The sequence below is a fragment of the Pseudomonas paraglycinae genome, from assembly GCF_021601625.1.
Classification (GTDB): domain Bacteria; phylum Pseudomonadota; class Gammaproteobacteria; order Pseudomonadales; family Pseudomonadaceae; genus Aquipseudomonas; species Aquipseudomonas paraglycinae.
Genome location: NZ_BQHR01000018.1, coordinates 57,672 through 113,854 on the forward strand (window position 1 = coordinate 57,672; position 56,183 = coordinate 113,854).

The 56,183-nt window shown below is 59.0% G+C and carries 56 protein-coding genes (2 of these 56 cut by a window edge); 21 read left to right on the forward strand and 35 right to left on the reverse strand.

The window, feature by feature from the left end:
- The 4 genes in view from L6D82_RS23330 to L6D82_RS23345 are tightly spaced (at most 18 nt apart) and all read right to left on the reverse strand, a layout consistent with a single transcriptional unit that may run on beyond the window.
- Positions 1-64, reverse strand: the 5' end (the start) of a protein-coding gene (locus L6D82_RS23330; protein ID WP_011333467.1) for a CpsD/CapB family tyrosine-protein kinase. It extends 584 nt beyond the left edge of the window; only the first 64 of its 648 coding nucleotides appear in the window; its start codon is at positions 62-64; the stop codon falls past the left edge of the window.
- Entirely contained in the window at positions 64-810 is a 747-nt protein-coding gene (locus tag L6D82_RS23335; protein ID WP_085748434.1) for a sugar transferase, read from the reverse strand. The genes L6D82_RS23330 and L6D82_RS23335 overlap by 1 nt, the downstream gene beginning before the upstream one ends.
- A gap of 18 nt (positions 811-828) precedes the next feature.
- Entirely contained in the window at positions 829-1,866 is a 1,038-nt protein-coding gene (locus tag L6D82_RS23340; protein ID WP_236191749.1) for an NAD-dependent epimerase/dehydratase family protein, read from the reverse strand.
- Positions 1,863-3,215, reverse strand: a complete 1,353-nt coding sequence (locus tag L6D82_RS23345) for a UDP-glucose dehydrogenase family protein (RefSeq protein ID WP_236191750.1) — start codon at positions 3,213-3,215, stop codon at positions 1,863-1,865. Before L6D82_RS23345 ends, L6D82_RS23340 begins: the two co-directional genes overlap by 4 nt.
- A 382-nt stretch (positions 3,216-3,597) precedes the next feature.
- On the opposite strand from L6D82_RS23345, the gene L6D82_RS23350 reads away from it, so the two are divergent.
- From L6D82_RS23350 to L6D82_RS23380, 7 genes are all read left to right on the forward strand, one after another.
- Positions 3,598-5,295 (forward strand): sulfatase-like hydrolase/transferase, encoded by a 1,698-nt coding sequence (locus L6D82_RS23350; RefSeq protein WP_236191751.1) that lies wholly within the window; start codon positions 3,598-3,600, stop codon positions 5,293-5,295.
- Between the two features lie 50 nt (positions 5,296-5,345).
- Positions 5,346-5,999 carry an ABC transporter ATP-binding protein gene (locus L6D82_RS23355; protein ID WP_102718586.1) on the forward strand — a complete coding sequence of 218 codons (654 nt, stop codon included), beginning with the start codon at positions 5,346-5,348 and terminating at the stop codon, positions 5,997-5,999.
- Complete coding sequence (locus L6D82_RS23360; protein WP_236191752.1) at positions 5,996-8,467, forward strand: ABC transporter permease; 2,472 nt, start codon at positions 5,996-5,998, stop codon at positions 8,465-8,467. Before L6D82_RS23355 ends, L6D82_RS23360 begins: the two co-directional genes overlap by 4 nt.
- Entirely contained in the window at positions 8,457-9,524 is a 1,068-nt protein-coding gene (locus tag L6D82_RS23365) for a lipocalin-like domain-containing protein (protein ID WP_236191753.1), read from the forward strand. The genes L6D82_RS23360 and L6D82_RS23365 overlap by 11 nt, the downstream gene beginning before the upstream one ends.
- 86 nt (positions 9,525-9,610) lie before the next feature.
- The gene (locus L6D82_RS23370; RefSeq protein WP_007956199.1) at positions 9,611-9,853 is read left to right on the forward strand and encodes a hypothetical protein; all 243 of its coding nucleotides are present in this window, start codon (positions 9,611-9,613) and stop codon (positions 9,851-9,853) included.
- A gap of 11 nt (positions 9,854-9,864) precedes the next feature.
- On the forward strand, positions 9,865-10,044 hold the full coding sequence (locus L6D82_RS23375; RefSeq protein ID WP_236191754.1) for a hypothetical protein: 180 nt from the start codon (positions 9,865-9,867) through the stop codon (positions 10,042-10,044).
- Positions 10,045-10,127: 83 nt separating this feature from the next.
- Entirely contained in the window at positions 10,128-10,712 is a 585-nt protein-coding gene (locus L6D82_RS23380) for a hypothetical protein (RefSeq protein ID WP_236191781.1), read from the forward strand.
- Between the two features lie 326 nt (positions 10,713-11,038).
- On the opposite strand, the gene L6D82_RS23385 is transcribed toward L6D82_RS23380, so the two are convergent.
- A complete protein-coding gene (locus L6D82_RS23385; protein ID WP_236191755.1) occupies positions 11,039-11,860 on the reverse strand; it encodes a glycosyltransferase family 2 protein in 822 nt (273 codons plus the stop codon).
- Positions 11,861-12,104: 244 nt separating this feature from the next.
- Between L6D82_RS23385 and L6D82_RS23390 the strand changes: the two genes are divergently transcribed.
- Positions 12,105-12,926: a VanW family protein gene (locus tag L6D82_RS23390; RefSeq protein WP_236191782.1), complete on the forward strand. Its 822-nt coding sequence runs from the start codon at positions 12,105-12,107 to the stop codon at positions 12,924-12,926.
- A gap of 48 nt (positions 12,927-12,974) precedes the next feature.
- Here the strand turns inward: L6D82_RS23390 and L6D82_RS23395 are convergent, their stop codons facing one another.
- The 15 genes from L6D82_RS23395 to L6D82_RS23465 form a co-directional block, all read right to left on the reverse strand.
- Positions 12,975-13,406, reverse strand: coding sequence for a hypothetical protein (locus L6D82_RS23395; protein ID WP_085748422.1), 432 nt, complete (start codon positions 13,404-13,406; stop codon positions 12,975-12,977).
- On the reverse strand, positions 13,403-13,825 hold the full coding sequence (locus L6D82_RS23400; RefSeq protein ID WP_102718948.1) for a hypothetical protein: 423 nt from the start codon (positions 13,823-13,825) through the stop codon (positions 13,403-13,405). Before L6D82_RS23400 ends, L6D82_RS23395 begins: the two co-directional genes overlap by 4 nt.
- A gap of 70 nt (positions 13,826-13,895) precedes the next feature.
- On the reverse strand, positions 13,896-14,516 hold the full coding sequence (locus L6D82_RS23405) for a hypothetical protein (protein ID WP_102718947.1): 621 nt from the start codon (positions 14,514-14,516) through the stop codon (positions 13,896-13,898).
- 54 nt (positions 14,517-14,570) lie between these two features.
- Positions 14,571-14,945, reverse strand: coding sequence for a hypothetical protein (locus L6D82_RS23410; protein ID WP_085748420.1), 375 nt, complete (start codon positions 14,943-14,945; stop codon positions 14,571-14,573).
- 89 nt (positions 14,946-15,034) lie between these two features.
- On the reverse strand, positions 15,035-15,460 hold the full coding sequence (locus L6D82_RS23415; protein ID WP_236191756.1) for a HEAT repeat domain-containing protein: 426 nt from the start codon (positions 15,458-15,460) through the stop codon (positions 15,035-15,037).
- A gap of 101 nt (positions 15,461-15,561) precedes the next feature.
- Positions 15,562-15,906: a hypothetical protein gene (locus tag L6D82_RS23420; protein ID WP_236191757.1), complete on the reverse strand. Its 345-nt coding sequence runs from the start codon at positions 15,904-15,906 to the stop codon at positions 15,562-15,564.
- A 273-nt stretch (positions 15,907-16,179) separates the two neighbouring features.
- Entirely contained in the window at positions 16,180-16,572 is a 393-nt protein-coding gene (locus L6D82_RS23425) for an Imm50 family immunity protein (RefSeq protein WP_102686526.1), read from the reverse strand.
- Positions 16,573-16,741: 169 nt separating this feature from the next.
- Complete coding sequence (locus tag L6D82_RS23430) at positions 16,742-17,212, reverse strand: hypothetical protein (RefSeq protein ID WP_085686252.1); 471 nt, start codon at positions 17,210-17,212, stop codon at positions 16,742-16,744.
- Complete coding sequence (locus L6D82_RS23435) at positions 17,209-22,248, reverse strand: RHS repeat-associated core domain-containing protein (protein ID WP_236191758.1); 5,040 nt, start codon at positions 22,246-22,248, stop codon at positions 17,209-17,211. The genes L6D82_RS23430 and L6D82_RS23435 overlap by 4 nt, the downstream gene beginning before the upstream one ends.
- Entirely contained in the window at positions 22,245-22,985 is a 741-nt protein-coding gene (locus tag L6D82_RS23440) for a DUF4123 domain-containing protein (RefSeq protein ID WP_236191759.1), read from the reverse strand. The genes L6D82_RS23435 and L6D82_RS23440 overlap by 4 nt, the downstream gene beginning before the upstream one ends.
- The gene (locus tag L6D82_RS23445) at positions 22,975-25,017 is read right to left on the reverse strand and encodes a type VI secretion system Vgr family protein (RefSeq protein WP_236191760.1); all 2,043 of its coding nucleotides are present in this window, start codon (positions 25,015-25,017) and stop codon (positions 22,975-22,977) included. The genes L6D82_RS23440 and L6D82_RS23445 overlap by 11 nt, the downstream gene beginning before the upstream one ends.
- 131 nt (positions 25,018-25,148) lie before the next feature.
- The gene (locus tag L6D82_RS23450; RefSeq protein ID WP_039767797.1) at positions 25,149-25,664 is read right to left on the reverse strand and encodes an Hcp family type VI secretion system effector; all 516 of its coding nucleotides are present in this window, start codon (positions 25,662-25,664) and stop codon (positions 25,149-25,151) included.
- Between the two features lie 310 nt (positions 25,665-25,974).
- Entirely contained in the window at positions 25,975-27,354 is a 1,380-nt protein-coding gene (gene hglS, locus L6D82_RS23455) for a 2-oxoadipate dioxygenase/decarboxylase HglS (RefSeq protein ID WP_236191761.1), read from the reverse strand.
- A gap of 111 nt (positions 27,355-27,465) precedes the next feature.
- On the reverse strand, positions 27,466-28,404 hold the full coding sequence (locus L6D82_RS23460; protein WP_102688444.1) for an alpha/beta fold hydrolase: 939 nt from the start codon (positions 28,402-28,404) through the stop codon (positions 27,466-27,468).
- Positions 28,405-28,420: 16 nt separating this feature from the next.
- Entirely contained in the window at positions 28,421-29,875 is a 1,455-nt protein-coding gene (locus tag L6D82_RS23465) for a flavin-containing monooxygenase (RefSeq protein ID WP_236191762.1), read from the reverse strand.
- 190 nt (positions 29,876-30,065) lie between these two features.
- Here L6D82_RS23465 and L6D82_RS23470 point away from each other — a divergent pair, with 190 nt between their 5' ends.
- The 3 genes from L6D82_RS23470 (at position 30,066) to L6D82_RS23480 (ending at position 33,317) form a co-directional block, all read left to right on the forward strand.
- Positions 30,066-31,139: a diguanylate cyclase gene (locus tag L6D82_RS23470; RefSeq protein ID WP_236191763.1), complete on the forward strand. Its 1,074-nt coding sequence runs from the start codon at positions 30,066-30,068 to the stop codon at positions 31,137-31,139.
- A gap of 84 nt (positions 31,140-31,223) precedes the next feature.
- The gene (locus L6D82_RS23475; RefSeq protein ID WP_236191764.1) at positions 31,224-32,462 is read left to right on the forward strand and encodes a M20/M25/M40 family metallo-hydrolase; all 1,239 of its coding nucleotides are present in this window, start codon (positions 31,224-31,226) and stop codon (positions 32,460-32,462) included.
- 552 nt (positions 32,463-33,014) lie between these two features.
- Positions 33,015-33,317 (forward strand): hypothetical protein, encoded by a 303-nt coding sequence (locus L6D82_RS23480; RefSeq protein WP_102718653.1) that lies wholly within the window; start codon positions 33,015-33,017, stop codon positions 33,315-33,317.
- Between the two features lie 78 nt (positions 33,318-33,395).
- Here the strand turns inward: L6D82_RS23480 and L6D82_RS23485 are convergent, their stop codons facing one another.
- The 8 genes from L6D82_RS23485 to L6D82_RS23520 all read right to left on the reverse strand — a co-directional run bounded on the left by L6D82_RS23485 (position 33,396) and on the right by L6D82_RS23520 (position 41,653).
- Complete coding sequence (locus L6D82_RS23485) at positions 33,396-34,265, reverse strand: isocitrate lyase/PEP mutase family protein (protein ID WP_007956238.1); 870 nt, start codon at positions 34,263-34,265, stop codon at positions 33,396-33,398.
- Positions 34,266-34,425: 160 nt separating this feature from the next.
- Positions 34,426-35,460 carry an arginine N-succinyltransferase gene (gene astA / locus L6D82_RS23490; RefSeq protein ID WP_007956239.1) on the reverse strand — a complete coding sequence of 345 codons (1,035 nt, stop codon included), beginning with the start codon at positions 35,458-35,460 and terminating at the stop codon, positions 34,426-34,428.
- Between the two features lie 55 nt (positions 35,461-35,515).
- Positions 35,516-36,532 (reverse strand): arginine N-succinyltransferase, encoded by a 1,017-nt coding sequence (locus L6D82_RS23495; RefSeq protein ID WP_236191765.1) that lies wholly within the window; start codon positions 36,530-36,532, stop codon positions 35,516-35,518.
- 118 nt (positions 36,533-36,650) lie between these two features.
- Positions 36,651-38,000, reverse strand: a complete 1,350-nt coding sequence (locus L6D82_RS23500; protein ID WP_011333496.1) for an APC family permease — start codon at positions 37,998-38,000, stop codon at positions 36,651-36,653.
- 87 nt (positions 38,001-38,087) lie between these two features.
- Entirely contained in the window at positions 38,088-38,840 is a 753-nt protein-coding gene (locus tag L6D82_RS23505) for an N-formylglutamate amidohydrolase (protein WP_236191766.1), read from the reverse strand.
- The gene (locus L6D82_RS23510) at positions 38,824-40,155 is read right to left on the reverse strand and encodes a type I glutamate--ammonia ligase (RefSeq protein ID WP_085748233.1); all 1,332 of its coding nucleotides are present in this window, start codon (positions 40,153-40,155) and stop codon (positions 38,824-38,826) included. The genes L6D82_RS23505 and L6D82_RS23510 overlap by 17 nt, the downstream gene beginning before the upstream one ends.
- Positions 40,152-40,796 (reverse strand): cysteine hydrolase family protein, encoded by a 645-nt coding sequence (locus L6D82_RS23515; protein WP_129974029.1) that lies wholly within the window; start codon positions 40,794-40,796, stop codon positions 40,152-40,154. Before L6D82_RS23515 ends, L6D82_RS23510 begins: the two co-directional genes overlap by 4 nt.
- 2 nt (positions 40,797-40,798) lie before the next feature.
- On the reverse strand, positions 40,799-41,653 hold the full coding sequence (locus L6D82_RS23520) for a MurR/RpiR family transcriptional regulator (protein WP_011333500.1): 855 nt from the start codon (positions 41,651-41,653) through the stop codon (positions 40,799-40,801).
- A 320-nt stretch (positions 41,654-41,973) separates the two neighbouring features.
- Between L6D82_RS23520 and L6D82_RS23525 the strand changes: the two genes are divergently transcribed.
- Both L6D82_RS23525 and cobF read left to right on the forward strand, forming a co-directional pair.
- Positions 41,974-42,546 (forward strand): histidine phosphatase family protein, encoded by a 573-nt coding sequence (locus tag L6D82_RS23525; protein ID WP_236191767.1) that lies wholly within the window; start codon positions 41,974-41,976, stop codon positions 42,544-42,546.
- A complete protein-coding gene (cobF, locus tag L6D82_RS23530; RefSeq protein ID WP_085748236.1) occupies positions 42,543-43,298 on the forward strand; it encodes a precorrin-6A synthase (deacetylating) in 756 nt (251 codons plus the stop codon). The genes L6D82_RS23525 and cobF overlap by 4 nt, the downstream gene beginning before the upstream one ends.
- Here the strand turns inward: cobF and ftrA are convergent.
- On the reverse strand, positions 43,267-44,256 hold the full coding sequence (gene ftrA / locus L6D82_RS23535) for a transcriptional regulator FtrA (RefSeq protein ID WP_102688455.1): 990 nt from the start codon (positions 44,254-44,256) through the stop codon (positions 43,267-43,269). The two genes, cobF and ftrA, sit on opposite strands and share 32 nt — an antisense overlap.
- Positions 44,257-44,356: 100 nt before the next feature.
- Between ftrA and L6D82_RS23540 the strand changes: the two genes are divergently transcribed.
- The 4 genes from L6D82_RS23540 to L6D82_RS23555 all read left to right on the forward strand — a co-directional run bounded on the left by L6D82_RS23540 (position 44,357) and on the right by L6D82_RS23555 (position 47,848).
- Complete coding sequence (locus L6D82_RS23540) at positions 44,357-44,791, forward strand: rhodanese-like domain-containing protein (RefSeq protein WP_102718647.1); 435 nt, start codon at positions 44,357-44,359, stop codon at positions 44,789-44,791.
- 254 nt (positions 44,792-45,045) lie between these two features.
- The gene (locus L6D82_RS23545) at positions 45,046-45,825 is read left to right on the forward strand and encodes an ABC transporter substrate-binding protein (protein ID WP_007956251.1); all 780 of its coding nucleotides are present in this window, start codon (positions 45,046-45,048) and stop codon (positions 45,823-45,825) included.
- A 127-nt stretch (positions 45,826-45,952) separates the two neighbouring features.
- Complete coding sequence (locus L6D82_RS23550; protein ID WP_236191768.1) at positions 45,953-47,065, forward strand: succinylglutamate desuccinylase/aspartoacylase family protein; 1,113 nt, start codon at positions 45,953-45,955, stop codon at positions 47,063-47,065.
- Positions 47,066-47,131: 66 nt separating this feature from the next.
- The gene (locus L6D82_RS23555; RefSeq protein WP_236191769.1) at positions 47,132-47,848 is read left to right on the forward strand and encodes an alpha/beta hydrolase; all 717 of its coding nucleotides are present in this window, start codon (positions 47,132-47,134) and stop codon (positions 47,846-47,848) included.
- A 3-nt stretch (positions 47,849-47,851) separates the two neighbouring features.
- On the opposite strand, the gene L6D82_RS23560 is transcribed toward L6D82_RS23555, so the two are convergent.
- Positions 47,852-48,418, reverse strand: coding sequence for a DcrB/PsbP domain-containing protein (locus L6D82_RS23560; RefSeq protein WP_236191770.1), 567 nt, complete (start codon positions 48,416-48,418; stop codon positions 47,852-47,854).
- Between the two features lie 86 nt (positions 48,419-48,504).
- Positions 48,505-49,278 (reverse strand): hypothetical protein, encoded by a 774-nt coding sequence (locus L6D82_RS23565; RefSeq protein WP_236191771.1) that lies wholly within the window; start codon positions 49,276-49,278, stop codon positions 48,505-48,507.
- Between the two features lie 147 nt (positions 49,279-49,425).
- Here L6D82_RS23565 and L6D82_RS23570 point away from each other — a divergent pair, with 147 nt between their 5' ends.
- Both L6D82_RS23570 and L6D82_RS23575 read left to right on the forward strand, forming a co-directional pair.
- On the forward strand, positions 49,426-49,965 hold the full coding sequence (locus L6D82_RS23570) for a chalcone isomerase family protein (protein WP_236191772.1): 540 nt from the start codon (positions 49,426-49,428) through the stop codon (positions 49,963-49,965).
- Positions 49,966-50,041: 76 nt separating this feature from the next.
- A complete protein-coding gene (locus tag L6D82_RS23575) occupies positions 50,042-51,361 on the forward strand; it encodes an Nramp family divalent metal transporter (protein ID WP_085748244.1) in 1,320 nt (439 codons plus the stop codon).
- On the opposite strand, the gene L6D82_RS23580 is transcribed toward L6D82_RS23575, so the two are convergent.
- Positions 51,358-52,251, reverse strand: a complete 894-nt coding sequence (locus L6D82_RS23580; RefSeq protein WP_236191773.1) for a LysR family transcriptional regulator — start codon at positions 52,249-52,251, stop codon at positions 51,358-51,360. The two genes, L6D82_RS23575 and L6D82_RS23580, sit on opposite strands and share 4 nt — an antisense overlap.
- Before the next feature lie 115 nt (positions 52,252-52,366).
- On the opposite strand from L6D82_RS23580, the gene L6D82_RS23585 reads away from it, so the two are divergent.
- Complete coding sequence (locus L6D82_RS23585) at positions 52,367-52,969, forward strand: NADPH-dependent F420 reductase (protein WP_102688462.1); 603 nt, start codon at positions 52,367-52,369, stop codon at positions 52,967-52,969.
- Positions 52,970-53,075: 106 nt separating this feature from the next.
- Here L6D82_RS23585 and L6D82_RS23590 read toward each other — a convergent pair whose 3' ends face one another.
- From L6D82_RS23590 to L6D82_RS23600, 3 genes are read right to left on the reverse strand one after another with little or no spacing between them, the layout of a single operon-like run.
- Positions 53,076-54,257 (reverse strand): acetyl-CoA C-acetyltransferase, encoded by a 1,182-nt coding sequence (locus L6D82_RS23590; protein ID WP_102688463.1) that lies wholly within the window; start codon positions 54,255-54,257, stop codon positions 53,076-53,078.
- 11 nt (positions 54,258-54,268) lie between these two features.
- Positions 54,269-54,934 carry a CoA transferase subunit B gene (locus L6D82_RS23595; protein ID WP_007956272.1) on the reverse strand — a complete coding sequence of 222 codons (666 nt, stop codon included), beginning with the start codon at positions 54,932-54,934 and terminating at the stop codon, positions 54,269-54,271.
- Positions 54,935-54,958: 24 nt separating this feature from the next.
- The gene (locus tag L6D82_RS23600) at positions 54,959-55,657 is read right to left on the reverse strand and encodes a CoA transferase subunit A (RefSeq protein WP_007956274.1); all 699 of its coding nucleotides are present in this window, start codon (positions 55,655-55,657) and stop codon (positions 54,959-54,961) included.
- Between the two features lie 284 nt (positions 55,658-55,941).
- Between L6D82_RS23600 and L6D82_RS23605 the strand changes: the two genes are divergently transcribed.
- Positions 55,942-56,183, forward strand: the start of a protein-coding gene (locus L6D82_RS23605; RefSeq protein WP_129974018.1) for a LysR family transcriptional regulator. 649 nt of this gene lie beyond the right edge of the window; the window shows 242 of its 891 coding nt (coding positions 1-242); it begins with the start codon at positions 55,942-55,944; the stop codon falls past the right edge of the window.

A 56,183-nucleotide genomic window follows, 5' to 3' on the forward strand; every position in this document is an offset into this window, starting at 1 on the left:
TCGAAGTCAGGTTCGACTCGCTGGGGCTGGCAATGCTCAGGCTTTTGTTGGTTGAACCGTCCATTAGCTTGCTCCGTGGCCGCTGAATACTTTGAAGGGGGTTTTCAACAGAATCTTCAGATCAAGCAGAAGGCTCTGCTCGGCGATATAGCTGAGGTCCAACTCAACGCGCTGGTCGAAGTCGATGTTGCTGCGTCCTGAGATCTGCCACAGGCCGGTCATGCCGGGGTAGATCGCCAGACGGGCGAGGTGACTGTCCTTGTAGCGGTAGGCGTTGAACGAGGTCGGGCGAGGGCCGACCAGGCGCATGTCGCCGGTCACTACGTTGATCAGGTTGGGCAGCTCGTCGAGGCTGGTACGCCGCAGGAAGCCACCGATCCCGGTGATGCGCGGATCCTGGTCGATCTTGAAGTCGATGGCGTCGGCACCGTGCTTGTTCAGGTGACGCAGCGACTCCTTGAGCTCTTCGGCGTTGGCGACCATGGTCCGGAACTTGTACATACCGAACTTGCGCCCGCGATAACCGGTGCGTTTCTGCACGAACATCACCGGGCCCTTGCTGGTGAATTTGATGGCCAGCGCCAGACCGATCAGCAGCGGCGAAATCATCAGCAGAATCGTCAGCGCACCGAGGCAGGCGACCACCCGATTGGTGCGCGACAGTTGCCACGGCCGACCGCCCTCGCGACCGGTCATCCAGCCCTGGCCCTGGCGGTGGATTGCCGCGTCCAGGCGCATTCGCTGTTCCGGATCCATGCGTTTGTCACGCACCAGTTGTTGGATCGGTACACCTTTCTCAAGTCCAGTCATGGAGTCCTCCGCTGATGTTCAGCCGCGAACGGCGCGTGGGCGATAGGCAGTGGGGTAGTAATCGCGGAACCAGGCGATGAACCGCCCCAGTCCCTCATCCAGCTCTATCCGGGGCTGAAACCCGGTGGCCTGGGCCAGGTCGCTGGCCTCGGCGCAGGTATTGAGTACGTCGCCCGGCTGCAGCGGCAGCAGCTCGACCACGGCTTTCTGACCGAGGTGTTTTTCCAGCAGGGCGAGGTAGGTTTTCAGCGCCACCGGGTGCTGGCCGCCGATGTTGAACAAGCGCCACGGCGCCATGCTGCTGGCCGGGTCGGGTTGTTCGCGGTTCCACTCGGGATTGGCCCGGGGCGCCCGCTCGATCAGGCGCGCGATGCTTTCGATGATGTCGTCGATGTAGGTGAAATCGCGCTGATGCTCGCCGTAGTTGAACAGCTTCAGTGGCGAGCCTTCGCTGATCGCCTTGGCGAACTGGATCGGCGACATGTCCGGCCGGCCCCACGGTCCGTAGACCGTGAAAAAGCGCAGCCCGGTGCAAGGGATGCCGAACAGGTGGCTGTAGCTGTGGGCCATCAATTCATTGGCTTTCTTGGTCGCGGCGTACAGTGACAGCGGGTGATTGACGCCGTCCTGCACCGAGTAGGGCGTGCGCTGGTTGGCGCCGTACACCGAACTGGACGAGGCGTAAATCAGGTGCTCGACCGGGTGCCGGCGGCAGCACTCCAGAATGTTCAGGAAACCGTCGAGGTTGCTGTCCAGATAGGCCCGTGGATTCTCCAGCGAATAGCGCACCCCGGCCTGCGCCGCGAGATGAACCACGACTTGCGGCCGCTCGCTCGCGAACAATGCTTCCAGCGCCGCAGCATCTGCCAGATCAACCGTGGCGAGCTGGACATCGCCAATTTGCCCGCGCACCCAGTCCACCCGATCGTGCTTGAGCTGCGGGTCGTAGTAGCTGTTGAAGTTGTCCAGGCCGATCACCTGATGCCCGTCGCGCACCAGTCGCAGCACGCAATGAGCACCAATGAACCCGGCCGCACCGGTGACGAGGATTTTCATGGCCGCAACCCGTCAGGCGCGATGTGGCGCAGACCGATGCCGCTGTAGTGCAGGCCGGCGGCTGCCACTTGTTCCGGGTTGTAGAGGTTGCGTCCGTCGATGATGACTTTCGAGCGCAGCTTGCTGGCCAGCAGCTCGAAATCCACCACGCGGAAATTCTTCCACTCGGTGCAGATCACCAGTGCGTCGGCATCCTCCAGGGTGTCGTCGCGGGTGGCGCACAGGTGCAGGTCATTGCGGTAACCGTAAAGGCGCCGGCACTCGGACATCGCTTCCGGATCGTAGGCCTGCACGCTGGCGCCTTCGGCCCACAGCGCCTCCATCAGATAGCGGCTGGGGGCTTCGCGCATGTCATCGGTGTTCGGCTTGAACGCCAGGCCCCAGATCGCGATTGACTTGCCGGCCAGGCCCTGAGGGAATTGCGCCCTGAGTTTGCTGAACAGGATGTGCCGCTGCGCATCGTTGACATCGGTTACGCTGCGCAGCAGTTTCAGCGGCATGCCATTGTGTTCGGCGGTGTGCAGCAGGGCGCGCAGGTCCTTGGGAAAGCACGAGCCACCGAAGCCGCAGCCCGGGTAGATGAAGTGATAGCCGATGCGCGGGTCGGAGCCGATGCCCTTGCGCACCGCTTCGATGTCGGCGCCGAGTAGTTCGGTGAGGTTGGCCAGCTCGTTCATGAAGCTGATGCGGGTGGCGAGCATGGCGTTGGCTGCGTACTTGGTCAGCTCGGCGCTGCGGTTGTCCATGAACATCAGTTTTTCGTGGTTGCGGCAGAACGGCGCGTACAGCTCGCTCATCTGCTCGCGGGCCAGGTCATCGTGGGTGCCGACGATGATCCGGTCCGGCCGCATGCAGTCGGCGAGGGCGCTGCCTTCCTTGAGAAATTCGGGGTTGGACACCACCCGCACTGCCAGAGCGCTTTTGCCACGCCGTTGCAGTTCTTCTTCAGCGGTGTGCAGCACCTGATCCGCCGTGCCGACCGGCACCGTGGATTTGATGATCAACGTGCGATCGTCTTCCATGAAGCTGGCGATCTGCCGCGCCACGTTGAGCACATGGCTGAGGTCGGCGGAGCCGTCTTCGTCGGCCGGCGTGCCCACGGCGATGAAGATCAGCCCGGCATGTTCCACCGCATCGCTGGCCTGGGTGCTGAACAATAAACGCCCGGCCTTGATGTTTTCTTCCAAAGTTGCCGAAAGACCCGGTTCGCTAATAGGCGGTACCGCCTGTTGCAGTTGTTTAATCTTGTTCGGGTCAATATCGACGCACAATACGCGATGTCCGACATCGGCAAGTGCGGCTGCTTGTATCAGGCCAACATAGCCCGTACCAAATACGCTCACGTCCATATTGGCGTGCCTCGTAAGACGGTGATGGAAGATCGAAAATGGAACTGTCAAAAGGGGTATAGCGCAGCGTGGGAAAAGCGTGTCAGCAAAATGACATGTTGCAAGGGTATAACACCCCCATTTTTGGGGGCGAAAGGCCATCAAGTGCTTGCTGTAGATGGATTTGTCCCGTTCTTGACGGGTTCGAAGAAAACGATAAACGGTCGTAGGCCACGAATTTCAAGGGTTTTAACGACTTGGGTGTGTCAGATTTGAGTCAACGGTTTTTTGACGCTTTTTGATTATGTCCGACATTTCTTGCGCTTTAATGGCCCGGTGCTAGTGTCAGATTTTGACCGACAAACCCTTGACAACCTCTCGTCGGACGCGCCCCGGAATCGCCATGTTTCGATATCTGAAAGAACTGCTTTTAATTATTTATCTGTTGCTTTATTTCGAATATTACCTTGACCGATTAAATGCGATGGGTATTGGTCTGGCAGTACTTCTTTTTGGCGCGATGTTTTTGACGCTGACTTTCGCATTATTACTAACAGCCTATATACGTCAGACTTTCATTCGGCATTTGTTCGCATTAACCCTGTTTATTTCGGCGGTGTTTTTCGATATTTATACGAGGGTGACCGCCGATTACCTGACCTACAGCAGTTTCGTCTCGCTGGTGTATTCCGGCGGCTTCATTCAGGAAGCGGTGTATCAGTACCGGGGGGCGATCATCCACGGACTGCTCAACGGCTTGCTGCTGTTGTTCGGAATCGGCCTCAAGCCTCGGCACGCGATGCCCGTACCCAATGCCTTGCGGATCGCTGCGCCGCTCTGCGGTGTGTTGCTGCTCAGCACCGTGCTGTTCGTGCGCGCCGGCGAGGGTGCACGCGGGTTGCCGATCATGTACACGCCGCTGGCCTATCTGAATTTGTTCGGCTACGAAGCGCTGCACAACACCGTCGGCCCGCGTGAGCCGGTGACCCTGGCGCGCAATGGCCCGGCGGTCGGCCACGACATCGTGCTGATCATCGACGAGAGCATTTCCGGCAATTACCTGGACATCAACGCGCCGTTCGGCGTGCACAGCAACCTCAAGCAGGCCCGTCCGGGCGTCGAAATCTTCAATTACGGCTACGCGGCGTCCATCGCCAATTGCAGCGCCGACACCAACATCACCCTGCGCTACGGCGGCACCCGCGCCGACTACATGCGGATCAACAGCACGCTGCCGTCGATCTGGCAATACGCGAAAAAGGCCGGCATGCGCACGGTCTACATCGACGCTCAGCGCACCGGTGGCAACCTGCAGAACCTGATGAACGATGCCGAGAAAAAGGACATCGACGAATTCGTGCAATTCGACCAGACCAGCGTGCGCGACCGCGACATGGCCGCCGCCGCCAAGCTGATCGAACTGCTCAACGACGATAAACCGGAGCTGGTGCTGATCAACAAGGTCGGCGCGCATTTCCCGGTGCACGACAAATACCCGGACGCCTTTATGGCCTACCGGCCGACCTTGCCGCGCGGACAGTTCACGGAAGTCGCCGACACCGGCGAGCGCACCGGCTTCAACGGCCAGCCGGATGACTGGGTGCTGTATCGCAACGCCTACAAGAACACCGTGCTGTGGAATGTCGGCGAGTTCTTTTCGCGGGTATTTGCCCAGGCCAATCTGAACAACGCGCTGCTGATCTACACCTCGGATCACGGCCAGGATTTGCACGAGCGCGGTAATCCGGGACTGAACACCCACTGCGGCGGCGACCCGGTGGAGGAAGAAGGGCTGGTGCCGCTGGTGGTGATTCAGGGCGACCAGTTGCAGGCGCTCGACTGGTCGGCGCAACTGGCGGCGAACAAGGATCGCTCCAGTCACTACAACATCTTCCCGACCCTGTTGCAGTTGATGGGCTACGACCTGCCGGGAATCGAAGCGGTGTACGGCAAACCGCTGAGCGTGGCGACGGCGGATGAATTCACCTTCAACTACCGCTTCAACGCGCGGCTGGGGGCCAAACCCGAGTGGAAACACATCGACCTGAACAGCATCGTGACGCCGGGTGAAGCGCCGACGAGTGTGGCGGTGGGTCAGTAACGCGTCGGTATCCGCTATCCTTGGCCGACACGGATCGATCGGATGGCGGCATGCTCCAGGTTCAAAACGTCTTCAAAAGCTACCTCACCCCGCAAGGGCCGTTGCCGGTGCTGCAAGGCATCGACCTGACGCTCAAGCCCGGCAGCAGTCTGGCGCTGATGGGCGAGTCGGGCAGCGGCAAGAGCACGCTGCTGCACCTGATCGCCGGGCTCGACAAAGTCGACAGCGGCATCATCAGCAGCGGCGAACATCGGCTGGATCGCATGAACGAGGCGCAACTGGCCAATTGGCGGCGCACGGAAATCGGTCTGGTGTTCCAGCAGTACAACCTGATCGGCAGCCTGCGGATCGAGGACAACCTGGCGTTTCAGGCGCGGCTGGCCGGGCGGCATGATCCGCGCTGGCAGCATCATCTGGTGCAGCGCCTGGGGCTGGGCGAGTTACTCAAGCGCTATCCCGAACAACTCTCCGGCGGCCAGCAACAGCGGGTCGCGCTCGGCCGGGCGCTGGCCGCGCAACCGAAGCTGCTGCTGGCCGACGAGCCCACCGGCAGCCTCGACGAAGCCACCAGCGACGAAGTACTGCGGCTGTTGCTGGAATTGCTCGACGACACCCCGACCACTTTGCTGATGGTCACCCACAGTCAGCGCGTGGCGGCGCGGCTGGCGGAGCGCGTGGTGCTGTCCAGCGGTCGGTTGACGTGAAGGTTTTCCGCCACGCGCTGATGGCGCTGCTCAGTCACTGGCGGCGCCATCCGGTGCAGTTTTTCAGCGTGCTGACCGGTTTGTGGCTGGCCACCAGCCTGTTGACCGGGGTCGAAGCGCTCAACAGTCAGGCGCGGGACAGTTACGCCCGGGCCAGCCAGTTGATTGGCGGCGAACCCCAGGCCAGCCTCAGTACGCCAAACGGCGCGACGTTTCCGCAGCAATGGTTCGTTGATCTGCGGCGTCTGGGCTGGCCGGTGTCGCCGGTGCTGCAAGGGCGCCTGATTCTTAAAAATCACGAAAACCAGCGCCTGCAATTGATGGGCATCGAACCGGTGTCGTTGCCCGGCGACAGCGCGGTGGCCGGACAGGCGATGCCGATCGAGCGCATCGTCGAGTTCTTCAGCCCGCCGGGCAGCACCTGGATTTCTCCCGAAACCTTGCGGGCGTTGAACCTCGCCGAGGGCGCGACCCCGGCCAGCGAAACCGGCCAGACGTTGCCGCCGCTGCGAGCGCAAACCGACATGGCCCCCGGCGTGCTGCTGGTGGACATTGGCGTCGCTCAGCGCGTACTCGAACAACCCGAGCAACTGTCACGCCTGCTGCTGCCAAAGGATTTTCACGCTGACATCCCGGCCGCGTTCAAAGGTCAGTTGCAGCTCAAGAGCAGTGGCGAGGAAAACAACCTTGCGCGACTGACCGAAAGCTTCCACCTCAACCTCGATGCGCTCGGATTTCTCTCGTTCATTGTCGGTTTGTTTATCGTCCACGCGGCTATCGGTCTGGCGCTGGAGCAACGTCGGGGATTGCTGCGCACCTTGAGGGCCTGCGGGGTCAGCGCGCGGATGCTGATCGCTTGCCTGATCGTCGAACTCGGCGCGTTGGCGTTGATCGGCGGGTTGTTCGGTGTGGTCAGCGGTTACTGGTTGGCGAGCGTGCTGTTGCCGGACGTCGCGGCCAGCCTGCGCGGTCTGTACGGCGCGGAAGTGGCGGGGCAGTTGCGCCTGAGTCCGTGGTGGTGGTTCAGCGGCATCGGCTTGAGTCTGCTCGGCGCGTTGCTGGCCGGGGCCAACAGCCTGCTGCGGGCGGCGCGTCTGCCGTTGCTGGCGGTGGCGGATCCGCAGGCCTGGCATCAGCAACATGCGCGCTGGTTGCGGCGTCAGGGTTGGGTCGCGGGTATCTGTGCAGTGATTGCGCTGGCGGCGTTGGTGTGGGGCAACAGCCTGGCCAGCGGTTTTGTGTTGATGGCGGGGCTGTTGCTCGGCGCCGCGCTGGCGCTTCCGGTGTTGCTCAGTGCGTTGCTCAACGGTTTGCTCGGTCGCAGCCGATCGGTGCTCGGGCAATGGTTTCTCGCCGATTGCCGCCAGCAATTGCCGGCGCTGAGTCTGGCGTTGATGGCGCTGCTGCTGGCGATGGCGGCAAACATCGGTGCCGGCAGCATGACCGCCGGTTTTCGCCAGACCTTCAACGACTGGCTCGAACAACGGCTCACCGCCGAGCTTTATCTGAACCCGAGCAACCCGGCGCAGGCGCGGGAGCTGTACACCTGGCTCAAACAGCAAGCGAATGTCACCGCGATCATGCCCAACTGGCAGGTCTCTGTGACGCTGCAAGGCTGGCCGGCGGACGTGTTCGGGATCATCGATCATCCGCACTATCGCCAGCACTGGCCGTTGCTCGAATCTCGAGGAGACGACCCGTGGGCGGCGCTGGCCAAGGACGATGCGGTGATGCTCAGCGAACAACTGGCGCGGCGCTTGAAAGTGACGCCGGGCGATCACCTGTCGATTCCCACGCCGGGCGGGTCGTGGTCGCCGCGCATCGTCGGCATCTACGCCGACTACGGCAATCCCAAGGGCCATGTGCTGGTCAACAGCAATCACCTGTTGCGCGGCTGGCCACAGCTGACGCCAAACCGCTTCAACCTGCGCATCGACCCGCCGAACATCCCGGCGTTGCTCACGGCCTTGCAGGCACGCTTCCAGCTTGATGACAGCCGGATCGTCGATCAGGCGCGGCTCAAGGGCTGGTCGGTGCAAGTCTTCGAACGCACCTTCGCCGCGACCGCCGCGCTGAATAGCCTGACGCTTGCCGTCGCCGGCGTGGCGCTGTTCATCAGCCTGCTGACCCAGAGTCAGAGCCGTCTCGGCCAGCTCGCACCGTTGTGGGCCCTAGGCGTGACGCGACGGCAATTGATGCTGCTCAACCTCGGGCAAACGTGGCTGTTGGCGCTGCTGACGCTGGTGCTGGCCTTGCCGTTGGGCATCGGCCTGGCGTGGTGTCTGGACGCGGTGATCAACGTTCAGGCCTTCGGCTGGCGTCTGCCGCTGCGGGTGTTTCCATTGCAGTTGCTGCAACTGATGGGGCTGGCGCTGCTGGCGACGTTGCTGGCCTCGGCGTGGCCGCTGTATTCGCTGTACCGCACGCAACCGGCGGACCTGCTGAGGACGTTTGCTCATGAAGACTAGGTTTGCGCTGGTGTTTTTGGCGTTGTTGCTCAGTGGTTGCGATAACTCCGTACCGGAGCAGAAGGGCTTTGCCGGGATGGGCGCTCAGGCGCAGGCGTTTACGCCGGTGGTGCCGGGTCGGGTGTTCAGCTTCCCGGCGGATCACGGCGCCCATGACGGTTTTCGTATCGAATGGTGGTACGTGACGGCCAATCTCAAGGATGCGCAGGGCAACGATTTCGGCGTGCAGTGGACGTTGTTTCGCAGCGCTCTGAACGCCTCGCCGCCGCAGCCGGGCTGGGCCAACCAGGCGATCTGGCTCGGGCATGCGGCGGTCACCTCGGCCAGCGTCCACCATGCCGCCGAGCGTTACGCCCGTGGCGGCGTCGGGCAGGCAGGCGTGCGTGCGGCGCCGTTCGAGGCGTGGATTGATGACTGGCGTTTCGTCAGTCAGGCGAGCGATCCGCTGGCCGACCTGCAACTCAGCGCCCGGGATAAAAACTTCAGCTACCAATTGCGCCTGACCTCCAGCCGCCCGCTGGTGCTGCAAGGCGACAAGGGTTTCAGTCAGAAATCCGAACAGGGCCAGGCGTCGTATTACTACAGTCAGCCGTTTTTCCAGGCCAGCGGCACCCTGCAGATCGACGGCCAGACCTACACCGTCAACGGCCCGGCCTGGCTTGATCGTGAGTGGAGCAGCCAGCCGCTGACCGCCAACCAGACGGGCTGGGACTGGTTCTCCCTGCATCTGGACGGCGGCGAACACGTCATGCTGTACCGCATGCGCCAGAAGGAAGGGGCGCCGTACCTGACCGGCACGTGGATTGCCGCCGATGGCCAGACCGAAACCCTGCACGCCGAACAGATCAAGCTGACCCCGAAGGACACTGCGAAGGTCGCCGGCCGTTCGATGCCGGTGCGCTGGTCGATCGACATTCCGCAAAAAAATCTGCAGATCACCCTTGATGCAATCAACCCCGACGCCTGGATGAACCTGCGCATTCCGTATTGGGAAGGGCCGGTGCGCCTGAGCGGCAACCGGGGCGGGCAGGGCTATCTGGAGATGACCGGGTATTGATTCCACGCGCCGTGCCGCGAAGGAATCGATTGGAACTCTGTCCGGGATGCCCCCTCTACCGAGGAACATGGCCGAGGATCCGATCCATGAGCGAGGAACTGAAATCTCCAGACCTGACGACCTGGCAGCAGATGTTTGACGATCAGACGTACTGGCAACAATCCCCAGATGCCCATTACTTCGATCTGCAGCGCATTGCTGACGATTTGCTCGGCCAAGGTGCCATCGATCTTGAGCAGTGGCAGATCCTCAGAGCCAAGGCCGATGACCTGCACAAGGACTCACCCGCCGTAAATGTTGCGCGGGAACTCGATGACCCGGAAGCCTGAGGAGGTACGACATGAAGACTGTTCCTGATAGCGAGCACCCCGACGAACCTCGTCCGCCGGGTGAAACCGAGCGCGACAACGACGCACTGCGTCCCACCGATCCCAAACAGCGGCAGAGCTCCGGTAAAGGCACCGCCAGTGGCGAGTCAACCGCGCAGGACACCGCGCAACGATCGCGGAGCAAACCCTGAAGGGCGTCTATGCTCACTGGCACATCCGTCGCTGACCGCGTTGGCGATGGGTGCTGCCATCCATCACAGGGAATGTATCGCTTATGAAGCTCCAAGCACTGACGCACGCCATTGCACTTGCCACTGTCCTTTCTACTGCCAGCTTTTCGGCGGTGGCCGCCGATATACCGCTTTCGGCCGCTGTCGAGGCCGACCGGGTCACCACCAAAGTGCTGGCGGTTGACCCGGCCAATCATCAAGTGATCCTGGAAGGCGCGGAAGGTCGCCAGGTGCACATTCAGCTCAGCGACAAGGCGAAAAACCTCGGTAATTTGAAAGTGGGCGATCTGGTTCAGATCGAAGTGACCCGCTCTGTGGCCGCTTATCTGGACACCGACGTGGATAAAGGTCTGCCAGGCTCTACCGAGCGCACGGGTGAACTGCGCAACGCCGTGGGCAGCAGCAACCCCGGTGGCGAGGCCTTCCGCCAGGTTCAGGTGCAACTGAAAATCACCAAAATTGATTTGGCGACAAACCAGGTCACCCTGGAAAACCCGTCGGGCCAGTCGAAAACCCTCAACGTCGAAAAGCCTGAGATTCAGGCCAAACTGAAAGATTTGAAAGTCGGGCAAAGCGTCGTGGTCACTTACACCGATGTATTAAAAGTGACCAGTCAGCATGAAAGTTGAGTATTGACTCTACAGAATGGCTGTTCTTGTACAAGTAATTGTATGAGAACAGTCATATGAAGTATTCGAGGTGGTGATGTCAGAAAGTTTGTCGGGAAAAATCGGTAAGCAATGTCCTTTAACTTTTCAGTACATAAATTTCATCTTCAATTAGCACGACATATCCGCCAACTTCCATTAAAATCCCTCCCGTTCGCCCAGTGTCAGGGCTCTTTACCGGTGCATGGATTGCCAGGCCATTACACTGGGCGAACACCTCCTCGGAGTGGAAGCCAAAGAATTCAGATGCAAAAAGGGCGACTTTGAAGTCGCCCTTTTTTATTGTCTTACGATTTGGCGGGTCGCATGCGCTGTTGTAACTGAAGGCGCTTGAGCGTTTCCTGATACATGGTGGTGCGGCGGTGCTGTTTGCCGTATCCACCGATCGCGGCCACGGTGCCGGCCTGGATGTGATCCAGGTAGCGGAAGATCGTCCGCGGCGAGAGGCATTTGATGCCGTAGCCAAGGTTGCTTAAACGATCCTGCAGCGTGTATCCCGGGACCCGGTCGTCCATCGAAAAATGCAGCCCGTGAGCCTTGATCAGCCGTGCATTCCACAAGGTGCAGAAGCTTTTCAGGTGAGTTTCCCGGTAGGGTTTTGGATCTCGGGAGGACAACCCCAAGTGCTGTTTTGCTCGGCGGAAATAGTGTTTGAAATAACGCGAAGACAAACGCCAGGTGTCTCTAAGGACGCCGCGATCCAGTTGTTCGACGCAACCGACCGCCGCTGTATCCAAAGATTGCATGCACTCATTCATCATCATCGAAAAGACAGTACTGTCAAAAACGAAAGTGTCGGTGTGCAGCAAAAACAGGTAATCGGTTTCAACTTTCGCAAGTGCCAGATCAAGTGCCTTGCCATGAGCAATATGCCCCGCTTCCTTGCCGGGAGAAGGGCGCTCGATCAAGTTGATCCAGTCCAGAGACCGCAAGTAAATCAGGCTTTCATCGGCGGAATCGTTGTCCACCACCCACACCGGAATTTGATTCTCCTTGACGTACTGCTGGAGAAACTCCAGGCACATCCGGGTTATTTCCGGCGTCTTGTAATTGACCAATACAAGACTGAAGGCGGGCAGTTGTTTAGAGGTGGAATTGATCGCACTCATGGTCCGGGCTCACTTCAAGTTGAAGGGTTCTGCTGACGGCAATCAGCACACAGAACCGCTGCTTTGTGGCCCGGATGGTAGGGACGCAACCTTAGTTGAAGCTTAATTTCCGAGCGCCCGGGCGGGGCGACTTGTTACGGCTTGCGACAGCGGCGAGGCGCTTGGCGGCCAAGCGCGGTTGCACGGTAAGATGCGCCGCCCTTTCAAGTTCAAGGAAGACAACGGCCCGCGCCGTTCGCCACGGATGAAACCACTTTCCCTCTACCACCCGGCCCTTTACTGGCTGCGCGTGTGGCAAAAAAGACTGTTCCGCCACATCGCCTGGCACTGCTCGAGCAAACGCTACGCACGGCCTGCCACGACGTCCGAGCGCCTGCCTTACCGCTACCTCAAACACACCTCAAAACTGATCCGCAAACTCGGCGACTCCGACCTTGCGCTGCAACGCAACAAAGTCATCAACCTCAAACTCGCCGTCGCCGCCATCGACGGCGTCACCATCGCCCCCGGCGAATATTTCTCCTTCTGCCGCCTCGTCGGCCGCCCGACCCGCCAACGCGGCTACGTCGAAGGCATGGAACTCTCATTCGGCGAAGCCCGCACCGGCATCGGCGGCGGCATCTGCCAACTCAGCAACCTCATCCACTGGATGGCCATTCACTCACCCCTGGTCGTCATCGAACGCGCCAACCACAGCTTCGACCCCTTCCCGGACGACGGCCGCGTCCTGCCATTCGGCTCCGGCGCGGCGATCTTCTACAACTACATCGACCTGGTACTGCACAACCCGACGGATCGCAGCTTTCAGCTGAAGTTGAAGGTCGGGGAGACGCAGTTGGAGGGGGTATTGTTGTGTGATCGGGCGCGGGCCTATCGGTATCACGTGTTTGACGTGGGGCAGCGGTTTGTGCGGGAGGGGGCGCGGGTGTATCGGGAGAAGGAGATTTGGCGGGAGGGGAGGGAGAGGGGGGAGGTGGGGGCGTTGGTGGAGAGGGTGCGGGTGTATGGGAATCGGGTTGTGGTTAAGTATGGGGTCGGGGAACAAGTCATTGAAAGACAGCAGTAGGTTGTGTTTTTGCCTTAGGGTTTTGAGTCTGTGACGGAAATAACGCAATTACGGGTTTAGGTAGGGATACGTTTCGCCGCATAGGTGAAACGTATCGTCCAGATAATAAACTCCGGAAATCGAGTTTATTACCAGTTCTAGCTTTCCCTTTGATGGGAATAGCAAATAGAACAGCTCAAAGAATAAATAGTCTTTGATGAGGGTTGCTGCTACGTCTGGGCGGTTTCTTATCAGGGTTGAAAGTGGCGGGTAATTGCAATCTCGTAATGCGGGGATGTCGGCGTAGCCTTGTTTGTTATCGTCTTGTATGCATTCGGCGATGAATGCATTTGTCAGCTCGTGGAATTGCTCGGGCAGTTCGTGAGTTTTTATTGATAAAGTATATTTTTTGGTATTTTTGGAGAGCGGTTCACCGAAGCCAAGGCTGCGGTAGGTTACAGAGGTTGGGTCAATGATGTTGTTTTCTGATTTGAAGATCATGATTTTTTAATCGCGGGAGGAAACGAAGGGGATGCTGTATGTACGCAATCGTGGTCGTCTACATAAGTTAAGAAGCTAAGGGCTATATTAGTTATCCAGAATGGAAAGCCAGTCGTTTCTGAAAGCAATATTTTCAAATCGGATGATGACTGAAGCGTCCAGGCATGGATTTGGTTGTCGAGGACGATTAATTTTGGTTTCTCAGAAGGGTATAGGAGATCGACTTTTTTCCAAAAGTTTGGGTCGTGTTGTTTTGTTACGGATTTTAGATTGAAGGGGTCAAGGGTTTTTGTGTTGGAGTAAAAGAAGCAGGTTTTTATGTCTGAGATTATTTTTTCTAATTCAATGTCTTTGATTTGCTGGTTTTTTAGATTGTTTGTTTCAAGTGCTGATGTGATTTCTTTTTCCAAGTAACTCATCGAGATATTCCTGTTGTTTTTTTTGAAGCATAAATAGAAGTGAGTCTGTTCCCTTTGTGGAGTGTTTTAATTATTGATTGTAAATTCGATAGCCAGCGTCAAAGTTGCTAGTGGTGTGAGTGTTGCTATATGTGGAGTCGAATATGCCTGTGAGAGGTGGTTGAGTAGGTTTTTCTATTGAATTTAGTTTTTCTAAAGCCTTTTGAAACTCCGGGTAGCTTTCTATGTATGTGTAGTCTGATGAGTTAAATTCAAGTGTTATAGTATTGGGTGAAATGAATGCGAAGTTAATCAAGAGCTCCGGGGTCGAAAAAATTCTTCCGCTGATGTCGTAAATCTTGTCTCCGGTATTTAATTTTTTGCCGTAGCGCTCGTGGGTTAAATACCCGTGATCTTGATTTGATAGTCGCAGTAGTTTTTCGTAGCCTTTTATTGACTCAAAGGAAATACAGGCTTGTCTTATTATAAGGAAGCCGTGTTCGGTCATGTTCTCCAAAAACGTTGAGTTCTGCCTGTTGATCGAATCGATTAAGGGCTCGTCGATCAGGTTAAGTACAAAATTTGATAGCTTAAGGCGAAATTTTTCCTGAGGGTTCTCGATGGGTGGGATGCTGATACAGCTTATAATCCCGCCTGCGTTATCGGAGTCGATTACGCCAAAGCACTCTGTGATATCAATTGAGAAAATCATTGCGCTCTCCAGCGAGAACTGAATACACCTATAAGATGTTGGAGGTGGATGTTTTTAATCTTCTTTATTCCATTCCGCATGGGTCTCAATGGCTATTTTTAGCCACGCGCTAAAGTCAGGATGTTCTCCGTGAAGCTCCCACCCCTCTGAAGCATATGCATGTATTATTAGCACTTTTGGATTGCCGGATAAATCATCACCGTCAAAGCAAGCAATATCATCATTGGCGTTGAACTTTGCGAAAGGAACTAACGTGCGGTTGGGATACAGATTTTTTAGCGTGTTATGCCAGTAATTTATTTTTCCCTCTTGATATATTAGTAACCACCAAGGTTCAATGTCCGGTTCAGGTTCCGTAGTCGCGAATTCTATAAATGTACTAGGGAAGTTGTAGTTTTTCAGGTGTTCAATGTTGAGAGAAATTTTCATTTTGCCTGTTGGTTTTGAAATGCGGAAAAGGGACGGGGGCAGATATATTTTCTTTAACGAATAATAAATCTGCCCTCTTCAATTTGGTTCTATTTAAAGTTGCGCGCTGCTGGATTTTTTAGAAGGTTTTCAAGTTCGGGGTAGGATTCAAGTTCTTCGTGGGTTAGGGAGTTAATAATAGCTTGTATTTTTTTTGCGTATTTATTCTCGATCGGGACTTCGCTCCAATCCAGTTCTGAGGCAGAGACTATTAATACTTCGGTAAATGGAGAGTCCAAAAGTTTCTTTAGAATTTCAATTGCCTGAGTGGAGCGATTCTCTCCAAGAGCCGCAGCACTTCGCTCCTGCCAATACTCTTTCCTTGATAGGATCGTGTCATTAAGTCGGTTCCAGTCTTCAGCGCTGAATTTTCCTAGAACTCCTTTGGCTACCTGCTCTGTAATGTATTCATTCCAGTTAGAATCCTCGCTTTGTCCCAGCCAGTAGTTGTATTCATCGAAGGCCTTGCTATTCATGATTGTTACTCAATTTTAATAGTAGGCGACATATGGGGCTGAATAGGGGGCAGGTTGATTTTCTATTTTTTTCAGCGAAAAATAAACCGGTCTCCTTTAATTTATGCTTCAAGCATAAAGTCTTCGATTTTCTTAATGTATTCCATCTTGTCCTTTGTTCTGAATTCCCCTAGGAATATTTCAGAGTTTTTTAGAGGTTTTCCTTTGTTGTCATACTTGATTGTCAGGAAATCAACTACAAACTCCCCCGATGGATCTCCTTCTGGTTCAACTCTGGAGTCAAAGCAGTGTCCCGTAGTTTGTCGTGCACCACCTAGTAAAACTGAGCTACTAAACCAATCTGCAGTTTCGGGGGGGAGATCAACCTCGTAAAGGTTGTTGATTGTGATTGTCCATCCGCTGGGTACTCGGAGGGGTTGGAGTTCGTATTTAAGTTTTCTTCTCATATTGTTTGGTATTTTCCATTTGTTTTTGAACTTGATCTGGAGATGCCGGAAATCCGTGTGTTACATATTGAAAGGAGGGCGGACGTATTTTGTCCGAAGAAAAATAAATCTGTCCCCTTCTTTGGTCCAAACCCCCACCATGTTTTTCTAAGGATTGTCTTCTGGAAGCTCATTTTTGTTCTTCAAGTTAACTGGGAAGGGCGCGGATTCATTTTTAAAAGAAAATAAATCTGCCCCCGTTTTGATATTTATTCGTCCCCTTTGGTTTTTTGGTTATTCTGGGGCGTTCAAGTAAGCGGATGGGCCGCAAAGTAGCGGATGTTTAGTAGTGAATTCAATTAATGAATTTTCACTGGATGCAATTACTCTGAATTTTTGTTCGTTGGATGTGATTTTGATTGTCATTTTTTCATGGGTGGGAATATTTTTTATTAAAAGGTCTTCGATGTTGCTGCAATTTAAACCTATGCGGCAGGTGTTAAATCCAGATTGCTTCCATTTGGCTGGCGGTGCATCTGGGTAATCTGGAATATCAAACTCCATTATTATAACTGGTCTACTGTTGTCAATATTTATGGAGAACAGTTCTATCTCCCCGATTGGGATGGGTGAGGTGAATACCTTGTTAAAAAAATTGCTTCCGTCTAATTCGTTCCAGGAATTCATTTTTTTCCTTGAAATAATAGTGGTCTTTTGCACCAGGAACCTTGCCTGTTCTCGTATTTTCAATTTGAAAAGGGGACAGATTTATTTTTCGCTGAAGAAAATAAATCTGTCTCATTTGGATTTGTCCCCTTTGGATTTTTTCGCTACTAAATCTAGATCCGGGAATCGACTAAAGATTCTCAATGTCTGTGTTGCAGCCATTGTTTTTCAGTCTTTGGATTTCTTGCTCAAAAGAGTACTTGGATGAGTTTTCGTTTTTTTTGTCATACACTTTTCTCAAGTATCGGAAGAGTTTGCCAATATTATTTTTTGTCTTGTCGTCAAGGCTAGCAATAAGGTCGTAATCATCCATTGATAGAATGTGTAATTTATTCTTCAGAACGTAGTATGCGGTAATGTTCGAAAGCAAGCCCGCCGCATCTTCGTAGTTTTCTTTCAAGTATTTAGCATAATCTTCAAATATTTTTGTCAAAAGACTCTGCGCGGCTTTTTGAGTTTTCAATACGCTGCACATTTCCTGCCAGTTGCTGACATACAGGTGGTCACCCCAATCGGAGCCTCTAGCAAAATAAATTCCTTCTCCTTTGAAGAATTCAGAAATTTCATGCTGGTCTAAGGCAGTTTCAAATGTAGTTTTCATTGAAGCTTTTCCCAATCGTCGAAATTTTTCAACAGCGTTCCAATGTCGCTGTTGTGGGTGACATTCTCAGAGCCGATCAGAGCGGCTTCTTTTGTACCGCTTTTCGTTGCACCACCAGGAACCCATTCGTTAGGGTAGGCGCCATTTTCCTTACCATTAGGCATCTCATATTTAAAACGAGGGTCATCCGGCTTTATTTTAACAATATAGATGCCTTCACCTTCGAGAGTCTTTGCACCAAGGTTCAGCTCTTTATTCAGAACTCGCCAGTCGTTACCTGCAGCTCGATATTTGGCAACGACTTCTTCCATCTCAGAAGATAGACCCACAAACTTCCGTTGAGGAAAGGTTGGGTAGCTGGAACCGGTGATCCAACTTTCGATTACCACGAAGGATCCTCCCTCTTTTGCGAAGAGCTCTCGATGGGCCTTAATGTAGTTCTCAGGAAGATAGTCACCAGGATTCGGTGGCCTATCAGCCTTATTCATATCAATTATTTCATCGAATTTTTCCTGACTCATCGGCAAATGGTCAGGCTTGGTGGCGTTGGCTGAGTTCGTCGGTAGCTTGCAATCAGGTCCAGGACAGGTCGTACTCAGTCCCAGTGGATCGACCCAGCCCGTAGGGTTCGGTACGTATTGGTAGTTGTTCAACCCACCCGCAAGCTTGATCGGATCCGGCGTCAAAAAACGCGCTGTGTTCGGATTGTAGTAGCGGTGCCGGTTGTAATGTAACCCTGTCTCGGCGTCGAAGTACTGACCCTGAAAGCGCAGCGGGTTGTCGATTTCGCTGACATCCAGTGCCGCAAGGTTGCCATAGGCGCGGTATTTTGCCGACCACATGATCTCGCCGCTGTAGTCGGTGAGTTCCTGCGGAGTGCCGAGGTGGTCGAGTTGGTAGTAGAACGGCGTGGCCTTTAGTGGACCCGCGCCGTCGAGCATCGCCAAGGGGCGGAAGCTGCCGGGTTCGTAGATGTAGGTGCGATAGCGGTTGTCGGCGCTCTCGGCGATCAGACGTTCGCCTTGCCACAGGAATTCGGTGGTATGGCTGTCGACGGTCTTTTCGATGCGGCGGCCGAAGGCATCGTATTTGTACGACGCCGTACTGCCTCCCGGCAGGCTTACGCCGATCAGCCGATGTTGGCAGTCATACCGGTATTCAGTGACGAGTTTCTGGTTAGCGCCGCGCCGCTCGCGGATTAGGTTGCCGTAGGCGTCGTAGTCGTAGTGGCGGTCGCCCTGCATCAGCAGGCGGTTGCCTTTGACGTTGGCCAGGTTGGCAACGGGCATGTCGGTCTGACCGAGCAGGTTACCCGCCGGGTCATGGGCGAAGCTTTCGGGTGTTGCGCCACGTACGTTAATCAGTCGATCCAGCGGATCGTAGTGGTAGCTGCGATTGCCTTTACGGCTGTCGTCGATACCGGCGAGGTTACCGTTGGCGTCGTAGTTGTAGCGACGCTGGAACAGGTTTTTGTCGCGTTGACTGACGCTGTGCGCTTGCAGGCGACCTTGTTCATCGTATTGATATTGGCTGAGCAGTAGACCTTGCTGACGTTGCTGTTCACGACCGGCGCTGAACTGGTGGGAAGTCAGGCGCGTGCCGTTGAGGTCGATACTGCTCAGATGCCCGCCAGGTTGGTGGCGATAATCGAGTGTGCTGCCATCCGGCAGGCGGCAGTGATTGAGCTGTCCGACGCTGTCGTATTCGTAACGCGTGGTGCCCCAGCCCTGATGCTCGGTGATCAGCCGATCTTGCACATCATATTCATAAGCTAGCGGCCAATGACCATCGTCCACGTTGACCAGACGGCCAAGTGCATCGTAGTTGTAGTGAATTTCCTCGCCATCGGGCAGGGTCTTCACCAGCAGTCGGCCAGCGGCGTCGCGCTGGTACTCGGTGACCAGTTCGCTGCCGTCGTCGCCGAATTCGGTTTTCTTCAGCAGCTTGCCGTTGAGGTCGTACTCGTAGGCAGTGCGGCGTCCGTCGAAACCGGTTTCCTGCTGGATCAGCCCGTTCGAGTAGTAATTCAGCTGATAGTGTTCGCCGCGTTCGTTTTCGATGTCGGTGAGCAGCAGGCGTGCGTTGTCATAGCGATAACGCAGTTGACTGCCGTCCGGGTTGATACGACGGCTGACCAGGTGCAGGTTATCGGCATACTCGTAACGGGTTACGCGGCCCAGTTCGTCGCGTTCAGCCGTGACGCGACCGTATGGGTTGTAGGTAAACGCGCGGGTGGCACCACCGGGCAGGGTGATCTGTGCCAGACGGTTTGCAGCATCCCACTGGTAGTGGGTGATTGCACCGGTCTCAGCCTGACGTGTGATCTGCCGACCGAGCGCGTCGTAGCGATATTTGCGTTGACCGCCGTCGGGCAGGCGCTCCTCCAGCAACTGGCCAAGGTTATTCCAGCCCAGTTGATGACGGCTGCCATCAGGGTGTCTTATTTCCAGCAAACGTCCCTGGCGATCGTAGCTGTAGTGGGTCGAGTTTCCATCTGGATCAATTTGTTCGGTGATATCGCCCTGGTCGTTACGCCAGTAGATCCATTTGGCCGGGCCACGATTAACCACACGGACGTAGCCGTGGTAGTACTCGTAGGAGGTCGGCATGTCTTCCGGCGGGATGATCGCGACCAGTCGACCGGCCTCGTTGTATTGGTATTCAGTGACCGCCCCCAATGGGTCCTTTTCGGCGATCAACCTACCTTGATCGTCGTAAGCCTTGAGGTGTTCCGCGCCATCCGGATCGACCTTGGCGACGAGTCGAGCCTTGTCATCGTGGGTGTAGACCTCTTCGCTGCCATCTGCGTTGGTAACCGTGACGCTACCTTTGTCATCCCACGCGTAGTGCGCGTCCATTTGCGAGAAGCTGGCCCAGTGATGGATGCAGCGCGCTGACTTGCCTTCCTTTTCCCATTCCCAGTAGAAGCTGGCGCCACCGGCGAGTTGCCGCTCGAGAATGACGTTCTGTTCGTTGTAGGCGTAACGCTCCGACTCGCCGGCAGCGTTCGTGGCTTTGATCAGGCGTTGTTGAGCATCGTACGTGTAAGTGACCAGCGTCTGGACGGTGCTCCATGCATCTTCCAGATTGTCTGCCGGAACGAATTGCTGATAGTCGATGGCGACAATGTGTTTGCGGTCGTACCGAACCAGAAGTGCTCGACCGGCCCCGTTATCCACGCGCTTGATTCGACCGTGGATGTCACGGGTGATGTGCAGGCGATTGTCGTAGTTGTCGCTGATGGCGATCAGCGTCGCGCCTTTGCTGTTGAAGCAGAAGTGATAGAACTGCTTGCGTTCACCAGCCTGTGTGAGGATAAGTTCGGAAGGGTCGTTGCCGATGAAGATCGCGGCTTCCGAAAGGCTGTTGGTGATTGCCGGACGCTGCTCGCTCGGCATAGGAAAAGTCGTGACACGGTTTTCGTGGTCGGTCCAGACGACTTCATCGCCATTGATGTCCACCCGTTGGGCGAGGGCATGGCTCCAGCCATATCCAAGACCGCAGTCAATTTCCGCGGCGCTAGTGCGATAGAGACGAGTCCAGGCGAAGGGCAACAGACCACCGAGTTCACCATCGGTCAGCGTCAGTAGTTCCTCGCCGGTGACCATTGAGACCGGGCAACCATTGGTACAGGTTTTTTTCGCGCAGGTAGCGCTTTTCTCGTCGGGGGTCTTGGATTGATCGGGAACGTCGTCGACCTTCTCCTTCGGTTCAAGCTTGGTCTGGTTCTGTTTCTTGTCACGTGGGAATGAAGAGGCATCTTTGACCTCTTGTTTCGGTGTATCTGAAGTCTTGGGCAGCGAGGCTTTGGCTGGTTGCTCGGCTACCTGGCTTTTGGGTGCGGCCTGCGGAGGCTGGGGTTTAGGCTTGGGCGCTTCAGTGGCGGCTTCGTCGATCTTCAATGCTGCCGTTTTGGCAGGCTTCATCGGCACATTCTTGGCGCTGGCGATGATTGGTTTCGACACTTCCGCATGAGCAGGCAGGGCGTGCTTGTTGCTGAGTGTCATCAGAGTAGAAGCAAGATCATCCAGATACTTGATCGCTTCACCCGATTTGACCGTGGACAGGACTTTTGTCCCTGCTCTTACAGCCAGGCCGGCACCACCCGTCAGGCAGATACCCACCAGTACGTTGATCAGAAACTCCGAAGCAATCGCCGTCATAACGTCGACGATGACCTGCGGCGGAAGCATGCCTACCCACGCCACAATCGCCGAGACATAGATGAACATCAGCGGCTCGTCGCTGAGGATCAGCAATCCTGAAGCGATGGACTCTTTCGACGCGGCATAGAGCTTGTCGATTTCGATGTCCGAGAGATATTTTTTGAGTTTTGCGTAGTTTTTTTGCGGATTGGCGAGCAGCTCGAACAGGCTTTTGATGTCGTCCCACAGACGAAGCAGCGCTTTCTCAAAACCATCCAGTGCCCGTTTAAGCAAAATGACCGAACGCCCGGCACGGTCTGCCGCCGAGTAGCTGGCCCATTGCGGCTGAAACTTGCTCGACCATTCGCTTTGCAGCCAGCTGTCAAGCTTGCCGATAACGCCTTGATAGGAGTCATAGAGCGCTTTGACGTCGTTCTGCGAGACATTGGGAAAGAACGTGACGCGGTAGGTCTGACCTTTCTTGCAGCCTTCAACCACCTTGATGCCGCTTGGGCCGATCATGGTTTCGATAACCGGTCCGGTAACGTCGTCGTAGAAGGTGCCTTTGGTCACTGGCTCCAGCTTCACCGGAGTATTGCCAATTGGGACGAATCGCGCTGACTCAAACATATGGATCAGCGTGAAATCACCCACCAGTGGGCAGGTCGCATAAGTTTCCACGGCGCCGGTTTTGGTCTTGCGTTTCGTGACGCTGACTTCGTTGCCGACCTTGAAGGTCTGGTCGACATCCAGCGCCCAGCCCGTCCAGAAACCGTCAGCCCAATCCTTGTAATCGCTCAGGCAGTTTTTGAAGTCTTTGAGAATCAGGCTCACGTCAGGTGTTTTGGCGTCCAGCACACGCAGGACCAATGTACCAATCGGGGTATTCATGACGTGACTTCCTTTGTCAGCTCAGCAGCAAGACGCTCTGCCATCTCTTCTGTATTGGGGTTTTGGCGTACGAAGCGTTCGACCTTTCTGCGCAGGTTGGCTTCAGGGAATTCGAAGTAAAGCTCTGGACAATCCTCTGATAGCCACTGCATCAGGTTCTCAACGACGGTGGTGTGATCCTTTTTTGCGAGGAGATCCAAGAGCGTTTGAGGCACCTCCCACCACGGCCAATCCTTCGCCTTCGGCACCACCCTCGGCCCGACTTCCAGGCTCCGCCCATTGATCAGGTAACGCTCAAACACCGGCAACACTTCCCCGGCCGTCTCACCCAGCCCTTCAAGAATCGGATAGATATGCCGCCCATCCCAGAACCGGAAAAACACTTCGGTCCCGTCCGGCATTTTCACTTGGGTCAAACTACGCAGATGTTCGAAGACTTCGTTGGGCTCCGAGCGGGAGATCGCCAGCCAGCCCCAGTCGAGGGCGTCGGTTTCGGTGATCCAGGGCAGGAAGGCCGAGTTGGCCTTGAGTTCGGCGACGTATGGCATCACCGGTTGCCAGGTGGAGTAGGGCGTTCCGCCCCAGACGGGAATGGCCTGCACGGACGGTTCGCTCTGATACAAGGCCTTGAGCGCTTCGGCATCACTGGCGGCGCTGACGATCAGATACAGACGTTCGTCTTTTTGCAGCGGCTGTTGTGCCAGCCAGTCCTTGGGTGTCAGTCGATTAGATGGCACAGGCACCTGCCTTGCATTTTTCGCACTCTTCGCAGAACGGCGCATTACGTTTGAGGGTGTTGATTTGCGCCGGGGTCAGTACGGCACCAGCCTTGTCGGCATCCGCCTGTTTCAACACGCCCGGCATCAACGGGGCGGCGCCGGTGCCACTGCCTGGTCCGCCGCCGGAGTTGATGTTGATCGCCGGCCCGCTCATGGTCACGCCGCCGCCATCGATCTTGATGAAGCTGCCACCGCCGACCAGGGTCAGTTCAGCCCCGGCCTCCAGCACCACCTTCATCCCGCTGCTCAGGTGAATTTCCTGGCCAGCGTCGATGAATTGCCCGGTGCCGATCTTGATGTGTTGGTTCACGCCCACGGTCAGGTGGTCGTTGGCGCGTGCTTCGACTTTGCGGTCTGCGTAGACGGTGTGGTGTTCTTCGGCCTTGAATTCCGTGTAGCTGTTCTTTTCCACGACGTCGTGGCGTTCGTTGCCGACGCGGATTTTCTGGTCGTGTTCGATGTTCTCGTCCCAGTCGCGCTGGGCGTGGAGGAAGATTTGTTCCTGGCCTTTCTTGTCTTCGATGCGCAGTTCGTTGAAGCCGCCACCGCCCATCGAGCTCAGGGTCTTGAAGGTGGTGCGCGTCTTGTTCGCCGGCAGGGCGTACGGGACGGTGTTTTCCTTGTGGTACAGGCAGCCGCTGATCAGCGGCTGGTCGGGGTCGCCTTCAAGGAAGGTCACCAGCACTTCCATGCCGATGCGCGGGATGGCGATGCCGCCGTACTGGGCGCCGGCCCAAGCGCTGGAAACACGCAGCCAGCAGCTGGTCTTGTCGTCGGCCTGACCTTCACGATCCCAGTGGAACTGGACTTTGACGCGGCCGTATTCGTCGCAATGGATTTCTTCGCCTTTCGGGCCGGTGACCACGGCGCTCTGGCTGCCAAGGATGCGCGGTTTCGGGTGGCGCAGGGGCGGGCGGTTCGGCACGTCCCACGGGGTGGCCTGGAAGCGGTTGCGGTAACCCTGATGGAAATCGTCTTTGAGCGCGGTGGTGTCGCTGGTCACCGACTCTTCCAGCACCTGCGGCTGCTTGCCTTCGTGGTGGACTTCGGTCAGCAGCCACAGGTCGTTCCACTTGGCTTTCGGATGTTCTTTCAGCGCGAGGAAATGGCCGCTGACCAGCAGCGGCTGGTCGCTCTTGCCTTCGGCGAGCTGGAAGTCGCTGCGATGGCGTTCGAGGGCGCGTTTGGCCAGGTGTTTGCCGCGCTCGCGGTCGATGAAACGGCCCGGGTAATCGTAGTCCTCGAGGTCGGGCAGGGCGTCGCCGCGGTTTTCGCTTTCCAGCGTCAGGCGCGGTTTTTCGAAGTCGTAGTCGCGGCGGGTGGTGCGGCTGGTACGGGTTTCCAGGCGCAGGTCGAAGCGTTTGATCACCGGGTTGCTGGCGACCATGCCGGAGTCCTGCTGATAGGCCACCGGCGCCAGTTTCTTGAACACCGTCTGGTCATCGCCGAACACCAGTTTGTGCGCCGTCGCGCTGTGCTGGAAGTGGTAGTGAATGCCTTCTTCTTCGCACAGGCGCTGGATGAAATGCAGGTCCGATTCGTCGTATTGCACGCAGTAAATGCGGTCGGGGTAGATCGAACCGGTCTGGAAGGCGTAGGCGTTGCCCTGGATGCCGTGTTCTTCGAGCACCTTGCCGATGATTTTCGGCACGCTGAGGTTCTGGAAGATCCGCTGGTTGATCCGGTGCGCGAGGTACCCCAGTTGCGGGCGCAGGGTCACGGAGTAGCGCGTCAGGCGCTTGCCGGAATCGCCTTGCGCGGCGCGGTAGATCAGGCCGTGGATGCCGCTGCCGTCGGGCGACAACTGCAGGAAGGCCGGTTTGTGCAGCAGGGTTTCGAGGTCCAGCGACGGCTGCTCACTGACCAGCTCCACCTCAAACACAAAAGGCTGGCTGATGGCTTCCCGGCCGGTCAGGGTGAATACCTGAAAATCGGCGGAAAGACCTTCGATGGTCAGGGCAAAGTGGGTTTCATTGGCCGGCGCGAACATCCCTTGTTCCTCGTGCTGTACAGCGGCGCTCGTCGACGCCCGCAAAGCGGGTCAACGTACGCGAAATTCTGGAGGGGCGTAAACAACATCGACCAGCAGAGCTGGCCGATGCTTGAAACGATCAGCCGTAATTAAACGACTGGAGCACGCCAGTCATCGGATCCCGAAGTACCGGATACTTCGTGGGTCCAGGTGATTTTGCGGTAGGTGAACTGCACTTCTTCCAGGTGGGTGAAGTGGGCGTTCGATGGATCCTGGCAGTTGTGCATTTTGTTGTTGATGGCGACGATGATCGCGTCTTCCAGTTTGGTGGTGTAGTAGTGCTCTTGGGTACCTTGAGCCGAAGTGCGGTACCACTGGATAACGATTTCGCTCATGCGCTCGCCGGAGGTCAGAGCGGCTTGCAGCAGTGGCGAAGCCTTGTCGTAGACCTTGGTGATGATCACTGGCTTGTGAACGCGCTGACCGGTTGGCTGACCGGATTGCGGGTCACGCGGGATGATCACGTCGTGGCTGAACGCCTGAACCATGACCTGGTCTTCGTGACCTTCCTGGTAGGTGTTGCCAACGGAGTCGGCGGTGAAGGCGCCGGCAGTGATCAGGCCTTGTTTTTCGCCGGTAACCGACATGTACGCTGGTGTTGCCATGGGAGGTGCTCCTTGCGGATAAAGTTAGGGTGCCCGGGAGGCGAAATCGCCCGGTGGGTGGCTGACTGTTATCAAGGAGCGTGCCAAGATTTTCGAAGCCTTATAAACCAATGAGTTGGCGCTGAGCGACCTTGGTTTTAGCGAAAAGGGGCGGGGATCCAGGCAAAAAGTGCGCAAGAAGTTGCGCAGTACTGCGCAACTTCTTGCGCACTTGGCTGGAGGGCACGTGGCACAAGGGTTTCAAAGGTTTTATAGGGGTTTTATTACGGGGAACTGCGCAACTTCTTGCGCAGTATGGCTAATCGCCGCGTTATCGATTCAACACCGCCAGGCAGTCTTCAATCGAGCGTTGTTGCGTCTCGGCATACAACCCCAATTCATCAATGGTCGAACGCCCGAGGGCGAGTTCGAACGCCTGTCGATTGGAGTGCTCGCCATAGTGCGCCTGTGCCGCGTCCCCCAGGTTCGACTGAAAAATCCCCGCTGCACTCACCGGCAGGAAATCTTCGTACACCAGCGGTTCGGCTTTCACATAGCCGTCGCGCAACAAAGCTTGCAGCGAAACATCAGCGGGACGACCCGCCTCAAGCCCTTTGTCTGTCAGGAAATAACGGAAATACGCCAGTTCCTGCTCGCGCATGCCCTCGAGGCTGTCGGGGAATTCGCTGAAATGCTGGGTCATAAGGGCGTTGTAGCGTGAGGCATTGGCTTCGTTGGGGAAATCGCCGAGTTCATCGCGCGCCGCGTTCAGCAGGCGGTCGTAAAGCGCGCGGCCCTTGGGTGTCAGCGCCGCGCCCCGTTGTTCAATTTCACCGAAGCGGGCGCTGTGGCTGCCGCGGGTTTGCGTCTGGTCGGTGAAGGCGATCGGCTCGTCCAGCGCCTTGAAACTGGTCTGACGCAACAGGATCGGGTGCTGCCGGCGCGGTGGGCCTTCGATCACCGCTTTGGGCGTGATGCCGTGCTGCGGCATCTGCGCCTGGACGATGTCGATGTCCAGCGTGCGCGGGGTCAGGTGGTTGATGTGCGGGCCTTTGAAGGCCACGACATCGGCAATCAGACGATGCTGGGCGCTGAGCGTCTGGTACTGCGCGGCGGTGACGGTGGCGCTGTGGTGCCAGCGAAAAGTCTCCAGCGCCTGCAGGACAAATTCCCCGGCCTCGGATTCATTCAGCCCGCCAGCGGACTCGGCCTGTTCGATCAGGCGCAGCGCCGCCGGTGTGAAGATCGAACGCTTATCCAGCACCGATTCAGCAAAGGCACGCAGTTCGGGGTCTTCAATCAATTCCAGTCGCAGCAACGAAGTGAACACCCGGAACGGGCTGACCTGTAGCGCATCTTCATGCACCGCGCGGAATGCTGTGGAATGCACCGGTACCCCGGCAGGTGTCAGGTCGTAATAACCCACCGGTTGCATGCCCATCACCGCAAACAGGCGGGCGAGGGTGGCCAGTTCGGTGGCGGTGCCGACGCGGATCGCACCGTGGCGTTCCATGTCCAGCCGTTCGATTTCGCCGGTACTGTGCAGTTGACTGGCGATTTGCGGTTCGCGTGCCAGCACGTCGCGGTTGGTCTGTTCCACCAGTTCCATCAACGCGCCGTACAGCGGCACTTCTTCGCGGTACATGTCGGACATCGCTTTGGAGAAGCGTTGGCGGATCAGGTCGGGGCTGACGAAAGGCTGCACGGTCATGAAAAAAATTCCTGGCACGGTCACGTAGAGGATGTCGGAAAAGATCGCAGCCTTCGCTGACGCGGGCAAACGAAGAATCCTACGAACTTCATTCTGCCAACGACTGACCGTTTACCTGTCCTGACGCGAATGCTCCCCCAGAAACTCGCGATACAGACGTGCCGTGTTCGACGGTTGCTCGACCATCGGCATATGGCCGACGCCGTCCCAGACATCGACCCGCAAATTGCTGATGCCTTTGCTCCACACCGGCACGCTGCTGACGTCGATCAACCGGTCCTTGCGGCCCCAGAGCAACAGCGCCGGGCATTTGATGTCCGGCAGTTTCGGCTCCATCGGCGGGCTGGCGCGAAAATCCCGGAAGATCTCTTCCAGTTCGTCGCGGCATTGTTCGTAGCGCTGGGCGATCGCGTCGAGCACCAGACCGGGCACCCACGGTGGCGAGGCCATGGTCATGGCATAGAAGCGTCGGAATTCTTCCCGGGAATTGATCAGAAACGGATTGTGCCCACGGGCCAGGTGGCGCTCCATGTCGCTGGCCTCGGGCGCAGTGACGCCGGCCGGGTCGATCAGCGCCACCGATGCGATGCGGTCGGGGTAGGTCGCCGCCAGCCACGCGGCGATGTAGCCGCCCATGGAGTTGCCGATCACGTGGACCTTCTCGACGCCGCAGACGTCGAGCAACTGGATCATGCGCTTGGCCTGCACCGGAATGTCGTAGCCACCGCCGGCCTTGAAGCCGGTTTCGCCGTGGCCGGCCAGATCCGGGATGATCACCCGGTACTGCCCGACAAAATGCCGGGCGAAGCGCAGCCACAGGTTCTTTTCGGCACTGTAGCCGTGCAGCATCAGAATGCTGCTCGACGCTTCATAAGGCCCGCCTTGCCAGGTCGATACGGTCATTTCGGCAATCGGCACTTCAATCTTGTGCAGCCGGTACAGCCTGGCCTCCAGGGCCGCGCTCAGATCGTAAAGCCAGTGGCCGACTGCCGGGTAGCTCAACCAGCTCCAGGCCACGAAAACCGCGAGGGCGACAAACAGCAAAAGCATCGTGGGTCTTCCTTGTTCAAGACAGAATGTGGTCGGCCGGTTTCAGCGCCCGGGTCAACCGGTGGTAGCTGAAACTGAAGCCGGGGAACATCGTGATCACGTGACCGCTCCTGCTTTGATACCAACTGTGGCAGCCGCCGGTTTTCCAGACCGTGCGCTCCATTTCCCGGTGAATCATCTGAGTGTAGGTACGTTCTGCTTCGGGGCGAACTTCGATGCTGCGCAGACCTTTGTTCTGCAAGGTGCGGATGCAGTCGAGGATGTAGTTCATCTGCGATTCGATGATGAACAGCGCCGAGGTGTGGCCAATGCCGGTGTTCGGCCCGGTGACGATAAACAGGTTGGGGAATTCCGGCAGACTGGTGCCGAGGTAAGCGCGTGGATATTGCGCCCAGACATCGCGCAGTTGCACAGCGTTTTTTCCGCTGACCGGGTAGGAAATCACGCCGTCGGTGGCGTCGTAACCGGTCGACCAGACGATCAGATCGACGTCGATGTGCTGACCGTCCGTGGTGACGATGCCGGTTTCATCGAGGCTGGCGATGCCCTGTTCTCGGCTGTGCAACGTGACGTTGGGCCGGGTCAGCGCCGGGTAATAGGTGCTGGAGAGCAGCACCCGTTTGCAGCCGATGGTGAAGTCCGGTGTCAGTTTTTTCCGCAACTCGGGGTCAGTCACCTGGCGTTTGAGAAACTTCAGGGCGTGTCGCTGCACCATGTGAATCGCCGGTTTCGAATATTTGAAGGCGATAACCCGGGTTTCGAACTGCCAGTAGATCATCCAGCGCAGCAACTTGTAGGCGGGTTTCAGACCCAGCAGCCAGCGCTGGAATCGCCCGAACGTACGATCGGCCCGGGGCAGCACCCAATGCGCTGTGCGCTGAAACACATGCAATTGGGCGACCTTCGGTGCAATGGCCGGAATCACCTGAGCCGCACTGGCACCGCTGCCGACAATCGCCACGCGTTTACCGTGATAGTCGTAGCTGTGATCCCAATTGTTTGTATGAAAGGTCTTGCCCTGAAAGCGATCCTGACCGGGGAAGTGTGGGATAACCGGTTGGCTCAACGGCCCGGTGGCATTGATCAGGAACTGCGCATAAAAAATGCCTTTGGTGTCGGTGTGTACGGCCCAGCGCTTTTCGGTGTCGTCCCATTCGACGCGCTCGACGTTGGCCTGCAGTTCCACCCGGTCACGCAGGCCGAAGCGTTCGATTACATGGTCGGTGTAGCGATGCAGTTCAGCCTGTTCGGCGAACATCTGGGTCCAGCGGTAAGGCGCAAACGACAGCGAATACAGCGGCGACGGCACATCCACCGCTGCGCCGGGGTAGGTGTTCTGGCACCAGGTGCCGCCGAAAAAGTCCCGGCGTTCCAGCAAGCGAAAGTCGTCGATACCGGCCTTGAGCAGATTGACCGCCGCGCACTGGCCGCCAAAACCGCTGCCGATGATCAACACTTGATAGGTCTGCATGGGCCTCCTTCTTAGAGTCTTTTTTCCATTTTCTTCCTTTCATGTATAGCCAATCATTTGCCCGCCGTGTGGTGCTGATGACGAGGTATTCGGCCCGCTGGCCGGTGATGGCTATTTAACGTTGCCCTGATAGACTCCCAGCACATCGGGTCTGCGGTCTGCGCAGTGCCGTCGAGTGGTCGAGGCCCTTATGGGAAGAACGGGAGGAAAGGGACTTTCACTGGCCAGGAGGCTCTACACATCGCGAACCCTCGGGCTGGTCCTGGGGCTTTTGTGCGTGAGCGTCGCGATGTACCCGCTCGACCCGCCGGCCTGGGTCTGGGCGCTGATGCTGTTCAACGGCCTGGTCTGGCCGCACCTTGCTTATCAATGGGCCCGCCGGGCGAAGGTTCCGTACCACGCCGAACACCGCAACCTGTTGATCGACGCCTTCCTCGGTGGCTTCTGGGTCGCCGCCATGCACTTCAATCCCTTGCCCAGTGCCACGACCATTTCGATGATGGCGATGAACAACGTTGCCATCGGCGGCCTGCGTTTTCTGCTGGCCGGGGCGGCGGCGCAGTTGCTCGGCGTCGGCGTCGGGCTGGTGGTATTCGCCCCCGCGTTCGTCCCGATGACCACGCCGGCACAGCTTTATGCCTGTCTGCCGCTGTTGATGCTGTATCCGTTGGCGCTGGGCTGGATCTGCTTTCGCCAGGCCTACACCCTCGGCCTGCATAAACGTGAATTGCTGGCCCTGAGCCGCACCGACAGCCTCACCGGTCTGCTCAATCACGGCGCCTGGAAGGATCAACTGGAAATCGAATTCGAACGCTGCAAACGCCAGCAGACAGGCGCTGCGATTGCGCTGATCGACATCGACCACTTCAAGGCGATCAACGACACCTACGGGCATGTGGCGGGCGATATCGTCCTGCGTCAGCTGAGCAAGATGCTCAAGCAGAACCTGCGTATGGCCGATGTGGCGGGGCGCTACGGCGGCGACGAGTTTTGCGTGATCCTGCCGGACTTGCCGCTGTTCAATGCGGCGCAGGCGATGGAAGCGTTGCGTGAGCGTTTTTCCTTTCTGGTGTACGAACAGAACCCGGCGCTGAAAGTCAGCCTGAGTATTGGTCTGGCGGCGCTTGACCCGGCTCACGGCGACGCGACGCGTTGGCTGGATGACGCCGATCAGGCGCTGTACGAAGCCAAGGCCGGCGGGCGTAACCGGGTGATTTGCTGCAGCGATAACAAACCTCGACGCGAGGTATTCGATTCGGTTTGAACGGATCGAGTGTCGCATCCGGGATAGAGCCTTGGCGCGATGTCAGGTACGGTTCAGTACCCGACACGAAACAAGGATTGATTCATGACGTTCAAATTCCCTCGTTCCCTGCTGGCCGCCGGTCTCGGCCTGACCCTGTCTTTCGCCACCGCTGGCGCCTTCGCCGAACCGCACAAACAAGTGCTGGCCGATGCCGAGCAATACAAGCCCGAAGCCCTGAAATTGCTCGAACGGCTGGTCAATATCGATTCCGGTTCCGGCTATGAACCGGGGCTCAAGCAAGTCAGCGAAATCGCCATCGAAGAGCTGAAAAAGCTCGGCGCGACCATAGAACTGGTACCCAACACACCGGAAAAAACCAACCACGTGCTCGCCACGCTCAAAGGCACCGGCAAGGCGAAAATCCTGCTGATGGCGCACATGGACACGGTGTTCAAGGAAGGCTCCGCCGCCGAGCGACCGTTCCACATCAAGGACGGCCGCGCCTACGGGCCGGGGGTGATGGACGACAAGGGCGGGATTGTCGCCGGCATCTACGCGCTGAAGATCCTGAAGAACCTCGACTTCAAGGACTACGCGCAAATCACCTTCCTGCTCGATGCCAGCGAAGAAACCGGCTCGGACGTCGCCACCGACCTGATCAAGAAAACCGCCAAGCTTCACGACGTGACCCTCAATCTTGAACCGGGCCGTCCGGCGGATGGACTGGTGGTGTGGCGCAAGGGCAGCGCCACCGCACTGGTCGAGGTCAAGGGCAAGGCCGCCCACGCCGGCGTCGCGCCGGAATTGGGGCGCAACGCGGCGATGGAGGCGGCGCACCAGATCCTGCAACTGGGCAAGCTCGGCGACGAGGCCAAGAAAACCACCATCAACTTCACCGTGCTCAAGGCTGGCGAACGCACCAACGTGATCCCGGATCAGGCCACGGCCAAGGCTGACGTGAGGGCGGCGGTGCCGGAAGAATTCGACCGGATCGAGAAGGATCTGGCGCGGGTGTCGCAGGACAAGTTGATTCCTGACACCGAGGTGAAAACTTCATTGCAGCGCGGCTTGCCACCGATGCCGCAGACGGCGGAGTCGGATCGTTTGATGGCGATGGCCCAGGGGATTTACGGTGAGATTGGCCGCAAGTTGACCGAAGAAGGCAGCGGTGGGGCGGCGGATGCGAGTTTGTCGGCCGGGGTGGGGACGCCGACGCTGGACGGGTTCGGGATTGTCGGCGGCAACATTCATACGCCGGAGGAATACGCGGAGGTGGAGAGCGTGGCGCCGCGGATTTATCTGTTGTCGCGGATGATTATGGAGTTGGCGAAGGGGCGGTGAGCCGGTCGGTGGAGTAGCGGAGTTGGCGGGGTGTCAGGCAGATTTCTCCCTCACCCCAGCCCTCTCCCGGAGGGAGAGGGAGCTGACCGAGGTGTCTTGCGCTATACATCGACCTGAAACACCGAGTCGATTATGGATTCGGTGAAGTGCATCCAGGTCGATGAATATCCTGAGCATCCCCCAATCGGTTCCCTCTCCCTCCGGGAGAGGGCTAGGGTGAGGGGGCTTTTGTGGGAAATGAGGAAAGTGTGAGCGGCGCACAACTTTCCAAGACCTTTCCTACAACGTACCCTGTTGCCGCGTTTCAGTATCGACCCCTATAGTTCGGGCTCGCGGAAAACTCCGCGAACGACCTTGGCCGGTCGATACAGGAACGTACAGTTGTCCAACATATTCAGCGATTTTTGCCTGAAGTTGTTGTGTTTTGGCGGCTGTGCGTGGGACACCTTCGGGTGTGCCGGTTCCTGTATCCGGTCGGCCAACCCGCGCACGGCTGCCACCCTCTTCGTTTGGCCGCGAATGGTGAGAGCCCTAATTACGGGAGTTACACCAATGTCGGATCAAGTAATCCCCCGCTACCTCCCCATCGACACCTACGACGCCGAATCCCCGGTGCTCTTCATCAATACCCAAAAAGAACTCAGCGACATGGCCGCGTGTGCGATGCACCGTTTTGTGGTCGTGCGCGATCTGGCGGACACGTTTTCCAGTCTCGACCTGAAGGGCATTTCCGATTGTGATCTGACGCGGATTACCAGCGCGGTGCATCTGCTGATGCGAGAGGGCTGCGCCATTCTGAACGTGATTCAGACGCGGGCATTACAGCGGGAGGAAGGCTTCAAGAGAGCGGTCTAGCGGTTTCGCGGCGGGCGCCATGCGAGTGGACTCGTGATGGCGTCGGGCCGCTCTGCCTCTTTGTAGCGTGGTGCGGGGTTACTCTTTGACGCTCATGTATTCCTTGGCCCAGAGGATGTATTCCTCAGGCTGGGTGTAGGTGTGGGTCAGTTCGGTGGCGCTCAGGTCGGAGGCCTGGGTGAAGATCTGGCGTTGTTCGCGCAGGCTGTCGTAGGTCGCCTTGATCGCCGCGAAGTAGGCACCGTGGCCGTCGATGGTTACGCGCACACCCAGTTCGGCCAGGCGTTTGTCGTCGCGCAGTGCCGGGTTGCCGTAGGTGACCAGCATCAGCGGGACGGTCAGGTGTTCGGCGATCTGCTCGAGCTGATCGAAGTCCTGGATCCCCACCATGCAGATACCGTCAGCGCCAGCAGCTTGATACTGCTTGGTGCGGCTGATGATTTCCTGGTTCGGCAGGATGCCGGCGTTGGTCCGGGCGATGATTGCCATCTCCGAATCGACCCGGGCTTCCAGTGCCGCGCGGATCTTGCCGACGCCTTCGGCGACGGTGATCAGGTCGGTGGATTTGCGGCCGAATTGTGCCGGCAGCAGGGTGTCTTCGATGGTCAGCGCAGCGACGCCGGCGCGTTCCAGTTCGACGATGGTGCGCATCACGTTGAGCGCGTTGCCGTAGCCGTGGTCGGCGTCGGCGATCACCGGCAATTGGGCGACGCGGCCGATGCGGGTGGCCTGTTCAGCGAATTCGCTGAGGGTGATCAGGGCAAAGTCCGGGGCACCCAGCACCTGCAACGAGGCGACCGAGCCGCCGAGAATCCCTACTTCAAAACCCAGGTCAGCGGCGATGCGGGCGGACATCGGATCGAACACCGAGGCGGTGTGATAGCAGGTGTCGGAAGCCAGCAGCTGACGGAAGTTACGGCGCAAATCTTGATGAGAAAGCCTGGTCATACGAGTTCCACCAATACAAAGGAATGGAAAGGCTTGAGCAAAGGTGTCAACGCCGAAGGTGAAAAGGCTATCACGCCAATGGGTCAAGGATCATGACGAATTAACGAGGAAGTTAACCAGGAGAATCCTGTTCAGGCTCTTTCGCAGCAGGTATGGGCGCTCAGGCCGCCACCGCCTGCTGCTGTTGATTGGGCAGCGGCACCGCCCGCACCGAGTTGCCCGGCTGCAATTGCAGGCGTTTGGCGGTGAGGCGGTCGATCACCAGACTGCTGCCGACCCGACGGCCCGGCGCGACGGTGATGCGGCAGTTTTCCAGGCGGCGGTTGTGGATCAACCACAGCGGCGCCTGATCGTCCGGCGTGCCGATGCTCAGGGTCAGTTCCAGGCTGTCGCGCACGGTGCGGATGCTGCGGATCGGTGCTTCGATCACCGGGCCACCGTCGAAGATGTCGATATAGCCTTTGTGGGCGAAACCCTCGGACTGAAGGATTTTCAGTGCCGGCTCGGTGTTGGGGTGGGCCTGACCGATCACGGCCTGGGCCTGTTCGGTGAGCAGGCAGGTGTACAGCGGCTGACGAGGCATCAGTTCGGCGATGAAGGCCTTGTTGCCGAGCCCGGACAGGTGGTCGGCGTGGCTGAAGTCCATCTGGAAGAAGTGCCGGCCCAGACTGTCCCAGAACGGCGAGCAGCCTTGCTCGTCGGCACTGCCTCGCAGTTCGGCGATCATCTTTTCGCCGAACAGGTGCGGGAATTCGGCAACAAACAGCAAACGCCCCAGCGACAGCAAGCGTCCATTGCTGCCATGGCGCTGGTCGTGGCGCAGGAACAGCGAGCACAGCTCCGATTGGCCGGTCAGTTCGTTGTTGAGGAACAGCGTCGGGATCTGCCGCTGAATGCCCAGGTCCGGCGCCGAGCTGACGGTCAGCCCGACCCGATAGTTGTACCAGGGCTCACGCAGGCCGACGGCCCCGGCCAGAGCGCTGACGCCGACCACGCGCTGCTCGTCGTCTTCAAGCACGAACAGGTAATCGGCATCGGCCCGCTCGACCTGTTCGGCGAACGCCCGTTGCGCCCAGCGTACCCGGTGGGCCAGGCGATCTTCGTTGGCGGGCAGGGTGGTGAACCCCGGCCCGGCCTGTTGCACCAGCGTCATCAACGCTGGCAGGTCGCTGACTTGGACCGGACGGACAATCATGCTGCAACTCCTTTTGCGCGCCAGCTCGGGCACTGTCGTTGGGTAGGGGCGCGGTTCACAGGGCGATCAACCGGATCGTGCCGCCAGCGCGGACGTTGAGCGCCGCGCACAGGGCCGGATCGAGCGCCAGGGGCTGACCGGGCTGGAAATCCAGCTCGGCGACCACCGCCCGAAAGCCATGCAGAGCATCGTTGCTCACCAGATAGCGACCGCGAGCATCGATCAGGGGTTCCTCCTGAACCGTGACTGTCTGGCTCTGCGCGATCGAACGGATGTTGGCGGTGCGTGCATACAAGGTCGGGCCGGCATCGAACAGATCGATGTAGCTGTTGGTTTCAAAACCCTCGCGCTCGAGGATGTCGAAGGCTTCCTGACCGTCCGGGTGGATGCGGCCGATGCAGTCCTGCGCGGCTTGCGGCAGCATCGGCACGTAGATCGGGTATTGCGGCATCAGTTCGGCGAGAAACGTACGGCTCTGCAAACCGCACAGGCGTTCGGCTTCGACGTAGGGCAGGTCGAAGAAATGTTTGCCCAGCGCATCCCAGAACGGTGAGTTGCCTTGCTCGTCGCTGTAGCCAACGATCTCGGTGATCACCGCTTCGGCAAATCGCGGCGCGTGGGCGGCGATGAACAGCAGGCGTGCCCGCGACAGCAATTCGGAAAACGGCGTGCGCACCAGCGCTTCATCGATGTGAAAACCGCGCAGCAGCGTATGCCCGCTGAGGTCGTGACACAGCGACAGCGCCGGCACGCCGTGCTCGATGTTCAGCTCCCGCGAGGCGCTGGTGAAGTGGCGGTTGCGCAGGCTGTAAAACGGCTCGTTGAAACCTGCGGTGGCGAGGATTTCCGAGCAGCCGACCAGTCGATGGCTGTCGATGTCCTCCAGCACGAAGAAGTAATTCTCCGGGCCCTGAGCCGCCGCATCGCTGTCGAACGAGGCACAGGACGCGGCGATTTTTTCGCTAAGACGTTCGCTGTCGTCCGGCAGGGACGTGACGCCCACCAGGCTGTCGCGCGCCAATTGTTGCAATTGAGGCAGGTCGTTTGGCTCGACTGGGCGTAAGACCAGCATGGATGCACTCCTGTATCAAAAGGTTCGGCCCATTCGCCGAACCTGACTATCACTGTCGGTTTCCACGCGTTAAAGCGGCGGTCGCCTGATTTGTTGTCAGACGCCGCTCTTTTTCTTGTCAGCCATTGCTCGGGTCAGGCAGCGCGGTACTGGCGCCGAGCTTGTTCAGGAAGAACAGGTACACCAGACCCAGTGCGATCCAGATCAGGCCGAGTTTCTGTGCATCGACGCCCATGTTGTACATGATGGCCGCGACGATGATGAAGCCGATCACCGGGCAGATCAGGTGACGGATCACCTGGCCGGATTTCTGCCGGCGCCAGTAGTAATTGATCACGGTCAGGTGCAGCAGCATGAAGCCGCTCAGGGCGCCGAAGTTGACCAGGGAAGTCAGGGTGTCCACCGAATTGATGAACAGGTAGCAGATCACCAGCGACAGCACGGCTACCAGATAGATGCTCAGGTACGGCGTGTTGTGTTTCGGGTGGACCTTGGCCAGCACTTTCGGCAGCTTGCCGTCGCGGGCCATGCCGAACAGCAGGCGCGAGACCGCCGCTTGTGAAGTGATCGCCACCGCCACGCCCCAGGCCAGGGCCGTGGCCACGCCGGTCAGGGTCGCCAGCCAGCTGCCGGCAGCGATTTCGGCGATTTCATAGAACGCGGTGTCAGCGGACTTGAAGCCCATGCCGGCTGCCAGATCGGTAGCGATCCAGGTTTGTGCGACGAAAATCACACCCATCACTACCAGCGTGATCAGTGCCGCTTTGCCGACGCTGCGGCCCGGATCGCCCTTGATCTCTTCGGCAAGCGTAGAGATCGCATCGAAACCGAGGAACGACAGCACCGCAATCGACACCGCTTGCATCAGCAGGGCGAAGTTGAAGGTTTCCGGGTGATACAGCGGCGCCAGGGTCAACTGGCCGTTGCCGCCACCGTTGTGCAGGGCATTCCAGGCATAGAACAGGAAAATGCCCAGCACCACGAGTTGCGCCAGCAGGAACACAATGTTCATGCGAGCGGTAAAGGTGATGCCGCGCAGGTTGACGAAGGTCGCGCTGACCAGGAACGCCAGAATGAAGCCGACTTTCGGAATGTCCGGGTACAAATGGTTGAGCGCCATCGCCGCATACACGTAAAGCAGCGGCGGAATCAGCAGGTAATCGAGCAGCATCAGCCAGCCGGCGATGAAGCCGACGTGTTGATTCAGGCCCCGTTGCGCGTAGGAATACACCGATCCGGCAATCGGAAAGGCCCGGGCCATGCTGCCGTAACTCAGAGCGGTGAACACCATCGCCACCATGCCGATGATGTACGCCAGAGGCACCATCCCCGGTGCCTCGGCGTTGACGTAGCCATACACGCCGAACGGGGCGATGGGGATCATGAAGATCATCCCGTACACCACCAGATCGGTCAGTGTCAGGCTACGTTTCAACTCCTGTTTGTAGCCGAACTCTTCTATTTCCATGAAGCGCAACTCCTTGTCAGCCAATCGGTCGTTTTAGTTGTTATATCGGTCCGTCGTTTACAGCATCAGCAGTGGTTACAACATTTTTTACAGCAGTGGTGCCAGATAATTCGCCCAGCGAGAAACCGCTTCCGGGCTACGCAGCAGGTCGTTGCGCACTTCGATCAACACCGAATCGAGGCCCCTTGCATCGCCATGCACCGGCACGGTCATGTCGCCCAGCGGGTCGATTTTGTACGGCTGGTTGCCGGCGACTTTCAGCGGGTGTCGCTCCAGACCGTCGAGCATCCGTTGGGCATAGGCCCGGGCCTGACCGAACAGCACGCCGACTTCCAGCTCGCGCGGCTGGCCGTAGTACACCGGGGTGAAACTGTGAATCCCTACCACCCGTACCGGCCGACCTTCGGCCAGACGTGCATCGATCAGTTGTTGCAACCGTGTGTGAAACGGTTTGAACAGGCACTGGCGACGGTATTCGCGGGTGGCCTCGTCAAGCTCGCGGTTGCCCGGCACCTGATAGATCTCGCTCTGCGCCGGGATGCTGTCGGGCGCATGCCGGGGGCGGTTGAGGTCTATCAGCAGGCGCGAATAGTTGGCGCTCAACAGCGTGGCGCCCAGTTGCTCCGACAGTTGTTCGGCCAGCGCCAGGGCACCGATGTCCCAGGCGATGTGTTCGCGCGCCGCCGTGTCATCCAGGCCCAGATTGTTCAGGGCCTCGGGGATGTAACGGCTGGCGTGTTCGCACACCAGAATCAGCGGGTGCGTCGAATCTTCACGGCTCAGGTTGTAGACCGGTCGGGTGTACAACCCAAGCTCGGCGGATTCAGTACAGGCGTGCATAGTGCTCACAAAGATCAGCGGGCGAGAGCTGTTCCGTCAGCGCCAGTTCCTCGGTTTTAAGGGCGAAAAAAGTCTCGAGCAACGCGCTTGGCAGCGCTTCGACCAGCGCTTCACTGCGACGCAGGCAATCCAGTGCCTGGGCCAGGGAGGCGGGCAGGGCAACGATGCCCCGGGCCTTGCGTTGTTCGTCGTTGAGTGAATCGGGGATTTCATCGGTGATCGCGTTCAGCGCCAGACGTTGCTCGATCCCCAGGCGTCCGGCGATCAGCAGCGCGGCCATTGCCAGATGCGGCGAGGCGGTGGCGTCCATGGCGCGGAACTCAAGGTTGTATTGCTTCGCCACGGGTTTGTTCCCCAGGCTCACGGTCGGGCAGATCCGCAGCGCCGCTTCGCGATTCTGCTGGCCGAGGCAAGCGTAGGAAGCGCTCCAGTGGTGCGGCTGCAAGCGTTCATACGACACCGGCGTCGGTGCAGTGAATGCGCACAGCGCCGGTAAGTAATGCAGCACACCCGCCGCCCAGTGCTGGCCGAGGGTCGACAGGCCATTGCTGGTGCCGGCGTCGTAGAACATCGGCTGACCGGCCAGATCGAGCAGGCTGACGTGCAGGTGTACGCCGTTGCACACCGCGTCGGCGGCGGTCTTCGGCGCGAAGCTCAGATCCAGACCCATCTGCCGGGCGATTTCGCGGGTAATCTCGCGCACGTTGACCGCGCGATCCGCCGCCGCCACGCCAAGGGTAGGGCGGCAGGTGATTTCGTATTGGTGCTTGCCGTATTCGGGCAGGAACATTTCCGGCTCAACGCCCCCGGCGCGCAACGCGCTGAGCAGCCAGCCACCGAATTCGGCGCCCTGGCGCTGGGCTTCGAGCGAGAACGCCAGATGTTCGGCAAACCCGGCGTGCAGATTGAATTCGTGTTCGAACGCGGCGTTGACCTGCAAGCCGAGCTCATCGCGGTAGCGCTCGACCTCGTTGCGCAACAGGGTGCGCGGGCAGGTGGCCCACGGCCGGCCATCGGTTTCGCGGATATCGCCGTGAATGAAATCCAGCGCAGGTGCTGTGGCGTCCGGGCCGTTGCCGACGGTGACGCGGCTGGCCAGATCGGGAATCAGCCGCAGGTCGCCATACGCGCCCCACGGACTGGTCGAAGCGATGATGTCCTGCGGCGTCAGCGCACTGTTGGCTGGTACCCAGCCGCAACCGGCGGCCTGATAATGCTCCAGCTCATCGGTGGGAAACGAGCGGCCACGGGTGACGCCGATCAGGTCGGTGGTGACGATGGTGGTCATCGGCAACGGTGACAGGCGTTCGCTCATGGCTGCATCTCCTGCAGACGGCCGAGCACGGTGTCGGTGTCGGTGATCCAGCAGTAGCCCTTGATCGCGTTCAGGCAGGCGTCGTGACGTGCTTCGGTGTAGGTCGCGCAGGCGTCCGCCACCAGAGTGACGAGGTAGCCACGGTCGGCGGCGTCGCGCACGGCCATGTCGACGCACTGGTCGGTGACAATTCCGGCGATGATCAGGTGGCGGGTTTCCAGATTGCGCAGCACGTAGTCGATGTTGGTCGAGTTGAAGACCCCGGACGAGGTCTTCGGCAGCACGATTTCGTTTTCCGCCGGGGTCAGTTCGGCGATGACCTGTGCCTGCGGGCTGCCCTTGGGCAGGTGCATGTCCGACAGCTTGTGATCCAGCGAGCGGTCACGGCCATCGGCGGTCAGGCTTTCGATCAGGGTGTGCAGCACGTTCTGCCGTGCTTCGCGGAAGGCGTTGAGCAGGCGAACCTGATTGGGTACCACTTGCGAGCGCGTGCGGTTGAGGAAATACGCGGCGTCCGGGCCTTCGAGGTGCGGGTCGAACTGCGGCTCGAGCCAGGCGCGCTGCATGTCCACCAGCAACAGGGCGGTGTGATCGGTGACAAACGGCAGGTCCCGTGGCGAGCGATGGGGAAGGCTGAACATCCTTATTTATCCTCCAGCAAATGGGTGTCGAAGTCGTTGCGCAGGGCATCGATGCCTTCCAGGCGATCGGCCAGGTCCGGGCTACGCAGGGTCAGGCAAGCAATCAATGCTTCAACCTGGGCCAGCGCCGGGACCATGGTGTCGAACGGCGAGGCCGACTCCACCGGGGCGCTGATGATCATGTCGGCCAGCTCGCGCAGCGGTGAGGCGTAGATGTCGGTGAACAGCACAACGCGGGCGTTGCTGTTCTTCGCCGCGCTCGCCACGCGCAGGGCCTGGGTCTGGTAGCGGCGATAGTCGAACACCAGCACCACGTCCTGACGTTGCAGGTCGAACAGGCGGTCGGGCAGTTGCGCGTTGTCTTCCAGCGCAAAGCAACCGGGGCGCAGCAGACGCAAATGATTGAGCAGGTAAGTCGCCATCAAACTGCTGAAGCGTCCGCCGAAGCAGTAGACCTGATGGCGGGTGTCGAGCAGCCAGTCGGCCAGAATTCGCACATCTTCCGGCTGGGTCAGGGCCTGGGTTTCGGCCAGCAGGTTGTGGCTGTGAGCCAGATAATGACTCCAGGCATCGTCCTTGTTCTGATGCGAGCGCGGCTGCAACAGAGTGCGCGGCGAGCGCAGGCGATGGTCCATGTCACTGAGCAGGGCGTCCTGGAATTCGGCGTAACCACCGAAGCCGAGCTTTTTCACCAGCCGCACGATGGTCGGATCGCTGACGCCGGCATGTTCGGCCAGGCGCGCCATCGGGCCAAGCCCGTTGCGTGGATACTGATCGAGCAAGGCGCGAACGACTTTGCGCTCCGACGGCGTCAGGTCAAGGCCGGGGTCGGTGATCAGGTCTCTTAAAGGGGGCATCCGGGCTCCTGCTGGATGGGGTGTTGAATTCGCTTCACAATCCGTTAAAACAGTATTTATGTAACTGACGCTACATGTCTAGCGAATTTTTCCGCGTTTAAATCAGGCCCCAAAATGAGGCGGGATGCCCGTAACGCAAGGGTTACACGTATGTCGACCAGTTTTGTAGTCCATTGCCCATAATGGTGTCAGACATTGCCGCTTTCACACGCTCGGATCATCCAATCGACTCGCCCGGAGCATCCCGGTTTACGGCACAATTGCCGCTTCATCAGCGATTATGTCGATGACCGTCCTGTCTTTCAGCCGAGTAGCCTCCCGTGCAGACCACCCGTTTGACCTTGATCTGCCATGCCAGAACAGTCGCACAAAAATTGGCGTGTTTTCCTACGAAAGAGCCTGTTGAAGACGTGGCGCTGGCGTCCGACTCGCTGGCTTCGCGTCTGGACACTGCGTCACGGTTGATTTGCGGCCCGGAACTGCGCACTCGCCAGACGGCGGCGTGGTTTGGCCACGACATACATATTGATCAGGCCCTGCGTGATTGCGACTGGGGACGCTGGCAAGGTCAGTCGATAAAGGATTTGCAGCGGAACGAACCCGAGGCATTGCAAGCCTGGCTCGACGATCCGCACGCCGCACCCCATGGCGGTGAGTCGGTGGCGCAACTGCGTGAACGAGTGGCCGCGTGGCTGGTTTCACTGCAAGCCACGCCGGGACACGTGTTGGCGGTCACCCATCCGTTCGTGATTCGTGCTGCATTGATGCAGGTCGCACAGGGCGAGGCGTTTCACAGCATTGATGTCGAGCCGCTGGCGGCGGTCGATCTGCGGTTTACCGGGCGCTGGCGGCTACGCTTGTCCGGCATGAGTGTGGAAGGAGCAGAGCAATGAAGCGATTGCTGGTGATCGGCATCGGTGCCGGCAACCCGGACTACATCACGATGCAGGCGGTGAAGGCGCTGAACCGGGTGGACGTGTTTTTCCTGATGGACAAGGGCCAGAGCAAGGACAAGCTGATCGACCTGCGGCGAGAAATCTGCGAGCGTTACATCACTGATCGTACGTACCGTTTCGCCGAGGCCCACAGCCCGGAGCGCGAGCGCGGCGATGTAGACTACAGCGCCAGCGTCGATGATCTGAACCGCGCCAAGCAGCAAACCTTCGAACGCCTGATCAATGACGAATTGTCTGACGGGCAGTGCGGCGGTTTTCTGGTGTGGGGCGATCCAGCGCTGTACGACAGCACCATTCGTATCCTGCAGGCGATTCTGGATTCGGGGCGATGCGCTTTTGAATTTGAAGTCATTCCCGGCATCACCAGCGTTCAGGCCCTGGCGGCACAACACAAGGTGCCGTTGAACACCATCGGCCGCTCGATTGAAATCACCACCGGCCGACGCCTGGCGGCAGGGCAGGTGAGTGACACGGACAGTCTGGTGGTGATGCTCGACGCCGAAGATTCCTACCATCAGGTGACGGATCAGGAGACAGAGATCTACTGGGGCGCCTACCTCGGCACGCCGGACGAAATCCTCATCCATGGCAAGCTCGGCGACGTTGCCGATGAGATAGAACGGGTGCGCAAGGCTGCGCGGGCCGAGCATGGCTGGATCATGGACACCTATCTTCTGCGCAAGCCTTGATCTCACGACCAAAGCGCTCGCGATACACCGACGGCGGCACCCCGACCACGCTGCGAAACGCCACACGAAAGCTTTCCACCGAGCGATAGCCACAGCGCAGGGCAATCTGCTCGGTGTTCTGCGGCGTGCTTTCCAGCAATTCCCGGGCTCGGGCCAGACGCTCGTGTTGCAGCCAGGCTTTGGGGGACTGGCCGCTGGCCTCCGTGAATTTGCGCAGGAAGGTGCGTTCGCTCATCGCCGCTTCGCTGGCCAGATCGCGCACTTCCAGCGGTTCGTGCAGGCGCTCGCGGGCCCACTGCATCACGCGTGACAGGTCGCTGCGCGGTGTCGGGCTGACCGGCGTCGGAATGAATTGCGCCTGACCGCCGGTGCGCTGCGGCGACATCACCAGCCGCCGCGCCACCGAGTTGGCGATCTGGGTGCCGAAGTCCCGCGCCACCAGATGCAGGCAGGCGTCGATCCCCGCTGCACTGCCGGCGGAGGTGATCAATTGGCCGGAATCGACGTAAAGCACATCAGGATCGACATCGATGGCCGGGAAGCGCTCGGCAAGCTCCGAGGTGTAGCGCCAATGAGTGGTGGCGCCATGCCCGTCGAGCAGGCCGCTTGCTGCCAACACAAACACACCGGAGCAGATCGACAGCAACCGAGCGCCGCGTGAATGCGCGTCACGCAATGTTTCGAGCAAGACTTCCGGCACCGGTGCACTGCGGTCGCGCCATCCAGGAATGATGATGGTGCGCGCATCCGCCAACAATTCCAGACCGCCATCGGCCAGCACCTGGATCCCGCCCATGGCGCGCATCGGGCCTTGATCGACCGCCGCAATGCAGTGCTCGTACCACGGAAAGTCGAACTCCGGCCGGGCGAGGCCGAAGATCTCCACGGCGATGCCGAATTCAAATGTGCAGAGGCCGTCGTAGGCCAGAATCGCGACCAATCCAGGTGAATCAGGCATTTGGCGGAAAATTCCCGGTGAGTGTCTTGTGCGCCACTGTAGCGGCAAGCGGCGGCTCGATAAAGTCTGTTCATCCCCACAGACAAAGGAGTGATTCAAAATGCCCAGCCTGGTTCGCGAAATTCCTGCTGCCCCTTCGGCCATTGCCCTGATGCATTTCAGCAACCGTCTGACCTTCGAAACCGATTGTTCCGACGTCTTCAGCAGTCACGAAGCCGGCGAAGTCGACTTTGTGCTGGTGGACGTGCGCGGGCCGCAGGCCTTCGAGCGTGGTCATGTGCCGGGAGCGATCAATATTCCCGGGCGTTTGCTGACAGCTGAAGGGCTGGCGGACTACTCGAAAAACACGTTGTTCGTGGTTTATTGCGCTGGCCCCCACTGCAATGGCGCCAACAAGGCTGCGGTGAAGCTGGCGGCGCTGGGTTATCCGGTCAAGGAAATGATCGGCGGGGTGACGGGCTGGCTGGATGAAGGCTTTCAGTTGAGCGTTACGGCACCGCGAGTCGCCACTGCGCCGATCGCTTGCGACTGCTGATAGCCAGAAGGTTGCCGCTTCGGCGGCACCTTTTGTCGGCTTTGTCCTACAACCCTTGCACCGCTCTGGCGCACACTTTTCCCACGTGATGGCACTCGCCGATTTTCTGTAAGTATTTGTCGCTTAAACACAATTTGCCCCGTGCGCGCCGCCATAGACTGCCGGCCACTTCGGTTTCTTTGCGCTACACAGCCCAAGGCCGAACCTGACAATCGAAAGCTGCCAATAAAAGCCTCCGCACACGGGAGTAATAAATGAAAAAGCTGGTTATGTTCGGTGCCCTGGCACTGTCGATGTTGTCCCTGACCGCCGTGGCCGAAGACGCCAAACCGATCCGTATCGGTATCGAAGCCGGTTACCCGCCATTCTCGATGAAAACCCCTGACGGCAAACTGGCCGGTTTCGACGTGGACATCGGCGACGCGCTGTGTGAGCAGATGAAAGTCAAATGCACCTGGGTCGAGCAAGAGTTCGACGGCCTGATCCCGGCGCTGAAAGTGAAGAAGATCGATGCGATCCTGTCCTCGATGACCATCACTGACGACCGCAAGAAAAACGTCGATTTCACCATCAAGTATTACCACACCCCGGCGCGCTTCGTGATGAAGGCAGGCTCGGGCGTGAAAGACCCGCTGGTTGAGCTCAAAGGCAAGAAAGTCGGCGTGCTGCGCGCCAGTACCCACGACCGTTACGCCACCGAAGTGCTGGTGCCGGCCGGGATCGAACTGGTGCGTTACGGCTCGCAGCAGGAAGCCAACCTGGACATGGTGTCCGGTCGTATCGACGCGATGCTGGCCGACTCGGTCAACCTGAGCGACGGCTTCCTGAAAACCGACGCCGGCAAAGGCTTCGAATTCGTCGGCCCGACCTATGAAGACGCCAAGTACTTCGGCGGCGGCGCCGGTATCGCCGTGCGTAAAGGCGATACCGAGCTGGCGGAGAAATTCAACACCGCCATCAACGAAATCCGCGCCAACGGCAAGTACAAGCAAGTGCAGGACAAGTACTTCGACTTTGACGTGTACGGCCATTAATACGCCGTAGAAAAAAGTGGCCCCGTTGATGCGGTGGCCACTTTTTTTTCGCCCGTGATTTATCCTGTCAGCACATTTTCAATGCGGTCACTGGGTAGCAGCGACCACAGAATTTCCGGAGTTCCCCATGCAACGCATCGACCATCTTCTGCCCTGGAGTCACTTGGGCAGCGAACGTTCCCTGAGCGTGTTCCGTTACGGCGCCGGCCCGCGCAAGGTCTACATCCAGGCCAGCCTGCACGCCGATGAACTGCCGGGCATGCGCACCGCGTGGGAACTGAAAAAGCGCCTGGCCGAGCTGGAAAGCAACGATCAGTTGCAAGGCGTGATCGAACTGGTGCCGGTGGCCAACCCGATCGGCCTCGATCAGCATCTGCAAGGCAGTCACATGGGCCGTTTCGAACTGGGCAGCGGCAAGAACTTCAACCGCTCCTTCGTCGAACTCAGTGCGCCGGTGGCCGAGCGCATCGGGAGTCAGTTGGGCGGTGATGCCCAAGCCAACATCGCGCTGATCCGCCAGACAATGGGCCAGATACTCGACGAACTGCCAGCCCCGGCTTCGCAACTGGAAGCACTGCACCGTCTGTTGCTGCGCCACGCCTGCGAGGCCGACATCACCCTCGACCTGCATTGCGATTTCGACGCCGCGATTCATATCTACGCCTTGCCGCAGCACTGGCCGCAGTGGCGATCCCTCGCCGCACGCCTGAAGGCTGGCGTGGCGCTGTTGTGTGAAGATTCCGGTGGCAGTTCGTTCGATGAATCCTGCTCCTCGCCGTGGTTGCGCCTGGCGCGGATGTTCCCGGAGGCTGCGATTCCACCGGCCAACCTCGCTACCACACTGGAACTGGGCAGCATGGGCGACACCCGCGTCGATCAGGCTCAGGCCAATTGCGAGGCGATACTGGGCTTTTTGGCCGAGCAGGGCTTCATCAGCGGTGAATGGCCGAAAGCGCCGGACGAATGCTGCGAAGGCATGCCGTTCGAAGGCACCGAATACCTGTTCGCCCCGCACCATGGCGTGGTGAGTTTCCTGCGCGATGCCGGTGAGTGGGTCGAGCGCGGCGATGCGCTGTTCGAAGTGGTCGATCCGTTGAACGATCGCGTGACCACCGTGCGCGCGGGCACCAGTGGCGTGTTGTTCGCCATCGATCGCGGACGCTACACCCAGCCGGGCATCTGGCAGGCGAAAGTGGCGGGGCGCGAGCCGATTCGAGTCGGCAAGCTGATCAACGACTGACACCCCATCCTCCGGATCACAGTGTTAGGCTCTGCCCCGAACCCTGCACTGTGTGAAGGAAGGCTTATGTTGAAGGTGTTTGCGCTGTTGACGCTGCTCGCGTCCACTGCCGTTCAGGCTCAGACCTCGCTGCAAAACGATCTGCCGCTCAACTACCTGGCCCAGGTGCACCCGGACGCCGAGCAGCGTCCGCTGGTGATTTTCCTGCATGGCTATGGCAGCAACGAAGCAGACTTGATCGGTATGAAATTTCAGCTGCCCAAGCAGTACAACTACCTGTCGGTGCAGGCACCGATGGCGTTGGGTGAAGGGCGTTTCCAGTGGTTTCGCAAGAAAGGCGAAGGTGCCTACAACGGCGAGACTGATGATCTGAAGGCCAGCAGCCAGAAACTGCGGGCCTTTATCGCCGCAGCGGCGCAGAAATATCACGCGCAACCGGACAAGGTGTACCTGATCGGTTTCAGCCAGGGCGCGATGATGACCTACGAGGTAGGGCTGCGGCAGCCGGCGGTAGTGGGTGGCATCGCGGCATTGAGTGGGCGGATATTGCCGGTGCTCAAGGGCGAGCTGAAGTCAGAGCAACAGCATCCGCCGCTGGAGATCTTCATCGGCCACGGCACGGCAGATGACCGAGTGCCGTACAGCGGTGGCACCGAGGCCGATGCGTTGTTGCAGAAGCTGTCGTACAAACCGCAATTTCATGTCTATCCCGGCGTCGGCCACAGCATCAGCGCGGCCGAGCTTCGGGATTTGAACGACTGGTTGCAGCAACTCAATCCGTGAAGGTCACTTTTCCTTGAGGATGGTTTTCACCAGTGCCTCGTGACTGCTCTTGTCGCTGGCCCGGGAAATCACCTGGACCAGTGCCATGCGCGTGCCGGAACCTGCCAGCAACGTGGTGTTGAGAGTCTGGCCGCCGCCCTGGGTGGCGGTGCTGTCGACCTGACGCAAGCCCAGGCCGTTACCTTTCTGGGTCAGGCTCTTTTCGCTGAGCTTGTTGAAGTCCGGCAGGGCCTTGCTTTGGGCGTCGATGAAATCGGAGACGGTGCCGTCGAGGAACGTACTGTCGTTGTTCTTGACGTTGTTGCCTTCGGGAATCTGGTTTTCGGCGACGATGACCACAGTCTTGGTGGCGTCGTTGCTGTACATGGTGCCCTTCGCACCGGTCGGCCCGGCTGGCAGCGGGTCGCCGACAAAGCCCTTGGGCAGGACAAAACTGAATTTGCCGTCGAGCATCGAGACTTTCTCGGTGACAGCCTTCTCTTTGGCTTTGGCTGCCTGAGCATTGATGGCGCCGAAACCGGCCACCGCCGCCAACAACAGGACGACGGCTTTCTTGCTAAGCAATGACATTCGAATCTCCGAGGGATGGTCGCGCTTGGGCGGCGATCATCCCACGGAGCACACCCGGCACTCCAGAGCGGTTTGTCCGGGCGGGTTCAGTTCGGCGACGGTGCCGGCGCGGGTTTGGCCAGCAACTGCCGGGTGACGCCCAGCATCGCCACCGAAACGGCCACGGCCACCACGAAACCGCCGAAACCCAGATTGGGAACCGTCAGCGCCAGCACCAGACAAAACGCCGAAAACGAATACATCCCCGTCGCTGTCGCCCGCAACAACGCGGCGGTAAACGCCGGGCCACGGGTCTGCTGGGAAAACACCGCCATCACGCTGCCGAGCACCGGGAACACCGCGAGCAGACCGCTCCAGCGCTCGCCCACGGTGCTGGCCAGCATCGTCACCACCAGCGTGAGCGCGGCCCCGGCGATCATCCGCCAGACCAGTTTGTCCGACTTCGGCGCCGGGCCACTTACCACCGGTTGTACCTTGGGAAACAGGTATGGCGCGGCAAGCAGGGCAGTTGCAGCGGCGGCAATCGAGAAGGGCAGAGAGGCCGGTATCAGCGACAGGATCAACGCCAGCACGGCCCAGACCGATAAAGAAACCACCAACGCCAGCGGCCAGCTCGCCCGCTGCGCCACCTGCGCGTAAGTGATGCAAAACGCGATCATCGCAAACATGGCCGACAGCGCCGCCACCGCCGATTGCGCGGCAAACGTCGGGCCTTGCTCGATGGCGAGGAAAAACAGAATCGGCCCGACCACCACCGGCAACCCCGACAGCCACCCGGCAACACTGGGGCCCCAACGCTTGCCCGCGAGGGAAATCAGCAGCAGGAAACCGGGAATCAGCAGCAGTTTGAGGATCAGCACGCAGGTGTCTCCGTCGGGGGCAGTGGGGCCACGTTAGCATTGTCATTGGCGGATTGCTGTATATGCATGCAAAACATGTATACAAAATGACGAGCGCAATAGCCGACTATGCTCTGAGTATCAGGGTTTACCGGAGTCGATACCGCGATGAGCAATACACCGAAGTTGTTGCGTGGATGCTGCGGGATCGGCTTGTGGGCCTTGTTGCTGACACCCACTTGGGCCAGTTGGCAGGACGCGGTGCCCGGCGCGCAGATCATCGGCACCGGCGATTTCAGCGTGTTCGGTTTCGACGTTTACAACGCCCGGTTGTGGAGCGCCGCGCGTCCATTGGCCGATGGTCAGCCCTTCGCCCTGGAGCTGATCTATCGGCGTAGCGTGTCCCGCGAAGATTTGGTCAAGGCCAGCGTCGACGAGATCAAACGCCTGGCAGGCTCCTCCATCAGTCCTGCGCAACTGGCGGTGTGGCAGGCCCAGATGCAGCAATCGTTCGTCGACGTGCAGGCCGGCACGCGGATCACCGGGGTGTATCTGCCAGGGCAGGGCGCGCGGTTTTTTGTTGGCCAACAGTTGCAGCACGAGATCAATGACCCTCTGTTCGCCCAGGCTTTTTTCAATATCTGGCTGGATCCACGCACGCGCAATCCCGAACTGCGCCAGCAACTGCTGGGTACTGCCAAACCCTGATCGCAGCACATCTGCGCTTGGGCGCGCCGACTGAAACGTCTAAGCTGCGTCTTTCGACTTGTTTCTGGATGTGTGCGTGAAATTCAGCTTGCCCAAAATCGCCACGGCGCCGTTCTGCCCGCCGGAGGTGGCCGGCAGTGTCCCGGTCGATCCCAACGCCTCGTTCTTCAAACGCGTGCTGCGCTTTGCCGGCCCCGGTTTGCTGGTGTCGATCGGCTACATGGATCCGGGCAACTGGGCCACCGCCATCGAGGCCGGTTCGCGCTTCGGTTACAGCCTGTTGTTCGTGGTATTGCTGGCGAGCCTGGCGGGCATGGTTGTGCAATGTCTGTGCTCGCGATTGGGCATCGCCACCGGGCGCGATCTGGCGCAGCTGTCCCGCGAACGCTACAGCACTCCGACGGCGCGGCTGCAATGGGTGCTGGCGGAAATCTCGATCATCGCCACCGACCTGGCAGAAGTGCTTGGTTGCGCACTGGCGTTTCACTTGTTGCTGGGTTGTTCGCTGACGTTTGGCATCGCCCTGACCGCATTCGATACGTTACTGGTGTTGGCCCTGCAAAACCGCGGTTTCCGCCGGCTGGAAGCGATCATGCTGGTGCTGGTGGGCACCATCGGCGCGTGTTTCTTCGTTGAATTGCTGTTGATCAAACCGTACTGGCCGGACGTCGCCCTAGGCTTCAAACCGTCACTGTCGGCGATCAGCGACGCCGCGCCGTTGTACCTGGCCATCGGCATCCTCGGCGCCACTGTCATGCCGCACAACCTGTACCTGCACACGTCGATCGTACAGACACGGCTGATCGGCAAGGATCTGGCCAGCAAGCAGGACGCGGTAAAACTGGCGCGCATCGACACCATCGGTTCGCTGGCGCTGGCGTTGCTGGTCAACGCGGCGATCCTGATTCTCGCGGCGGCAGCCTTTCATCAGTCCGGACACACCGACGTGGTCGACATCCAGGACGCCTATCACTTGCTCGACCCATTGGTGGGCGGCGCGCTGGCCAGTGTGCTGTTCGGCGTGGCGTTGCTGGCCTCGGGGCAGAGTTCGACCTTCACCGGCACCATCGCCGGGCAAGTGATCATGGAAGGCTATCTGAACCTGCGGATCCCTTGCTGGCAGCGGCGCCTGATCACCCGTGGGCTGGCGCTGATTCCGGCATTCATCGGCGTGTGGCTGATGGGCGACGGCGCGGTGGGCAAATTGCTGGTGTTGAGCCAGGTGGTGTTGAGCCTGCAACTGCCGTTTGCGCTGTATCCGCTGATTCGCATGACCAACGACAAGCAACTGATGGGGCCGTTTGTGAACCGGTTGCCGACCAAGGTGCTCGCGTGGGGATTGTTTGTGGTGATCAGCGGGGCGAATGCCTGGTTGATTCTGCAGCTGGCGGCCTAACGGCCAAACGCTTCCACCACAAAATCAATGAACACCCGGGTCTTGGCCGGCAGTAAAGTGCGGCTGGGGTAGTACAGCGAAATCGCGCCGGCATCGCATTGCCAGTCGGGCAACAGTCGCACCAGTTCACCGCGTTCGATCTGCGCACTGACATCGGGCAGCACCAGCATCGTCACGCCCAGACCCAACAACGCCGCGGTGCGCATGGCCATCGGGTCATTCAGCACGATGTTCGGGTTGAGCAGGGCGCTGGCCTGTTCGCCGGCTTCGTTGTGCATCTGCCATTGGCGCAGGCGCCCGGTGCGCAGGCCGCGCATGACGATGCCGTGGTGATCGGCGAGATCAGCCGGATGTCGCGGCAGTGTGCGGCCGGCCAGATACGTCGGCGACGCCACCGCCAGCACTTCGGCGGACGACAATGGCCGGGCGACTACGCCGGGTGTCAGCTCGAATCCGCCGCCAATCGCTACGTCGTAACCCTCGGCGATCAAGTCCACCTGACGATTTTCGAAGTGCCATTCCGGGCGAATCAGCGGATAGCGCGCCAGAAACTCCGGCAGCAGCGGCAGCATGTGATCGATGCCGAACGTCGGCGGCAGGCTGACCTTGAGCACGCCCGCCGGCTCGCCGCGCTCGGTCGCCACCGTCGCAATCGCTGCCTGCAAGGCGTCGAGGTTGCCGCCGATGCTCGCCAGAAAACCTTCACCTGCCTCGGTCAACGACAGCTTGCGGGTCGAGCGCTGAAACAGCCGCACGCCGAGGTTGCGTTCAAGAATCGCCACGTTGCGACTGACCGCCGCCGGGGTTAGCGCCAGCAACCGTGCGGCGGCGGAGAAGCTGCCGGTCTCGGCGCTGCGGACGAAAGATTCCAGATTGGCAAGGGTTTCCATAGGTTCGACCTGATAGCGATGCTTGAAGATTATTCAAGACATTACCGGCTAATCAAGTGGGAATGGCAAGCGCAAGATTCGTTTCGAGTCTTACCCCCACTTTGAGGAGAACACCATGAGCACTATCGGAATCATCGGCGCTGGCGCCATCGGTTCAGCGTTTGCCAAAGCCTTGTCGCGTCAGGGCATCCCGTTGGTCATCGCCAACAGTCGCGGGCCGGAGACCCTGGCGGAGCTGGTCGCGGAACTCGGCCCGACTGCCCGTGCCGTTAGCCGTGAAGAAGCAGCGGCTCAGGACATCGTGCTGGTCGCGGTGAACTGGTCGAAACTGCCGACCGCACTGGCCGGGCTCCCGGACTTCGGTGGACGGATCGTTATCGACGCCAACAATTCGATTGAAGCGCCATTGTTCAAACCGGTGGATTTGCAGGGGCGGCCGTCCAGCGAAGTGTTCGCCGAATGGGTGCCGGGCGCGCGGGTGGTCAAGGCGTTCAACCACTTGCTGGCGCGTTTGCTGGAAGCGGATCCGGCGTCGGAGGGGGGCAAGCGTGTTCTGTTCCTGTCCGGCGATGATGCGCAGGCCAAGGCTGAAGTGGGAGCGCTGATCGATCAGCTCGGCTTCTTCGGTATCGATCTGGGCGAGTTGAGCGTGGGTGCGCGACTGGTGCAGTTCCCGGGCGGGCCGTTGCCGGTGCTGAATCTGGTGAAATTTGGCTGACGACCGGGCAAAAAAATACCCGGTGCGACGTGAGTCGTACCGGGTTTGTTGCCAACGGGCAGTGGATGTCGTGGATCCGCCGCCCGCTGTTGAACCTCTTTTGCGCTTAAGCGCGTTCCAGCGCCAGGGCCACGCCCTGACCGCCGCCGATGCACAGGGTCGCCAGACCCTTTTTCGCATCACGCTTGATCATTTCGTGGAGCAGGGTCACCAGCACGCGGCAGCCCGATGCACCGATCGGGTGACCGAGGGCGATGGCGCCGCCGTTGACGTTGACCTTGTCCAGATCCCATTGCAGATCCTTGGCCACCGCCAGCGATTGTGCGGCGAAGGCTTCGTTGGCTTCGATCAGGTCGAGTTGGCCGATGCTCCAGCCAGCCTTGTCCAGGCAGCGGCGAGTGGCGGAAACCGGGCCGATACCCATGATCGCCGGGTCGACGCCCGCGTTGGCGTAGGCAGCGATTTTCGCCAGGGCCGGCAGGCCCAGGGCCTTGGCTTTTTCGGCGCTCATCAGAATCACGGCAGCCGCGCCGTCGTTCAGCGATGAAGCGTTGCCGGCGGTGACGCTGCCGTCCTTCTTGAAGGCCGGACGCAGTTTGGCCAGGGATTCGGCGGTGGTGTCGCCGCGTGGCTGCTCGTCGACCTTGAACGCCACCGGATCGCCTTTGCGCTGCGGAATCAGGATCGGGGTGATTTCATCGACAAAACGACCGGCCTCGATGGCAGCGGCGGCTTTCTGTTGCGACGCAGCGGCGAAGGCGTCCTGCTGCTCGCGGCTGATCTCGTATTTCTCGACCAGATTCTCGGCGGTGATGCCCATGTGGTAATCGTTGAACGCATCCCACAGGCCGTCGCTGATCATGGTGTCGACGATTTGAGCGTGACCCATGCGCAGACCGGTGCGCGCGCCCGGCATCACATAGTTGGCCAGACTCATGTTTTCCTGGCCGCCGGCGATGATCACGTCAGCATCGCCGCAACGGATCGCCTGGGCGCCGAGGTGCAGGGCCTTGAGGCCCGAACCGCAAACCTTGTTCAGGGTCATGGCCGGTACGGCGTGGGGCAGACCGGCCTTGATCGCCGACTGGCGCGCCGGGTTCTGGCCGGCGCCGGCGGTCAGTACCTGGCCCATGATCACTTCATCGACCTGAGCACCGTCCAGGCCGGTCTGCTCAAGCAACTGACGGATGACCGCTGCGCCCAGGTCCACGGCGGAGACGGTGGCCAGCGATCCCTGGAAACTGCCGATCGCGGTACGCGTGGCGGCAACAATGACGACGTCTTGCATTTTCGAATTCCTCACTCGGCAGCGAACTGCATTTCCGGTACGTGATCCGGGACGATCAGTTTACCAGCGGTTTTGGCGACGATTTCCTCGACGCTGACGCCAGGTGCGCGTTCCTTGAGGACAAAAGCGCCATTTTCGATTTCCAGGTACGCAAGGTCAGTCAGGACGCGCTTGATGCAACCGGCGCCGGTCAGCGGCAGGCTGCACTGGCTCAGCAACTTGGACTCACCGTCCTTGGACGCGTGGGTCATGATGACGATGATGTTGTCCGCGCCGGCTACGAGATCCATCGCGCCGCCCATGCCCTTGACCAGTTTGCCGGGGATCATCCACGAGGCGATGTTGCCTTGCACGTCCACTTCGAAGGCGCCGAGCACGGTCAGGTCGACGTGACCGCCACGGATCATTGCGAAGGATTCGGCGGAGCTGAAGATCGACGCGCCAATGCGCGCGGTCACGGTTTGCTTGCCGGCGTTGATCATGTCGGCGTCGATGGTGTCTTCAGTCGGGAAAGGGCCCATGCCGAGCAGGCCGTTTTCCGATTGCAGCATGACTTCCATGCCTTCGGGGATGTAGTTGGCGACCAGGGTCGGGATGCCGATACCGAGGTTCACGTAGTAGCCGTCCTGCATTTCGCGGGCGACGCGTTGAGCCATTTGTTCGCGGGTAAGTGCCATGTTCTTGTTCTCCGTCAGCCTGGATTATTTGCGGATGGTGCGTTGTTCGATGCGTTTTTCGAACGTGCCGCAAATGACCCGGTCGACGTAGATGCCGGGCGTGTGGATGTGTGCCGGATCCAGCTCGCCGGGTTCGACGATTTCTTCGACTTCGACCACGGTGATCTTGCCGGCGGTGGCGGCCAGCGGGTTGAAGTTCTGGGCGGTGTGGCGATAGATGACGTTGCCGAAGTGGTCGGCTTTCCAGCCTTTGACGATGGCGAAGTCGCCGGTGATGGACTCTTCCATCAGGTACTTGCGACCGTGGAATTCACGCACTTCCTTGCCTTCGGCGACCGGAGTGCCGACGCCGGTAGCAGTGAAGAAGGCCGGGATGCCGGCACCGCCTGCGCGCATTTTTTCGGCGAGAGTGCCTTGCGGGGTCAGGACGACTTCGATGTCGCCTTTGAGCAGTTGCTCTTCGAACAGTTTGTTTTCGCCGACGTAGGAGGCGACCACCTTGCTGATCTGGCGGTCGGTCAGCAGCACGCCGAGGCCAAAGCCATCCACGCCGCAGTTGTTGGAGACGACGGTGAGGTCGCGGGTGCCCTTGCGCTTGATCTCGGCGATCAGGTTTTCCGGAATGCCGCACAGACCGAAGCCGCCGGCGATCACAGTCATGCCGTCTTCAAGACCTGCCATGGCTTCCTCGTAGGAATACACGCGCTTGTCGAAACCTGCCATATGCACCTCTTTTATTGTTTGTCGGGCGGCTGGCTAGCCGAATGACTGGAGTGTCGCGCTGTAGGATATATTTGTTAAGTTGATTTTTAAGGTTGATTGATTGATAAAGCTCAATAATTGACCTCATTGATCGTTCCCACGCTCTGCGTGGGAATGCCTCTAGGGACGCTCCGCGTCCCAGTGACGCGGAGCGTCACCGGCTGCGTTACCACGCGGACGGTTCGACGCCTCGACGTGGGAACGATCAATGAGGTGTTCAGCTTAGTCCCTTGAGTGAATCGTTCATGACCATCAAGCAGATACGCGCTTTTCTCGCCGTGGCCCAGAGCCTGAGCTTTGCCGTGGCCTGCGAGCGCCTGCACCTGTCTCAATCGGCGCTGAGCCTGACCATCAAGGCGCTGGAAGAAGGTCTGGGCGGGCGCCTGTTCAGCCGCAACACGCGCAACGTGGCGTTGACCCCGGAGGGCGAATCGCTGCTGCCGCTGGCCCGGCGCCTGATCGCCGACTGGGACAACGCCGAAGACGA

Bases quoted from the DNA above. Each gene is read 5' to 3' on its own strand.
- L6D82_RS23335 (WP_085748434.1), bottom strand. From the start codon at position 810: ATGACTGGACTTGAGAAAGGTGTACCGATCCAACAACTGGTGCGTGAC.
- L6D82_RS23340 (WP_236191749.1), bottom strand. From the start codon at position 1,866: ATGAAAATCCTCGTCACCGGTGCGGCCGGGTTCATTGGTGCTCATTGC.
- L6D82_RS23345 (WP_236191750.1), bottom strand. From the start codon at position 3,215: ATGGACGTGAGCGTATTTGGTACGGGCTATGTTGGCCTGATACAAGCA.
- L6D82_RS23350 (WP_236191751.1), top strand. From the start codon at position 3,598: ATGTTTCGATATCTGAAAGAACTGCTTTTAATTATTTATCTGTTGCTT.
- L6D82_RS23355 (WP_102718586.1), top strand. From the start codon at position 5,346: ATGCTCCAGGTTCAAAACGTCTTCAAAAGCTACCTCACCCCGCAAGGG.
- L6D82_RS23365 (WP_236191753.1), top strand. From the start codon at position 8,457: ATGAAGACTAGGTTTGCGCTGGTGTTTTTGGCGTTGTTGCTCAGTGGT.
- L6D82_RS23370 (WP_007956199.1), top strand. From the start codon at position 9,611: ATGAGCGAGGAACTGAAATCTCCAGACCTGACGACCTGGCAGCAGATG.
- L6D82_RS23375 (WP_236191754.1), top strand. From the start codon at position 9,865: ATGAAGACTGTTCCTGATAGCGAGCACCCCGACGAACCTCGTCCGCCG.
- L6D82_RS23380 (WP_236191781.1), top strand. From the start codon at position 10,128: ATGAAGCTCCAAGCACTGACGCACGCCATTGCACTTGCCACTGTCCTT.
- L6D82_RS23385 (WP_236191755.1), bottom strand. From the start codon at position 11,860: ATGAGTGCGATCAATTCCACCTCTAAACAACTGCCCGCCTTCAGTCTT.
- L6D82_RS23390 (WP_236191782.1), top strand. From the start codon at position 12,105: ATGAAACCACTTTCCCTCTACCACCCGGCCCTTTACTGGCTGCGCGTG.
- L6D82_RS23395 (WP_085748422.1), bottom strand. From the start codon at position 13,406: ATGATCTTCAAATCAGAAAACAACATCATTGACCCAACCTCTGTAACC.
- L6D82_RS23400 (WP_102718948.1), bottom strand. From the start codon at position 13,825: ATGAGTTACTTGGAAAAAGAAATCACATCAGCACTTGAAACAAACAAT.
- L6D82_RS23405 (WP_102718947.1), bottom strand. From the start codon at position 14,516: ATGATTTTCTCAATTGATATCACAGAGTGCTTTGGCGTAATCGACTCC.
- L6D82_RS23410 (WP_085748420.1), bottom strand. From the start codon at position 14,945: ATGAAAATTTCTCTCAACATTGAACACCTGAAAAACTACAACTTCCCT.
- L6D82_RS23415 (WP_236191756.1), bottom strand. From the start codon at position 15,460: ATGAATAGCAAGGCCTTCGATGAATACAACTACTGGCTGGGACAAAGC.
- L6D82_RS23420 (WP_236191757.1), bottom strand. From the start codon at position 15,906: ATGAGAAGAAAACTTAAATACGAACTCCAACCCCTCCGAGTACCCAGC.
- L6D82_RS23425 (WP_102686526.1), bottom strand. From the start codon at position 16,572: ATGAATTCCTGGAACGAATTAGACGGAAGCAATTTTTTTAACAAGGTA.
- L6D82_RS23430 (WP_085686252.1), bottom strand. From the start codon at position 17,212: ATGAAAACTACATTTGAAACTGCCTTAGACCAGCATGAAATTTCTGAA.
- L6D82_RS23435 (WP_236191758.1), bottom strand. From the start codon at position 22,248: ATGAATACCCCGATTGGTACATTGGTCCTGCGTGTGCTGGACGCCAAA.
- L6D82_RS23445 (WP_236191760.1), bottom strand. From the start codon at position 25,017: ATGTTCGCGCCGGCCAATGAAACCCACTTTGCCCTGACCATCGAAGGT.
- L6D82_RS23450 (WP_039767797.1), bottom strand. From the start codon at position 25,664: ATGGCAACACCAGCGTACATGTCGGTTACCGGCGAAAAACAAGGCCTG.
- hglS (WP_236191761.1), bottom strand. From the start codon at position 27,354: ATGACCGTGCAGCCTTTCGTCAGCCCCGACCTGATCCGCCAACGCTTC.
- L6D82_RS23460 (WP_102688444.1), bottom strand. From the start codon at position 28,404: ATGCTTTTGCTGTTTGTCGCCCTCGCGGTTTTCGTGGCCTGGAGCTGG.
- L6D82_RS23465 (WP_236191762.1), bottom strand. From the start codon at position 29,875: ATGCAGACCTATCAAGTGTTGATCATCGGCAGCGGTTTTGGCGGCCAG.
- L6D82_RS23470 (WP_236191763.1), top strand. From the start codon at position 30,066: ATGGGAAGAACGGGAGGAAAGGGACTTTCACTGGCCAGGAGGCTCTAC.
- L6D82_RS23475 (WP_236191764.1), top strand. From the start codon at position 31,224: ATGACGTTCAAATTCCCTCGTTCCCTGCTGGCCGCCGGTCTCGGCCTG.
- L6D82_RS23480 (WP_102718653.1), top strand. From the start codon at position 33,015: ATGTCGGATCAAGTAATCCCCCGCTACCTCCCCATCGACACCTACGAC.
- L6D82_RS23485 (WP_007956238.1), bottom strand. From the start codon at position 34,265: ATGACCAGGCTTTCTCATCAAGATTTGCGCCGTAACTTCCGTCAGCTG.
- astA (WP_007956239.1), bottom strand. From the start codon at position 35,460: ATGATTGTCCGTCCGGTCCAAGTCAGCGACCTGCCAGCGTTGATGACG.
- L6D82_RS23495 (WP_236191765.1), bottom strand. From the start codon at position 36,532: ATGCTGGTCTTACGCCCAGTCGAGCCAAACGACCTGCCTCAATTGCAA.
- L6D82_RS23500 (WP_011333496.1), bottom strand. From the start codon at position 38,000: ATGGAAATAGAAGAGTTCGGCTACAAACAGGAGTTGAAACGTAGCCTG.
- L6D82_RS23505 (WP_236191766.1), bottom strand. From the start codon at position 38,840: ATGCACGCCTGTACTGAATCCGCCGAGCTTGGGTTGTACACCCGACCG.
- L6D82_RS23510 (WP_085748233.1), bottom strand. From the start codon at position 40,155: ATGAGCGAACGCCTGTCACCGTTGCCGATGACCACCATCGTCACCACC.
- L6D82_RS23515 (WP_129974029.1), bottom strand. From the start codon at position 40,796: ATGTTCAGCCTTCCCCATCGCTCGCCACGGGACCTGCCGTTTGTCACC.
- L6D82_RS23520 (WP_011333500.1), bottom strand. From the start codon at position 41,653: ATGCCCCCTTTAAGAGACCTGATCACCGACCCCGGCCTTGACCTGACG.
- cobF (WP_085748236.1), top strand. From the start codon at position 42,543: ATGAAGCGATTGCTGGTGATCGGCATCGGTGCCGGCAACCCGGACTAC.
- ftrA (WP_102688455.1), bottom strand. From the start codon at position 44,256: ATGCCTGATTCACCTGGATTGGTCGCGATTCTGGCCTACGACGGCCTC.
- L6D82_RS23540 (WP_102718647.1), top strand. From the start codon at position 44,357: ATGCCCAGCCTGGTTCGCGAAATTCCTGCTGCCCCTTCGGCCATTGCC.
- L6D82_RS23545 (WP_007956251.1), top strand. From the start codon at position 45,046: ATGAAAAAGCTGGTTATGTTCGGTGCCCTGGCACTGTCGATGTTGTCC.
- L6D82_RS23550 (WP_236191768.1), top strand. From the start codon at position 45,953: ATGCAACGCATCGACCATCTTCTGCCCTGGAGTCACTTGGGCAGCGAA.
- L6D82_RS23555 (WP_236191769.1), top strand. From the start codon at position 47,132: ATGTTGAAGGTGTTTGCGCTGTTGACGCTGCTCGCGTCCACTGCCGTT.
- L6D82_RS23560 (WP_236191770.1), bottom strand. From the start codon at position 48,418: ATGTCATTGCTTAGCAAGAAAGCCGTCGTCCTGTTGTTGGCGGCGGTG.
- L6D82_RS23570 (WP_236191772.1), top strand. From the start codon at position 49,426: ATGAGCAATACACCGAAGTTGTTGCGTGGATGCTGCGGGATCGGCTTG.
- L6D82_RS23580 (WP_236191773.1), bottom strand. From the start codon at position 52,251: ATGGAAACCCTTGCCAATCTGGAATCTTTCGTCCGCAGCGCCGAGACC.
- L6D82_RS23585 (WP_102688462.1), top strand. From the start codon at position 52,367: ATGAGCACTATCGGAATCATCGGCGCTGGCGCCATCGGTTCAGCGTTT.
- L6D82_RS23590 (WP_102688463.1), bottom strand. From the start codon at position 54,257: ATGCAAGACGTCGTCATTGTTGCCGCCACGCGTACCGCGATCGGCAGT.
- L6D82_RS23595 (WP_007956272.1), bottom strand. From the start codon at position 54,934: ATGGCACTTACCCGCGAACAAATGGCTCAACGCGTCGCCCGCGAAATG.
- L6D82_RS23600 (WP_007956274.1), bottom strand. From the start codon at position 55,657: ATGGCAGGTTTCGACAAGCGCGTGTATTCCTACGAGGAAGCCATGGCA.